This is a genomic window from Pantoea sp. GM01, assembly GCF_000282675.1.
GTDB classification, from domain to species: domain Bacteria; phylum Pseudomonadota; class Gammaproteobacteria; order Enterobacterales; family Enterobacteriaceae; genus Pantoea; species Pantoea nemavictus.
Genome location: NZ_AKIU01000055.1, coordinates 170860 through 212530 on the forward strand (window position 1 = coordinate 170860; position 41671 = coordinate 212530).

Annotated in this window: 31 protein-coding genes, 1 tRNA gene and 3 pseudogenes (1 of these 35 cut by a window edge); 25 read left to right on the top strand and 10 right to left on the bottom strand. The window is 50.8% G+C overall.

Features of this window, described 5'->3' with window-relative positions:
• The 6 genes in view from PMI17_RS16845 to PMI17_RS16870 are tightly spaced (at most 22 nt apart) and all read left to right on the top strand, a layout consistent with a single transcriptional unit that may run on beyond the window.
• Window positions 1-169, top strand: the 3' portion of a protein-coding gene (locus PMI17_RS16845) for a bifunctional alpha/beta hydrolase/class I SAM-dependent methyltransferase (protein ID WP_007890752.1). Its footprint begins 1595 nt before the window's first position; only the last 169 of its 1764 coding nucleotides appear in the window; the start codon falls outside the window, past its left edge; it ends in the stop codon at window positions 167-169.
• Window positions 162-1484, top strand: a complete 1323-nt coding sequence (locus PMI17_RS16850; protein WP_007890753.1) for a phosphatase PAP2/dual specificity phosphatase family protein — start codon at window positions 162-164, stop codon at window positions 1482-1484. The genes PMI17_RS16845 and PMI17_RS16850 overlap by 8 nt, the downstream gene beginning before the upstream one ends.
• On the top strand, window positions 1466-1867 hold the full coding sequence (locus PMI17_RS16855; protein WP_007890754.1) for a hypothetical protein: 402 nt from the start codon (window positions 1466-1468) through the stop codon (window positions 1865-1867). The genes PMI17_RS16850 and PMI17_RS16855 overlap by 19 nt, the downstream gene beginning before the upstream one ends.
• A 7-nt stretch (window positions 1868-1874) precedes the next feature.
• A complete protein-coding gene (gene tssF / locus PMI17_RS16860; RefSeq protein WP_007890755.1) occupies window positions 1875-3659 on the top strand; it encodes a type VI secretion system baseplate subunit TssF in 1785 nt (594 codons plus the stop codon).
• Complete coding sequence (tssG, locus tag PMI17_RS16865) at window positions 3656-4690, top strand: type VI secretion system baseplate subunit TssG (RefSeq protein WP_007890756.1); 1035 nt, start codon at window positions 3656-3658, stop codon at window positions 4688-4690. Before tssF ends, tssG begins: the two co-directional genes overlap by 4 nt.
• A gap of 22 nt (window positions 4691-4712) precedes the next feature.
• Window positions 4713-5477, top strand: coding sequence for a hypothetical protein (locus tag PMI17_RS16870; RefSeq protein ID WP_007890757.1), 765 nt, complete (start codon window positions 4713-4715; stop codon window positions 5475-5477).
• Window positions 5478-5605: 128 nt separating this feature from the next.
• Here the strand turns inward: PMI17_RS16870 and PMI17_RS16875 are convergent.
• The 3 genes and pseudogenes from PMI17_RS16875 to PMI17_RS16885 all read right to left on the bottom strand — a co-directional run bounded on the left by PMI17_RS16875 (window position 5606) and on the right by PMI17_RS16885 (window position 9912).
• Window positions 5606-6736 (bottom strand): annotated as a pseudogene (locus PMI17_RS16875) (tyrosine-type recombinase/integrase).
• Window positions 6737-7131: 395 nt separating this feature from the next.
• Window positions 7132-7821, bottom strand: a complete 690-nt coding sequence (locus PMI17_RS16880; protein ID WP_007890759.1) for a hypothetical protein — start codon at window positions 7819-7821, stop codon at window positions 7132-7134.
• 943 nt (window positions 7822-8764) lie between these two features.
• Window positions 8765-9912: pseudogene (locus tag PMI17_RS16885) on the bottom strand (IS3 family transposase).
• A 408-nt stretch (window positions 9913-10320) separates the two neighbouring features.
• Between PMI17_RS16885 and PMI17_RS16895 the strand changes: the two are divergent.
• From PMI17_RS16895 to PMI17_RS24945, 9 genes and pseudogenes are all read left to right on the top strand, one after another.
• Window positions 10321-10926 carry a DUF1819 family protein gene (locus PMI17_RS16895; RefSeq protein WP_007890761.1) on the top strand — a complete coding sequence of 202 codons (606 nt, stop codon included), beginning with the start codon at window positions 10321-10323 and terminating at the stop codon, window positions 10924-10926.
• Window positions 10923-11525, top strand: a complete 603-nt coding sequence (locus PMI17_RS16900) for a DUF1788 domain-containing protein (RefSeq protein ID WP_007890762.1) — start codon at window positions 10923-10925, stop codon at window positions 11523-11525. The genes PMI17_RS16895 and PMI17_RS16900 overlap by 4 nt, the downstream gene beginning before the upstream one ends.
• A gap of 12 nt (window positions 11526-11537) precedes the next feature.
• The gene (brxC, locus tag PMI17_RS16905) at window positions 11538-15146 is read left to right on the top strand and encodes a BREX system P-loop protein BrxC (RefSeq protein ID WP_007890763.1); all 3609 of its coding nucleotides are present in this window, start codon (window positions 11538-11540) and stop codon (window positions 15144-15146) included.
• 48 nt (window positions 15147-15194) lie between these two features.
• Window positions 15195-18836 carry a BREX-1 system adenine-specific DNA-methyltransferase PglX gene (gene pglX, locus PMI17_RS16910; protein WP_007890764.1) on the top strand — a complete coding sequence of 1214 codons (3642 nt, stop codon included), beginning with the start codon at window positions 15195-15197 and terminating at the stop codon, window positions 18834-18836.
• Window positions 18836-19933, top strand: coding sequence for an AAA family ATPase (locus PMI17_RS16915; RefSeq protein ID WP_007890765.1), 1098 nt, complete (start codon window positions 18836-18838; stop codon window positions 19931-19933). The genes pglX and PMI17_RS16915 overlap by 1 nt, the downstream gene beginning before the upstream one ends.
• Window positions 19920-20735: a DUF4435 domain-containing protein gene (locus PMI17_RS16920; RefSeq protein WP_007890766.1), complete on the top strand. Its 816-nt coding sequence runs from the start codon at window positions 19920-19922 to the stop codon at window positions 20733-20735. Before PMI17_RS16915 ends, PMI17_RS16920 begins: the two co-directional genes overlap by 14 nt.
• A gap of 1 nt (window position 20736) precedes the next feature.
• The gene (gene pglZ, locus PMI17_RS16925; protein WP_007890767.1) at window positions 20737-23334 is read left to right on the top strand and encodes a BREX-1 system phosphatase PglZ type A; all 2598 of its coding nucleotides are present in this window, start codon (window positions 20737-20739) and stop codon (window positions 23332-23334) included.
• A 10-nt stretch (window positions 23335-23344) separates the two neighbouring features.
• Window positions 23345-25420: a protease Lon-related BREX system protein BrxL gene (brxL, locus tag PMI17_RS16930; protein ID WP_007890768.1), complete on the top strand. Its 2076-nt coding sequence runs from the start codon at window positions 23345-23347 to the stop codon at window positions 25418-25420.
• 982 nt (window positions 25421-26402) lie between these two features.
• Window positions 26403-26576: pseudogene (locus PMI17_RS24945) on the top strand (integrase); the annotation flags it as partial.
• Between the two features lie 15 nt (window positions 26577-26591).
• Here PMI17_RS24945 and PMI17_RS16935 read toward each other — a convergent pair.
• Together PMI17_RS16935 and PMI17_RS16940 are read right to left on the bottom strand one after the other, a co-directional pair.
• Window positions 26592-26668 (bottom strand) — tRNA-Arg (locus PMI17_RS16935).
• Between the two features lie 95 nt (window positions 26669-26763).
• On the bottom strand, window positions 26764-27267 hold the full coding sequence (locus tag PMI17_RS16940; RefSeq protein WP_007890769.1) for a DUF1198 family protein: 504 nt from the start codon (window positions 27265-27267) through the stop codon (window positions 26764-26766).
• A 175-nt stretch (window positions 27268-27442) separates the two neighbouring features.
• On the opposite strand from PMI17_RS16940, the gene folD reads away from it, so the two are divergent.
• Window positions 27443-28309: a bifunctional methylenetetrahydrofolate dehydrogenase/methenyltetrahydrofolate cyclohydrolase FolD gene (gene folD / locus PMI17_RS16945; RefSeq protein ID WP_007890770.1), complete on the top strand. Its 867-nt coding sequence runs from the start codon at window positions 27443-27445 to the stop codon at window positions 28307-28309.
• Window positions 28309-28521 (top strand): ribosome-associated protein YbcJ, encoded by a 213-nt coding sequence (gene ybcJ / locus PMI17_RS16950; protein WP_007890771.1) that lies wholly within the window; start codon window positions 28309-28311, stop codon window positions 28519-28521. Before folD ends, ybcJ begins: the two co-directional genes overlap by 1 nt.
• Before the next feature lie 74 nt (window positions 28522-28595).
• Here the strand turns inward: ybcJ and PMI17_RS16955 are convergent, their stop codons facing one another.
• Together PMI17_RS16955 and cysS are read right to left on the bottom strand one after the other, a co-directional pair.
• Window positions 28596-29705, bottom strand: coding sequence for an AAA family ATPase (locus PMI17_RS16955; protein ID WP_007890772.1), 1110 nt, complete (start codon window positions 29703-29705; stop codon window positions 28596-28598).
• Between the two features lie 32 nt (window positions 29706-29737).
• On the bottom strand, window positions 29738-31123 hold the full coding sequence (gene cysS / locus PMI17_RS16960; RefSeq protein WP_007890773.1) for a cysteine--tRNA ligase: 1386 nt from the start codon (window positions 31121-31123) through the stop codon (window positions 29738-29740).
• A gap of 371 nt (window positions 31124-31494) precedes the next feature.
• Between cysS and ppiB the strand changes: the two genes are divergently transcribed.
• From ppiB to purK, 4 genes are all read left to right on the top strand, one after another.
• Window positions 31495-31989 carry a peptidylprolyl isomerase B gene (gene ppiB / locus PMI17_RS16965; RefSeq protein WP_007890774.1) on the top strand — a complete coding sequence of 165 codons (495 nt, stop codon included), beginning with the start codon at window positions 31495-31497 and terminating at the stop codon, window positions 31987-31989.
• A complete protein-coding gene (gene lpxH / locus PMI17_RS16970; protein ID WP_007890775.1) occupies window positions 31989-32705 on the top strand; it encodes a UDP-2,3-diacylglucosamine diphosphatase in 717 nt (238 codons plus the stop codon). The genes ppiB and lpxH overlap by 1 nt, the downstream gene beginning before the upstream one ends.
• Before the next feature lie 131 nt (window positions 32706-32836).
• A complete protein-coding gene (purE, locus tag PMI17_RS16975) occupies window positions 32837-33346 on the top strand; it encodes a 5-(carboxyamino)imidazole ribonucleotide mutase (RefSeq protein ID WP_007890776.1) in 510 nt (169 codons plus the stop codon).
• Window positions 33343-34407 (top strand): 5-(carboxyamino)imidazole ribonucleotide synthase, encoded by a 1065-nt coding sequence (purK, locus tag PMI17_RS16980; RefSeq protein ID WP_007890777.1) that lies wholly within the window; start codon window positions 33343-33345, stop codon window positions 34405-34407. Before purE ends, purK begins: the two co-directional genes overlap by 4 nt.
• 98 nt (window positions 34408-34505) lie before the next feature.
• Here purK and PMI17_RS16985 read toward each other — a convergent pair whose 3' ends face one another.
• The 3 genes from PMI17_RS16985 to ybbA all read right to left on the bottom strand — a co-directional run bounded on the left by PMI17_RS16985 (window position 34506) and on the right by ybbA (window position 38421).
• Window positions 34506-35249 (bottom strand): class I SAM-dependent methyltransferase, encoded by a 744-nt coding sequence (locus PMI17_RS16985; RefSeq protein WP_007890778.1) that lies wholly within the window; start codon window positions 35247-35249, stop codon window positions 34506-34508.
• A 71-nt stretch (window positions 35250-35320) separates the two neighbouring features.
• On the bottom strand, window positions 35321-37738 hold the full coding sequence (gene ybbP, locus PMI17_RS16990) for a putative ABC transporter permease subunit YbbP (RefSeq protein ID WP_007890779.1): 2418 nt from the start codon (window positions 37736-37738) through the stop codon (window positions 35321-35323).
• Window positions 37735-38421, bottom strand: a complete 687-nt coding sequence (ybbA, locus tag PMI17_RS16995; protein WP_036621564.1) for a putative ABC transporter ATP-binding protein YbbA — start codon at window positions 38419-38421, stop codon at window positions 37735-37737. The genes ybbP and ybbA overlap by 4 nt, the downstream gene beginning before the upstream one ends.
• Here ybbA and tesA point away from each other — a divergent pair.
• From tesA to PMI17_RS17015, 4 genes are all read left to right on the top strand, one after another.
• Window positions 38389-39015 (top strand): multifunctional acyl-CoA thioesterase I/protease I/lysophospholipase L1, encoded by a 627-nt coding sequence (gene tesA, locus PMI17_RS17000; protein WP_180823199.1) that lies wholly within the window; start codon window positions 38389-38391, stop codon window positions 39013-39015. The genes ybbA and tesA overlap by 33 nt on opposite strands.
• 31 nt (window positions 39016-39046) lie before the next feature.
• The gene (locus PMI17_RS17005; RefSeq protein ID WP_007890782.1) at window positions 39047-39820 is read left to right on the top strand and encodes an SDR family oxidoreductase; all 774 of its coding nucleotides are present in this window, start codon (window positions 39047-39049) and stop codon (window positions 39818-39820) included.
• Window positions 39821-39899: 79 nt separating this feature from the next.
• Window positions 39900-40754 (top strand): co-chaperone YbbN, encoded by an 855-nt coding sequence (locus tag PMI17_RS17010; RefSeq protein WP_007890783.1) that lies wholly within the window; start codon window positions 39900-39902, stop codon window positions 40752-40754.
• Window positions 40755-41240: 486 nt separating this feature from the next.
• Window positions 41241-41671: hypothetical protein (locus PMI17_RS17015; protein ID WP_007890784.1), on the top strand; the 431-nt coding region annotated here is incomplete at its 3' end.

A 41671-nucleotide genomic window follows, 5' to 3' on the forward strand; every position in this document is an offset into this window, starting at 1 on the left:
CTGGACCTTAACCAGCCATCAGAACGGCATTCCCTGGCTGATGCGCGTGCGTAGCCAGCTAGAGATGGACACGCTGGTTGAACAAGCCGGATTCGAGAAGTGCCACCAGCTTATTGATGAGTTTGGCATCTTCACCGTGTCGCTGGCGGTAAGAGAGCAGCATGACTGAATCGTCGCTGACTCAGCGCCCACATAGCCTCTGGAAACAGGGGCTTGGCTGGCTACTGCTGCTGGGCCCGCTGTTTTTTCTCAGTTACGGCCAGGTCAATACCTTCACTGCCACCCGGGAGGATATCGGCAGCCTGGTATTGAGCTGGGAGCGGGCGATACCGTTTGTTCCCTGGACCATCGTGCCCTACTGGAGCATTGACCTGCTGTACGGCATTTCACTGTTTATCTGCACCTCAAAACAGGAGCTGATGCGCCACGGCTATCGCCTGCTTACGGCATCGCTGGTGGCGTGCGCGGCATTCTTACTGTTTCCGCTGAAATTCACCTTTACGCGCCCGGAAACACAGGGCGCCTTTGGCTGGCTGTTCCACCAGCTGGAGCAGTTTGACCTGCCCTATAACCAGGCGCCATCGCTGCACATCATTCTGACCTGGCTGCTCTGGTTACGCTTCCACCAGCACCTGAATCATAAGGCGAGAGTTGTCGCAGGCAGCTGGTTTGTGCTGATTGCCATCTCGGTGCTCACGACCTGGCAGCACCATTTCATTGATGTGATCAGTGGATTTGGGGTTGCGGTCATCATCAGCTACGCCATCCCGATTGAAGGCCGGTGGCACTGGCAGCGTCCTTCACCGCACGCTCAGCGTCTCGCCGTTAAATACTGCCTCGGCGGAATACTGTTTTTACTGGCGGGAATGAACATTCCCTATGGCTATCTGCTGTTGTGGCCCGGCATCGCACTACTGATAGTAGCGGCGGGTTATGCCGGATTGGGCGTGACGATATTCCAGAAAAACAGCAGCGGCAGCCTGTCTCTTTCCGCGCGCTTACTGCTGTTACCTTATCTGGCAGGCGCAGCGATCTCCCGCTGCTGGTTCTCCCGCCACATGGCTAAAAGCAGTGTCATTTTTACCGGCGTAGCGCTGGGTAGATTTCCCGGTACGGCGGAACGGCATATCGCAGTTTTCGACCTGACAGCCGAATTCCACCAAGGCAACCGCATGGCACAGCGCTGGCAAGCTTACCCGCTGATGGATCTTCTGGTGCCTGAGATTGAGGATATGCGCCATGCGGTAAGGCAACTCCGCCTGCTGTGCCAGACACATGACAAAGTGCTGGTTTGCTGTGCCCTGGGTTTATCGCGCAGTGCGACGGTAGTTGCAGCCTGGTTGCTGGCTGAGGGGCACGTTGCGTCAGTTGCTCAGGCTGTTGAACTGATTCAGGCCAGACGCCCGCAGATTGTCCTCACACCCGCCCACATCAAGGCTCTGGAAGCATTTAGCAAGGAGCCGTTATGTCAGACAACAGCATGACAAACCGGATTATGCACATCCATCTCGCCAGCTGGCGCTACGTCGCCGCCTTAACGCTGCCACCGCTGGCGCTGATGTTTCACCTCATCACCTCCGTGCTTAGCGTACCGGTAATGGTGCTGTTTTTAATTACGCACTATTACTGCTGGCGGTTATGGCTGGATGAGCGGCTTTTCTCACTGCTCAACGACGACAAGGATCTTGCCGAATTTGATCAAGGCATGGCGCATCTGTGGCGGCAAAAAACTTCTGACACCCGCTCTCTGCCGGATCGTTGGCGGGGAACGCGCACCTTGTTTTATCGAACCCTGCTCTCTCTGTTGCTGCTGTGGCTGGTTTCACTCTGCTCAGTGCTTTATCTGACATTGATGCGGGTTGATTAGGTGAACCATGAACGATCACGACTTTCTCAACTATTTCGACAGCGAGATGCGCTATCTGAAATCGGCGGCGCAAGAGTTTGCTGAACAGCATCCGCAGGCGGCTCGTCGCCTCGGCATCGACGGAACGTCGCTGAAGATGGATGAATCTGTAGAGCAGCTCTTCCAGGGATTTTCGCTGCTGATAGCGCAGATGCGCCGCAAGATTGATGATGATATCCCGGAACTGACGGAGCCACTGCTTGGGCATCTGCTGCCCGTGGTAAACCGCACGCTGCCATCGATGGCGATCGTTGAACTCACGCCAGATACCATCGCCCAGGTACGTGATGCCGTGCTGCCGGAAGGCACTACGCTGTTGACCCGCCCGATGGATATAACCGCCCTGCGCTGCCCCTATCGCACCACCGATGCGCTCAAGCTGCATCCGCTAACGCTGGGCGAGATAACGGCGCCCTTCCATCCCGATGGGCACCAGATGATCTGCCTGCGGTTTGCTCTCAGTTCACAGGCGGATCCAAGCCAGATCGATCTCAGCGATATCCCGCTCTATATTCACGCGGATCGTCCGGTGCAGTCGCTGATGTATCAGGCTCTGAGCAACCAGATTGAACGGATCACGGTTCGCCTGCCGCAGAGTGATAACCGCGATCCACAACCCTTTACTGGCGACATATGCGCCCGCTGGCAACAGCACTGGCACTCAGTGTGGCCTGAAAGCGACAGCCCAGCCTTGTGCGGCGAAGTGCGTCCGCTGCTGGAATATTTCAGTTTTCCCGCGCGCTATGCGTTCTTTACCCTTTCCGGGCTTAACACGCTGCCCTTTAGTGAAAGCTGCAGGGAGGCGATGCTCGAAATCCATTTGAGACAGCCGCTTCCGCGTGATATCCCGCTGCCGCAAGATGTACTGCGCATTCACTGCGTTGCGGTTATCAACCTGTATTCTCTCAACGCAGAGCCGCTGAAAGTGCAGCCTGCGGTGCTGGATTATCGCCTGCGGCCGCACCGGCTTGGCGATCAGCATACGGAGATCTACAGCGTGGATGCGGTTGCCGCCAGTGAAAAACTGGATAAGCGGCGTTATGTGCCGTATCGACACTTCCGGCAAAAAGGCGGCATGCTGCAACACAAAGCGTCGTGGCCGGAGCGTTATTTCCATACGCGCATCTGGCGTGGCGTCAGCGGTCTTTATGAAACCCTGCTGATGCTGGGTGGCGATGCCAGCGAAGCTGACCGAAATCAGGAAGATGCCACGCTGTTTATGAACATCACCTGCACCAACGGCAATTATCCGCGTATGGCGCTGGAGAAAGCGGTATTTGATGGCAGCGCAGTGATCGGCAACCTGGCTGTGCGGTGCAAAACACGACAGCCCCCTTCCATGCCCTATTACCCGCCAACCACGCAACTTTATCAGTGGCACCTGATATCGCTGCTGCATCCCCGCGCCCTAAGTCAGATGATTAGCGATGCCGAAAACCTGCGGGCCGTGATGTCGCTATTTAACTGGAGCGACGAGGAGAACAACCGCCGACGCATCAGCGGTATCCGTCACGTTAGCTGGCAGCAGGACTACAACGCCTCATATCACTGGCACGGCGTGCGTATCCGCGTGCTGCTGGATGAGACAATGTTTAGCGGCACCGGCGATGCGCGATTGTTCTGCGAACTGCTGGAGCAATTCTTCACCCAGTACGCCAGCGTCATCCGCTTTACCCAGCTGACGGTGCTGCTGAACGCCTCGGGCACCGAATGGGCCTGGCCGGAGCGGCGCATTAACAGAGTATTGATGTGACAGACGACAACAAACAAAACCGTTCACCTCTGCCGCCGTTCTGGCTGGACGCCAACGGCGATGATCAGACGGCGCGGTTTAACTTTTACCGCTTCTGCCAGCTGCTAGAACAGACAACCCATAGCCGCCTGGGCACAGGCCGTACGCCGGAGAGTGATGCGGTGCGCTTTCGCCCCAACCCACGCCTGGGCTTTCCCGCCAGCGAGCTGAAGGGCACCGAAACCGACGCCGATAATCCTGATGCGCCGCCCACCGTCAGAACACATTTCCTCGGCTTGTACGGCGTGGATTCGCCGCTGCCCACCACCATCATTGATGATATTAATCAGAGCCGTGACGGCGCCGATGCGATGGCCGCGTTTCTGGATATCTTCAATCACCGGCTGATGACGCAGTTTTATCGCATCTGGCGCAAATACAGTTATCCGGCCACTTTTGCGCCCGGCGGCAATGATGCCATTTCACAGAGCCTGATGGCGCTGGCCGGCATTGCCCACAGCCGCGAGCTGCCATCTTCGCGCTTACTGGCGATACTGCAACCGCTGCTGCACCCGACGCACACCGCTGAAGGAATTGCGGCTGTGATTCGCAGCCAGGCACCCAATACTCATGTTGAAGTTTTTGCGCATCATGCGGTGAGGATGCCGGTGGCGAAGCACGCCCAGCTTGCACTGCGTGGCGGTTTGTCGCTCGACCAGAACCCGGTACTGGGGGATGAGATCTGTGTGACCGGGTATTGCTCGCGGGTCGAGCTTTTGACCGACGATCTTGATGAAGTGAAGGGCTGGATGCCTAATGGGCAACTCAGGCAGGACGTGATGGCGCTGCTGCGGACATATTTGGGGTGCGATTATGATCTGCGGTTCTGGCTTACGATGCCTACCAAGCTGCTGCCGGTGCCAAGGTTGGGGGGCTGCGGGCTGTACAATGGGTACAACATGATGCTGGGGTTGAGGGAGGATAATCTGCATGAGATGCCGGAAAAGGTGAGCATCAAAGTGGGAAAGGTGCGAAAAAGTAATGTTAAATAACATAAATATCGAGAGTGAATAAATGGAAGAAATAAACTCAGCAATAAACATCTCAACTTTAATAAGCACCGAGTCGCTTAAATTATCTCTAGGTGTACTTGTTCCAGGGTTAATAAAAGCGGCATTACCCTTTATAAAAAGGTTGGCAGGCATTCATTATGCTGAGAAGGCCACTATCACTGAAAAAAGAGCAGAAGCACTTGCCAGCATTTCTAATCTATATGCAAAAAATATAAATACAGCCACTGAGAATGCTGTTAAGGCACTTTATGATGTAATAGGAATGCAGTATTCGGTAAAAATAAACGAACTACTCTTAACATTTCTCAGAGATCGAAATATTAGTTATGAGGACCGAGATTTTCAAGGCTTTATTAAAATCCCTTGCATCAAAAATATTCAGAATGACTCTTTTAACAGCTACAACAAACGATACAGAAAGTTAAGGAGTGTTCAAGTAGCATTTATCACTATCGTTTCTATGATACTTCTCATTGCTCTATTTACATTTGCAGAAATAGCTAAAACCTCATCTGGAACCGAACAAGTGTTTTTCATTGTACTCGCTATGTCCGCCTATTTTTTAAATGTATTTTGGATCCTTTTCATGATGAGTCAATTTGAAAAGTTCAGAAGAGCAAGAGTTTTTTACAGAACATTTTCTCCATGGCTGCAAAAAAAATTGCGTGAGGAAGCTGATATTCAGATAGAACAACAACAGAAGCTGAACTGGCAGAATAGATATTTGCGCACAGACACGCAAATGCTACATCACTTTTATGATTAATGGTCTGACCTGCTTCCCGTTGATGTCTATTGATGTTGCGATGGTGCGAAGGCCGGACTCAAACCGGCGCTTCTCATTTAAACGACTTTATGAAGCTTAGTAATATTTATTTTTATTGAACCTTCCACCTAATTCCCATACCACTGCAACATCTCCCTTCTCTGCTCCAGATATTGCGCTTGGTTGTAAGTCCCACGAATCGTGTTCTTGTCTACATGTGCTAACTGCAACTCGATCCAAGCATTGTTATACCCCTTCTCATGCAAAATGGTACTCATCGTGTTCCGAAATCCATGCCCTATTGCTTTTCCGTGATATCCAATTCGCTTCAACTCCTGATTGATGCTCGCTTCACTCATTGGTTTGGTGATGTCATTGCGTCCCGGAAATACAAGTGAATAACGTCCTGTAACCGATTGGATTTCGCGAAGTGCTTCAACCACTTGGGTTGACAACGGCACTATATGTGGTCGCCGCATCTTCATGCGTTCTTTAGGTACTTCCCAAATCGCTTTATCGAAATCGAACTCTTTCCACTCAGCCAGACATAGCTCATTAGTGCGCACACCGGTCAGCATTAGAATACGCGTTGCAAAACGAGTAATTGGGTTGCCAGAATAGGCCCCCAACGCCTGCAAAAACTCTGGCAATTCTTCCGCGAGCAGATGAGGGAAATGTTGTGACTTTGGCGCTGTCAAAGCACTGGATAGTTCAGAAGCAGGATTGCTCTCCGCTCGGCCAGTAACAATCGCGTATCTGAATACTTGATTACAGGCCTGTCGGATTTTACGCAGTTTGTCGAGCACACCACGCTTCTCTAACTTACGCAGTGTCGTTAGCATCTCTAACGGCTTTATCTCTGCAATAGGTCGCTTACCGAGATCTGGGAAAATATCGTTTTCAAATGCTTCAATTAATTCATCAGCGTAGCCTTTCGACCATTCGGTACGCTTATACTCATGCCATTCCAGCGCGATAGCTTTGAAGTTATTTTTAACACTCGCTAACTGCACCAGTTTTCAACACGTTCCTCCTCGCTTGTATCTCCGTCAAGCACGACAACCTTGCATGCTTCCTTTCGCTTCGAGCGAGCATCCACTAATGAGATATCGGGATAAATGCAGACAGAGAGCCTTTTATATTTACCTAGCACGCGATATTTCAATCGCCAATATTTCGCACCATTGGGTTTGATCAGCATATAAAGCCCGCCGCCATCCGTTAGTTTGTATTCTCTCTCTTAGTTTTGCAGTGTCGATCTACAATGCATTTAGTGGCATAGAGGCCCCTAATTTCATTTGACCGAGATAAGCCCCCGCAAAGCCCCCGACACTACTTGATTTGGGTAAAACCAGGTCAGCTCGCGAAAGAAAAATCCGTCGATATCAGGGAGTATTAAACAATCAAAGAAAATTCAGAAGAGATGAGTTACTTAGATGCCTACAGGATTCGATAAAAATCAATAACAACATGAACATTAAGAAAAAATTCAAGTTCAATAACCTTAAGTGCCCCCTATTATGCCCCCAAATAATTTTGTTATACTCTTCTGGTTAATCAGATGAAAAATGGTAGGAAATAAAAAATTGTATCGATTTCTTATGTAAATAGGGAGCATTAAAAAATGCCCCTTGCTCAAATTCTACATGTAAAGCTATTTAAAACCCTCTTTATATTTTTTAAAAATTTCTTCAGAATTGTACTCTCTCATTTTCTTAGCAAATGAGGTGGCTTGATATACAGACCATAATTCCGTGATCATTGTTATAATCATTAATACAAACAAGACTTCAGAAAACAGATATATTACCAACTGGACACCAGATGCAATATCAGGTGATTTATGTAACGTTTCAACCAACGCTTTTATGCCTGTAACAAACCCGCCAATTGAACTAGCCATGAATATTAATAACATTATTATAGTTGTAACCATTTCTTTCTTTAAAATTTGTGGATTATTACTTCCATCAATAAAAAACACTTTGTGATACTTCAAGAAATCATTAGCCCTAGAGCTCACTGAAAGCAACCTTTTCGAATGTAGATAGTCGAACATTACTCTTAATATTGGGATGGGATAGTAAAGACCATACTCTGCAAGCTTTAACTCATTTATGTAGCGTATTGACTTATCCTTAACTTCACCTTCATAAATAATACGCATGGCTTCCGCCTTATCTTTAACCGGTAAGGATACGTATTTATTAACTGATATAATATCAATCATTTTAAAAGGTACTTTTATTAATTTAAACATCAAGCTAGCAACTGTAATAAAAATTGGTACTGCTGTTATAGCTTGCGGTATTGTCAACCCTAAGCTTGCCAAAACATCGTTCATTGATAAAAAACCTCACTTCCAATAATTTATAAAACTTAACAAGTTTATATTAATATGAAAAAATCATAAATATCAAATAGTTATAAAGCAAATACACATTACCCACATGAAGATCTTGAAAAATAAATTTCATTGCCGTAGATTCAGTTTTTTAACTTCGCTGTCAATGACAGCCACCAATGTTTCGTGCAATGAATAAATTCCAGTGATCTGAGAGAAATGCCTTCGGGTGATCACCAAAATTACTGTAGCCTGAAAGTTAAAGCTCATTAGAGCGGTAAATTTGCTCACTCTTGGAAGCAAATATCGTCAATAGAACCGCTCCTACTGCGTGACGATGAGTGTACTTTTAACAACTAACACCCTAACTCGGTGCTTCCACATCGAAATTATTCCAAAATGTGAATATTTCGAACATTAACAAAGCTGCAAGCTATTTGCTGACAGTCTTCTATGCTGTACCTCAATAACGATCTGTCATTACAGACACGTTGTATACTATTTGATCATACAAAGTTAGCTACATCCTTTCCGAAAAAATCATGGCGCGTATTAAACGCTGCGGGCTGCGCTTTGCTTATGCTGTTAGGCATGGGCAAACAGCAGTCGTGCTGCGTGCAATACGTGGCGTCACTTTTTGCGTGCCAACGCCTGAAAGTGACGCCATAGCGTAAACCGTTGCCCATCCTCTACCTTAGCCCGTTTCAAGCGGGTATCTGAATCTGACACCACGCTTTCATACACCAAATATCCATTTTTTAAAGGAGACCTGAATTGTTGCCGAGGCAGGCATAGGCCTGGGGATTACCTGAAATAGCAGGCAGTTGCACTGAGTGCATCACTGACACCCCGAAATACCTCAACTGCACCCGCTCTGGCGCACAGGCAACTTTCAGTACGGAACGGCAGCGCTCTTTCCGTTATTTGAATCGCCACGGATAATCTAGACACTTCTGAGCCGTTGATAATATAGGTTTTCATATTCAGCCGGTGGCATCTGCTCGCTCGAACCATGCCGACGATTACTGTTATAAAACATTTCGATGTAATCAAAAATATCGCTTCTGGCTTCGTCTCTCTTTCCGTAGATCTTTTTCTTAACCCGTTCGCGTTTCAGTAGCTGGAAAAAGCTTTCCGCAACCGCGTTGTCATGGCAGTTACCGCGACGACTCATGCTGCCTTCCAGACCATGTGATTTCAGGAACGACTGCCACTCATGGCGCGTGTACTGACTGCCCTGATCAGAGTGAACCAGTACCTGTTTTTGAGGATTACGCCTCCACACCGCCATACGTAATGCGTTCAGGACAATCTCTTTAGTCATGCGGGGTTGCATTGACCAGCCGATAACTTTTCGGGAGAACAGGTCAACCACCACGGCCAGATACAGCCAGCCTTCGTGAGTTCGGATGTAGGTTATGTCCGTCACCCAACGCTCATCCGGTGAGTCCGGATTGAACTGCCGTTGGAGCCTGTTGGGTGCCACGATGCTGGCTTCGCCTTTACGTGCCCGTGGGCTACGGTACCCAACCTGAGCCTTTATTCCGGCACGCTACATCAGCCTCCAGACCCGGTTCACTCCGCACTGCTGTCCGGTATCACGCAGATCGAGATGGATCTTGCGATAACCATAGACGCAGCCAGACTCAAGCCAGAACTGTTTGATCTGCCCGGTCAGCATCTGGTCTGTCTGGTGACGCTGTGAATGTGGCTGCTGAAGGCAGAAATAAAATCTACCTGGATGGACATCCATAACCCGACAAAGCAAACGAACAGACCAGCAACGGCTGTTGTCGCGGATAAAGGCGTACCTCAGTCGGACAGCTTTGCGAAGTACGCCGCGGCTTTTTTTAATATGTCCCTTTCGTCGGTGACCCGCTTCAACTCTTTATGAAGACGGCGGATCTCGGCCTGAGTATCTGACTGTTCATTTTTAGTGGAAGAATCCGGACCGTACTTCTTTATCCAGGCGTAAAGACTGTGAGTGGTGATATCGAGACGTGTTGCAACACTGGAAACAGAATGACCACGATCAACAAGCTGTTTGACTTCTTCAATTTTAAACTCTTCAGGATAACGCTTACCGCTAATAGGCACCTCTCTTTTAAGTCATTTTAAATGACTCTGAGGTGTCTGTTAAACCCGTGGCGATTCATATTATCAATGGCTCAAAGTGTCTAGATTATCCGTGGCGATTCAATAATCTAATTTCCCTCCTAAGGGCGACACGTTAAAAATTAAAGCCAGTCAATCGTTAAATCGTTATTGCACGGTATGTACATTAAGTAATCTATTGTTAGATTTGCATTCATTTCACGCCCTGTTTTCCGCTACAAATCCTAAAATTTTAGGCAGTTGCTAACTCATTCTATTGTATGATTTTTCATGGCAAATTGAGGAATTCGTGATGAGCATAGGCATAGCATCTCCCAAGCATGCCGATTACAATCCTTACTTGGTTTTTGCGAACGGCATTCCGAATTTTTGATGGCACATAACATGATACATAATGATAAAAGCTGGATCGGTGATCTGCTTGGCGGTTCACTTATGAGCCGTGAAAGCAGGGTCATTGCTGAATTGTTGCTCAATGAGCCTGACGAAGCCATGTGGCAAGCACAAATCATTGATGAAAATATTTTACAAGCTTCTTCCGCCAAAACGGCAAGTCGCTATGCCCGAACGCTAAAATTGCGATTAATGACCCTTGATAAACAGGCCTTAGAACTTATAGCCAATGGCAGTGAGAGTGAGCGTTTACAACTCTTACTGACAGCCTTGATGCTTCAATCACCAGTAGTTACTGATTTTATCGCTACAGTTCTCAACCCTGCACGTCAAGAGTTTAAAGACAGGTTACCAGGGAATTGCTGGGATACCTTTGTAGAAGAAAATCAACGTCAGCATCCAGAGCTAACTCATTTCTCTGATTCATCAATACAAAAAATGGGAAGCAACCTAATCAAGTCTCTGGCTGAGGCTGGTTATCTAGATACTCCACGCCGACGCCACTTACAGACCATATTTCTACTACCCGAAGTAGCTGCAACATTACATCGTTTGAAAAAGGCTGACTTAATACCAGTGCTGGAGGGTAGAGCGTGAGCGATCCAGTTCTGACTTATCGCTTGAAACAACTCGAAGAACGAATTAGCGATGACCGTTTTTTAAAAAACCAGGGCTCCGGTAATGAGATTGGCTTCTGGATTTTTGATTATCCGGCACAGCAGGAGCTACAGGTTCGTGATTACCTGACGTTTCTTTTTAAGAAACTAGAAAAAAAATACACATTTACCAAGTTGAATATTTTTCAGGTCATCATCGACATGCTGGAAGAACGTAAGCTATTCGAGCGTATCTGCCAGCGTGAACCTGAACTTGGGCTGGAAACACTGAAAAAGCATCTGGCTGCACCACTCAGCCAGAAAAAAATCGCTGAATATATTGCTCGTACGGTAGACCTTCCCTCGCAACAATTTGTCGTTCTAACTGGGCTCGGCAACGCCTGGCCGTTGGTGCGCGGGCATGAACTTATGAGTGCTTTACAGGATGTAATGGGTTTTACGCCACTGCTGATGTTCTATCCTGGCAATTACAGTGGATATGACCTCTCTCCGCTAGCTGGCATTAACTCCCGTAACTATTACCGAGCCTTCAGACTGGTACCCGAAACCGGTCCTGCGGCGACTTTGAACCCTCGTTAAAAGACGACAGCAATGAATATTGAACAGATTTTCGAAAAAACGCTAAAACGTAATATTAACGGCGTGGTTAAAGCCGAGCAGACGGATGATGAAAGTGCCTGGGTTGAACTGGATGAGTATGTCATTACCCGTGAGCTGGACGGCCATCTACGCCAGTTTTTTGAGGTGTATGCTCCCGCCACAGGCCCCGGTCGGTTGCAACTTGCCGATAAGATGGGGGTTTGGGTTTCCGGCTTCTTTGGCTCTGGTAAATCTCACTTCATTAAAATCCTTTCTTATTTGTTGGCGAACCGCGAGGTCAGCCACAATGGGGTAACACGCAATGCGCTCTCTTTCTTTGAAGAGAAAATCGACGACGCATTGTTATTGGCCGATATTCGCAAAGCGGTTCAACATCCGACCGATGTGGTGCTGTTCAATATTGATTCGCGCGCAAACGTTGAAGATGGCGTTGATGCGATCCTAAAAGTTTTCCTGAAAGTCTTTAACGAGCTTGCTGGTTATTGCGGGGACTTCCCGCACATTGCACACCTGGAGCGTGAGCTCGATAAACGCGGTCAGTTTGATACGTTTAAAGCCGCCTTTGCCGACATTACCGGTTCTCATTGGGAGGATGAACGCGATGTTTATCTGATGATCAACGATCAGATGGCAAAAGCATTAAGCATCGCTACCAAACAAAGTGAGGAGTCCTCTCGCCAGTGGATCGAACAACTGGATAAGAACTTCCCGCTGGATATTAAGAACTTCTGTACGTGGGTGAAAGAGTGGCTCGACATCCAGGGCAACCGTAACATTCTGTTTATGGTCGATGAGGTTGGTCAGTTCATTGGCAAAGATGCTCAGATGATGCTGAAACTGCAAACTATCACTGAAAACCTGGGCGTTATCTGCGGTGGTCGCGCATGGGTGATTGTGACGTCTCAGGCTGACATCAATGCCGCGATTGGCGGTATGAGTAGCCGCGATGGTCAGGACTTTTCCAAAATTCAGGGACGCTTCTCCACTCGCTTGCAGCTCTCCAGTTCCAATACTTCAGAAGTTATCCAGAAACGACTATTGGTGAAAACCGACGTGGCAAAACCGGCTCTGGAAGCCGTCTGGCAGGAAAAAGGCGACATTCTACGTAACCAGTTGGCGTTCGACACAACAACCACAGCCACACTGCGTGCTTACTCCAACAGCAAAGAATTCGTTGATAACTATCCGTTTGTGCCATGGCAGTACCAGATCCTACAAAAGGTCTTTGAATCGATCCGTACCAAAGGGGCTGCGGGTAAGCAGCTGGCAATGGGGGAACGCTCTCTGCTGGATGCCTTCCAGTCTGCTGCAGTCCAGATTTCTGCCGATGGCCTGGATAGTCTCGTACCATTTTGGCGCTTCTACTCCGCGATTGAGAGCTTCCTGGAGCCAGCGGTTAGCCGCACCATCATTCAGGCCTGCCAGTCTCCGTCACTGACGGAATTTGACGGCAAGCTGTTAAAAACACTGTTTCTGATCCGCTACGTCGACGTACTGAAAAGCACGTTGGATAACCTTGTCACGCTTTCCATTGATCGTATTGATACTGATAAAGTGGAACTCCGTCGTCAGATTGAAGCCAGCCTTAATCGTCTACAGGCAGAAATGCTGATCTCACGTATTGATGACAAATTCGTTTTCCTCACCAATGAAGAAAAAGAGATCGAAAACGAAATCCGCAATATCGACATTGAGTTCACCACCATCAATAAACAGCTCTCGACTATCATTTTTGACGAGATCCTGAAGAATAAAAAGTACCGTTATCCGGCGAACAAGCAGGATTTTGATATCAGTCGTTTCTGTAACGGACACCCGCTGGATGGCGCGAACCTCAACGATCTGGTGGTTAAAGTTCTCACGCCGCTGGATTCGAACTACGAAAGCTATAGAAGTGCACATTCCAACAGTCTGCTGATGACGGACAGTAAAGACTGCATTCTGATTTGTCTGCCTGATGAAGCTCGTACCTGGCAAGACCTGACCATGTATGCGCAGACCAAAGCCTTCCTCAGCAAGCAGAGTGGCCAGCGCCCGGAACAGGCAACGTTGTTGGCGGAAAAAGGCCGTGAAAATGGCATGCGCGAAAAAACGCTGAAAACGCAGCTTGAAGCCCTTCTGGCGCAGGCCGATGTCTGGGCGTTGGGGGAACGGCAGGATAAAAAATCCTCCTCGCCATCGACAATTGTTGATGCCGCCTGCAGCTATGTGATCGAAAACAGTTTCTCCAAACTGAAAATGTTGCGTCTCAGTACTGGGGATGTGAACCGTGAAACCCATGCGTTGCTAACGGTAGAAAATGACACCCAGCTTGATTTGGGGGAAATGGAAGAGTCTAACCCAGAGGCGATGCGTGAAGTGGATAACTGGATCAGTATGAGTATTGAGACTCATAAGCCAGTTTACCTGCGGGATATACTTACCACTTTTGGCCGTCGCCCATTTGGTTGGCCGGAAGATGAAGTCAAATTGCTGGTTGCCCGACTAGCACGCAGCGGTAAATACAGCTTCACTCTGCAAGGCAGTGAAATCGCACTGAAGCAGGCATGGGAGGCGTTCAATAATTCACGTCGCTACAGCGATTTACGGCTGCTTAAAATTCGTCGCCATGACGAAGCACAGTTAACCAAAGCCGCGCAGTTGATGGCCGGCATTGCCGGGGAACCCTTCAACGAGCGTGAAGAGCAGTCGCTGGTATCCCACATTCGCGAATTGTTTGGCCGTTGGAAGAGTGAACTGACTGTTTTTAAAACCAGATCCGAGAGCGGGCAAAATCCCGGTCGTAAAGAGATTGAAGAAGGTCTGGCGCTGCTGAACGGGATTCTCAGTGAGAAAGAAGAGTATGCCGTTATTGAAAAAGTTATCGCGGCGACTGAAGACCTCGAAGATTTTGCAGAAGACTGGGACGATCTGGTCAGTTTCTACAAGAACCAGTATGCGACCTGGCAACGTCTGAGTGCCGCATTGAACGGCAGTTTTAAAGCTAACCGTAATGCGCTGGAAAAAGACGATACTGCCCAAAATACACTTCGGGAACTGGAAGCTATCTACGGAAAGCCGCGACCTTACGGTGAACTGCATCGTATTATCCCGCTGATTGAAACCGTTGAGTCTGTTAACCAGCGTCTGGTGGAAGAATACCGCAACCATGCGCTTATGCAGATGACCAACCACATTGAAGAGCTGAAGCAGAGCATGCAGGAGATGCACGTTCCTGCTGATTTGCAGCATACGCTCTTGCATCCAATGCAACAGTCGCGCAAAAAAGTGGAACAAAATGGTCTAATCCCGCAAATCATGGACGAACAGTCTGAGGTACGTGCGCTTTTGCTTAAAGCGAATGAGCGCCTGAATGCCTGGGTTGAAGAGCAGCGTAAAAAGGAACCAAAACCAGAGCCTGCACCGGGAGGCGCAGTACTGCCTACTGAACCCAAACCGAAGCTTAAAAAAACCATCTACGTGAATACGCGTAAAACGATGGAACGAGCAGCGGGTGTCACAACGCTGGATAACGCCGAACAGGTCGACAAAGCGCTGGAACAGCTGCGTAAAACGCTGATGGATGCCATTAACGCAGGCGAACGCGTACAGCTTCAGTAATCCCCTCATTTTCAGGGCAGATGCTGTCTGCCCTATTCAGGACTTCACATGAATACGTCAAACATCAAAAAATACGCCCCAGTGGCACGTAAACAGTTCCGCGATGCGGTTATGCAAAAATTGACTACTCTGGGCATTGAAGCAGATAAAAAAGGCAATCTGCAAATTTCGCAGGCAACAGATCTTGGCGACAGCGTGCGATACGGTCAGTTCACGCTGGAAAAATCACTAACTGCGCGTCGTGAACGTCTGGTTAAACGTGCAGAAAAGCAGGACTACGACGTGCTGGTGGAGCACATAGCTTACACTTGGTTTAACCGCTTCTGCGCCATCCGTTATATGGAGCTGCACGGCTATCTTGATCACGGCTTCCGCATGCTGTCTCACCCGACGCTGGAAGGCGGTTTTGAGGTACTGGATCATGTGCCGGAAGTAGCGGATGCTCTTGGGCTGGACAAAGCACGCTTGGTCGAGATGAAGCTGGCGGGCGATTGTGATGAAGAGCTGTACCGTGAACTGTTGCTTGCACAATGCCATACCCTTCAGGGCGCTATGCCCTTCTTGTTCGAAGCTGTCAACGATGATATCGAGCTGGCGCTCCCGGATAACCTGACCCGTACCGACTCTATTCTGCGTGGGCTGGTAGACACCATCCCGGAAGAAGACTGGGCGCATGTAGAAGTGATCGGCTGGCTGTATCAGTTCTATATTTCACAGAAGAAAGCTGACGTGATCGGTGAGGTGGTCAGGAGCGAAGATATTCCTGCCGCAACCCAGCTGTTTACCCCGAACTGGATTGTGCAGTATCTGGTGCAGAACTCGGTGGGCCGCCAGTGGCTGCAAACCTATCCGGATTCAGCGCTCAGAGTCAAAATGCCGTACTACATTGAGCCTGCGGAACAGACGCCAAATGCACAGGCCCAGTTGGCAGATACCCCCCCATCTAGCATTGAACCAGAAAGCATTAAGGTGCTGGACCCAGCATGCGGATCTGGGCATATCTTGACTGAAACCTATAATTTGCTTAAGGCCATTTATGAAGAGCGCGGCTACCGTACACGGGATATTCCGCGGTTAATTCTGGAAAACAATATTTTTGGCTTGGACATTGATGACCGCGCCGCACAGCTTTCAGGCTTTGCCATGCTGATGCTGGCTCGCCAGGACGATCGCCGCATTCTGGGTCGTGGTGTGCACCTGAATATAGTTTCCCTGCAAGAAAGTAAACTGGATATCGCTGAGTTGTGGACCAAGCTGAATTTCAACCAGCAAGTGCAGCGAGGCAGCATGGGGGATATGTTTGCTGAAGGAGCCACACTGGCCAATGCCGACAGCGCGGAATATTCGCTGCTGATGCGAACGCTGGCGCTTTTCACCAATGCAAAAACGCTGGGGTCGCTGATTCAGGTGCCGCATGAAGATGAAGCGGCGCTGAAAGCATTCCTAGATGGACTATATCCACTGGCTAACGAAGGTGACATTCAGCAGAAAGAAGCGGCGGCGGAGCTGATTCCGTATATCCAGCAGGCATGGATTTTGGCCCAGCGCTATAATGCAGTGATAGCGAACCCGCCGTATCTTGATCTAGGGAATATGAACCCGGCCTTAAAAACGTGGCTGGAACTTAAATCACCGATGACAAAACAGAATCTTGACATCTGTTTTTTAAATACGGCTCTTCATTTGAGTAAGCCCTGTGGCCGGAGTGCACTGATTACCCAAAGAAGCTGGATGTTCCTCTCCAGAATGGAAGAGTTCAGAATACAAAAACTAAAATCAGATACGCTTGAAAGCATGATTTACCTTGGCCCTCGGGCTTTCCCCGAAATCGATGGGGAGAAAGTACAAACCACGGCTTTTGTTTTTTGTAAAAATAAGCCAAACGATTATTTGACTACATTTTTTAACTTAACCGATGAAATGGGTGAAAAAAAGGCGGATGACCTTCTGAAAGCGAAAGGTAAATACATAAAATGCGTCAACGATTTTATTAGTCTTCCTGGCTTCCCTCTGGCCTTCTGGGCATCTGAAAAACTGATTTCAACATTTTCCTACGGTGAAGGCTTAGGAGAAATTGTTGAAATCAGAGTTGGTTTAGACACTGGGAATAATGACATATTTATTCGCTCGTGGTTTGAGGTGTCAACACAAAAAATTGGAGTTAATTTTAAAACGCACAATGACTTCCTGAAAAACAAGAAAAAATGGGTGTTCCACGCTAAGGGTGGGACATACAGAAAATGGTACGGTAATATAGTTGATGTTTTATCTTTTGATCAAGATTCCTATAACAGGCTATTAAATCAGGGCAACAAACTCCCCTCCAGAAATTACTATTTCAAAAAAGGATTATTCTATTCCAGAGTCAGCTCAAATGAATTATCAATTCGAGAACTCCCTGTGGGAATGGTCTTTAATTCAGCAAGTCCATCTATTTTTTCTGATAATGAAAACGACTTAAACTTTACGCATGCATTACTTAACTCTAGCTCAGTAAATGCAATACTGGAGTGTCTGAGCCCTACATTAAACTTCCAGGCTGGAGAGTTAAGAAAAATACCAATTTTCAAAGAGATAGACAATGACTTCATCAATCAGAACACATCTCAACTGGTTGATATATCTAGGAACGACTGGAACGCCAAAGAAGTCTCTTTTAACTTCATTGCCAGTCCGCTCGTTAACAATGAACTCTCGATTAAATCCGCCTTCCTGAAATACAATGAGGAGTGTGAATTGAATACAGAGATGATGAGAAAGTTAGAAGAGAAAAACAACCACTATTTTGCGCAAGCTTTAGGTCTTTCCAGTAACATCGTGAGCAATGTCCCTGTAGAGAAAATCTCATTGTCAGGGAATATTCATTATCTTTATAAATCCACCGCTGACAAAAATGATTTATTTAGATCGGAAACGCTCTCAGAATTTATCAGTTACGCATTAGGCGTTATGATGGGCCGCTATTCGCTCGATCGCGATGGCCTAGTCTACGCCCATGAAGGGAACATAGGCTTTGCCGAATTAGTCGCCGAAGGTGCCTACAAAACATTCCCTGCCGATGAAGACGGCATCCTGCCATTAATGGACACTGATTGGTTCGACGATGATGTCACCGCTCGCGTAAAAGAGTTTGTCCACACCGTCTGGGGTGAAGAGCATCTGCAGGAAAACCTCGATTTTATCGCCGAAAGCCTCTATTTGTACGCTATTAAGCCGAAAAAAGGCGAATCTTCACTCGATACCATTCGCCGCTATCTTTCCACTCAGTTCTGGAAAGACCATATGAAGATGTACAAGAAACGCCCTATTTACTGGCTGTTCAGCTCCGGTAAAGAGAAAGCGTTTGAGTGCCTAGTGTATCTGCACCGTTATAATGAAGGCACGCTGTCGCGTATGCGTACCGAATACGTAGTTCCGCTGCTGGCGCGCTATCAGGGCAATATCGATTTGGTTAACGATCAGCTTAAGAGTGCAGAATCAGGTGCTGCCACTACCCGCCTCAAAAAGGAGCTGGATGGTCTGACTAAAAAATTCAATGAGCTACGTAGCTTCGACGACCGCTTACGGCACTATGCTGATAGACGTATCACTATTTATCTGGATGACGGCGTAAAGGTTAACTATGGCAAATTTGGCGATCTGCTGGCCGATGTGAAGGCTATTACCGGTAGCGCACCTGAGGAAATCTGATGAAAATAGCGGCGATTTATACGCAGAGTGTTGGCCCGTTGGGAGATGCGGAAATCAGCTTCAAAAACGACTGGACGGGAGAGGTGGAGGAGCATGTTCTCCTCACCGGCCCGAATGGCTGTGGTAAATCGACGCTGCTTCGCGGTACTGCTCTGCTATGGGAGGCTTTTGGATACTGGCTGGACCGCCGGCAATCGCTACCCACAAGTCACATAGCCAGAAAATGGTTTGATCGTTGGGGTGCATTTGCTGTTCTTTTCAGCGAACTGAAATGTTCAAATTATTCTCCAGCAAGTTTTGGCTTTTTTTTCGGTGATGAGGCTTTTGTTCAAAAATTGCTTTTGCAGCACGCTGGAGTCAGTTGGATCGGTGAAATCACTGGGGAAAAAAAGAAGAATCAACTGGTGTTCAACAGTGGCTTTGTCAATGATTATAGCTTGGATGAGTGGTTGCAAATGCTGTCTGTTACCCGCTCAAAGGTTGTGCTAGGCATGCTTAAAACGGATATGGATTTGTCCGTTCCTAATATTATCTATCTTGACGCAGAAGAGCGTCGCTGGATCGCACCAAAACGGAATGTATCCTCGTTAGCACCGGATGATCTCAATAAGAACTGGTTAGCAAAGTATGTTGTGACCGATGATTGGAAAGACCAGCTGGAATCTTCGTTGTTTAATATGAAGGCAACCTTACCAGAAGCCTATCCTGAGATGGTGGCAACACTGAATCAGTTCCTTTCAGGTAAACGTATTGAACCTGAAATTCCGCCCGGTGGCAGACCCTTAATCATTATGTCAAATGGACAAAAACTTCTGTTTGATGACCTGAGCTCAGGAGAACATCAGGTTCTGATCATGCTATTTACAGTACAGCGCTGGCTTATGCCTGGCGGGATAGTGCTCATTGATGAGCCAGATCTGCATCTGCACCCGTCCCTGATTATGCCTCTGCTTGCGATACTGGAAAATATCGTTAAGCAGCGGCAAGGGCAGTTGATTCTGACTTCACATGCTACGGAAGTGTGGGAGCGATATGAAACTCTGGGGATGAGAAATGAACTGAGCCGACTCAAGGACGATGCAAATGGCAAAGATTGATAGGTTAATCCAGCAAATCAAAGAGCGTGATCTCGGTGCGCTTCCTGAAAAACAAGTCTTGATACTGGAAGGTAAAGATGACGTAGCCGCATTCAGGATGTGGTTAACCAGACACAATGCGAACTGGGAGCAACAATGGGTATTGGCTGAAGCGGGCAAAAAACAGAATGTTCTAGAAATTCTCGCATTAGAAAATACCTGGTATGGCCTTATTGATCGAGATGAATGGCCTGAAGATAAGATTATGCAGCTAGAGCAAGAACATTCTAACCTTATGTTTCTACCCAGGTTCTGTATTGAGAGCTACCTGGTCAATCCTTCTGAAATCTGGCAGGCGTTACAACCAGAACATCAAGCACTTATTGAAGGTGGGGAGCCCGCTTTCACGAGTTTGTTTGAGCAAGAAGTACAACGTTGGTTCAACCATGCGGCAATTTGGTATGTTATTAATCCTCTTTGGGAAAGGCTTCGTGCAGCCGGCTTTAATTCAGCTTTGCTTGATGTGGATACGGTACGACAAGATGCAGAGGTTGAGCGAATCTTAAGTTCATGGGGTACGTTAATTGATCCTGCTAACCTTGCGCAGCATATACGACAGCGTAAGGAGCACATCGAACGTGTTTCTTTATCAGAACAACTGACTATCTGCATTCACGGCAAACTTTTCTTTGAACAGTTTGTTGATCCCCTCCTGACGAGGTTCTTAGGGCAGCAGCGTAGGGAACAGCGCCAAAGGGATCTGTTCAGTACACTTCCAGTTCCGAATGACTTATCCCCAATTTTGACAAGAATGGGTTTATAAATTGCAAAGCAAAGAATTAATTGCCGGACTTACTGACAAGTTCTTACATCACCGCATCGTCTTTTGGCACGACCCGGAGCAACGCTTCATCGATTCACTCAATGAGCTGGATCTCGACAATTTCATGCTGCTGGATATGCGCGGCGTTTCTGTGCTCGCCACAAAAAAAAGAATCGAAATCGACGAGCCAACACAGAAATTTTTACTCTATTTTACCAATGACGTTCCTGCTCGTGAGCAGGACTGGCTTCTAGACATCCGCCTCTATAGCACCGAATTCCATGCTGATTATGCTGCGATCACACTGAACTCATTGGGTATCCCACAGCTAGGGTTACGTGAACATATTCAGCTTCGCAAAGCCTTCTTTACCGTCAAACGTACCCAGTTACTTAAAGGCTGGGTCACCGAACGCGAGACAGAAAAATCCCTCGATAAAAAGATGCTAGCAGTGGTGGCCGGAGCCAGCACCTTTGAAACCAAAGAGATCCTTTTTGCTCTTATCCAGCAGTTCGTTGCCGCAAGTCAGCAGGATGATAGTACTCTGGAGAATACTTTTGCTGTGCTGAAAAAGCTGGGGCTGGATAAGGTCCTCTGGGAAGTCCTTAGTCTAGAACTGGGTTATCAGGTAGAAGTGACGACGCTGGAAAATCTACTGCTGAAACTGTTCTGTACCGATCTTTGGGCACAAGGTGATGAAGCGCATCGAGAGTGGTTGAGCAAAAATGTGCTGACTACTGCCGCAGGACGTGCCTCTGCCCTGGCCTTTATGGGGGCATGGCGAAACGATCGTCGCTATAAAGCAGAATACGATTATTGTGCAGCCGATCTCCAGCAGACACTGCAGCCGAAAGAGCATTATAACTACAGCTCGCCGTATGCCCTGGCAAAATGTGACACTTTCGAAGCTATCGAGCAATTGATTATCCGTGGCCTGGTGACTCAACTTCAGGAAGAAAGCACGACCTTGGATAGGGACGCGTTTAAAGCACTGGTGTCAGAGCGTAGTGCGAAATACTGGAGCCAGACCCGCCCGGAATATCTCTCCATTTGGAATGCACTACGCCAGGCTGAGCGCCTGCTGAATCTACGTAATCATTATACTGACGGGTTTAATTTCCCCGATACCGGCGCGTTCTGGAAAGCCTACTGCGACGAAATTTATCGCTTCGATCAGACCTACCGTTTGTTCAATGAATATGCCGCACCGGTGCACAGTAAAGGGGCGATGATCCTCCATGAGCTGGATAAATTCATTGAAGAGCTGTACAGCAACTGGTACCTGGCAGAACTGAGCCGTGGCTGGAACAAACTTCTGGAAGCAGAAAATTGCATGCAAAACTGGCAAATTAGCGGCGTGCCGTTGCAACGTAATTTCTATAAAGAGAATGTGAAACGGCAATTTGACACTTCGCAGGTGAAACGTGTTTTTGTCGTGATTTCAGATGCGTTGCGCTACGAGGTAGCAGAAGAACTGGGTCGACACATCAATCATGAGAAGCACTTCAGTGCCGAACTGCGCTCTCAGGCGGGAGTGTTGCCAAGCTACACACAGCTAGGTATGGCGGCATTGTTACCTCATGAGTCGTTGAGTTATCTGCCTGACAATTCCGGCGTAGTGTATGCCGATGGGATGTCTACCTCAGGGTTTGAAAAACGCGCTGCTATCCTGGCAAAGGTAAATGGTGTTGCGCTGAAAGCGAAGGACTTGCAGAACGCCAACAACCAGGAAGTGAACGATCAAATCCGCAACGCCTCCGTGGTGTATATCTGGCACGACACTATTGATGCCATTGGTGATAAGGCTGCAACAGAAGATAAAACATTTGAGGCCTGCCGAAGTGCCATCACTGAGCTAAAAGATCTGGTCTCACGTTTACGTAACCGATTTAATGCCAGCCGAATTTTTGTCACTGCCGATCATGGGTTCCTGTTCCAACAACAGGCGCTGGTGGAGCAAGATAAAACGAAGCTGGAGAGTAAAGCAGTAAATACGATTGAAGCGAATAAGCGATTCATTATTGGGCATCAGCTGCCTAAAAGTGAATTTTGCTGGCACGGCAAACTGGCAGATACCGCAGGCGCAAGCGATGAAAGTGAATTCCTGTTGCCAAAAGGCGTACAGCGTTTCCACTTTGTAGGTGGAGCGCGTTTCGTTCATGGCGGTGCCATGTTGCAGGAAGTGTGTGTTCCCGTCTTGAAGATTCGCGCGCTTGAGAAAAAAGCAGCAGAGAAACAGCCACAGCGCCAACCAGTGTCAGTTGTTGCACGGGACCACGTAATAAAACTGGTTAACAGTATTGATAAAATCGGCTTCATCCAGACTACGGCGGTGGACGACCTCAATGAACCGCGCACGCTGAATATCTTTATCGTTGATGAAAATAAACAGGTGGTATCCGGAACGGAAACAGTTTGCTTCGACAGTGACAATGACGACATGGGTAAACGTACCCGCGACGTGACCATGAAACTCATGGGCACTGCATTCAATCGTAAAAACAAATATGTTCTGATCCTGGAGAATGCTGACAGCGCAACAGAATATGGCCGCTACCCGATAACAATCGACCTGGCATTCCAGGATGACTTCTTTTAAGTGAGGCGTTATGCAACAGCGGGATAACTCGGCGACCGATATGGAAATGGCCTCTGCTCAGTCTCAGGACCTGGATTCAATGTTGAATCAGCACTTTCGTGGGCGCGTGGTGCGTAAGGACCTGACTAAACAACTTAAAGAAGGGGCGAATGTTCCGGTCTATGTGCTGGAGTATTTACTCGGTATGTACTGTGCATCCGATGACAATGAGGTTGTCGAGCAAGGGCTTCAATCGGTTAAACGTATTCTTTCTGATAACTACGTCCGCCCCGATGAGGCAGAAAAAGTAAAATCGCTGATCCGTGAGCGTGGTTCCTACAAAATTATCGATAAGGTCACAGTAAAGTTAAACCAAAAGAAAGACGTTTACGAAGCCCAATTATCTAACCTCGGCATTAAGGATGCCTTAGTACCATCGCAGATGGTGAAAGATAACGAGAAACTACTAACAGGTGGCATCTGGTGCATGATCACCGTGAACTACTTTTATGAGGAAGGGCAAAAAACATCACCTTTCTCGTTGTTCACTTTGAAACCTATTCAAATGCCAAACATGGACATGGATGAAGTGTTTGAGGCTCGTAAGCAGTTCGACCGAGACCAGTGGATTGATGTGTTATTACGCTCTGTGGGAATGGAACCAGCCAATATTGAACAGCGCACCAAATGGCATCTCATTGCTCGCATGATCCCGTTTGTGGAAAATAACTATAACGTTTGTGAGCTTGGACCTCGCGGCACCGGTAAAAGCCACGTCTACAAGGAATGCTCACCAAATTCATTGCTGGTTTCTGGTGGGCAAACTACGGTAGCCAACCTGTTCTACAACATGGCCAGCCGCCAGATTGGTTTGGTCGGCATGTGGGACGTAGTGGCGTTTGATGAAGTGGCAGGAATTACGTTCAAAGACAAAGACGGCGTGCAGATCATGAAGGACTATATGGCATCAGGTTCGTTCTCTCGCGGACGTGATTCCATTGAAGGTAAAGCCTCCATGGTTTTCGTCGGCAACATCAATCAGAGCGTGGATACCCTAGTAAAAACCAGTCATCTACTGGCACCTTTCCCAGATGCGATGATCGATACTGCATTTTTTGACCGTTTCCACGCCTATATTCCTGGATGGGAAATTCCAAAGATGCGTCCGGAGTTTTTCACTAACCGCTACGGTTTAATTACCGATTATCTTGCCGAATACATGCGAGAAATGCGCAAACGTAGCTTCTCAGACGCGATTGATAAATTTTTCAAGTTGGGAAACAACCTTAACCAACGTGATGTGATTGCTGTACGCCGCACTGTATCTGGCCTGTTAAAGCTAATGCATCCGGATGGGGCCTACGATAAAGAAGATGTACGCGTGTGCCTGGCCTATGCATTAGAGGTTCGTCGTCGTGTTAAAGAACAGCTTAAGAAGCTCGGTGGTCTCGAGTTTTTTGATGTGAATTTCAGCTATATCGATAATGACAGCTTGGAAGAATTTTTCGTTAGTGTGCCTGAACAAGGCGGGAGTGAACTGATCCCGGCAGGTATGCCAAAACCAGGCGTAGTGCATTTGGTTACGCAAGCCGATTCTGGCATGACTGGACTTTATCGGTTCGAAACACAGATGACAGCAGGAAATGGAAAACATGCAGTATCAGGGCTAGGTTCAAACACGGCAGCGAAAGAGTCCATTCGTGTTGGTTTTGATTACTTCAAAGGTAACCTCAGCCGTATCAGCGCTGCGGCAAAATTCTCTGAGCACGAATACCATCTTCATGTGGTGGAACTGCATAGCACGGGTCCCAGTACGACGACCAGCCTGGCTTCATTAATTGCTTTCTGCTCAGTTTTATTAGCAAAACCAGTGCAGGAACAGATGGTCGTGTTGGGAAGTATGACACTAGGTGGCGTGACAAATCCTGTACAGGATCTAGCTGCATGCCTGCAAGTGGCATTCGACAGCGGGGCCAAACGTGTACTGTTGCCTATGTCTTCAGCAATGGATATCCCAACAGTACCTACGGAATTGTTTACCAAGTTCCAGGTAAGTTTTTACGCTGATCCGGTGGACGCAGTGTATAAAGCATTGGGCGTGAATTAAATATATCGAGGAGTGGATTAGACTCCTCATTTTAATAACCCGTCAGTCTTTTCATGTTTATTTTTTCGAACTATATTCATTGATTTTATTCACTTGGAGTGCTCTACGGTTAGATAATAATGAAAATAATTGCAAATGGAATGAACAAACAGTTTTTAGTTCTTTCAACCTCCTCCGTATTTCGAAATTGATGGTGTCGTTACAGCAATAGCCTATGGTGATGATAAAACTACTCTACTTGACCATTGTCTAAAAAACCATCACAGCCTTGAGATTTGGATGCGATACGATCACACTGTCCCTTTATCTCCCTCACTTTTGGCAAAATTTCTTACTAATACAAAAAATAATATCTTCTGTAAACTTGTGCCAGATCGTCTTCAAAGTAAGGTCATCTGGTGGAAAGGTCATGCCGCATATATTAGATCGGCTAACTTAACCGATCGTGCATGACATACAAACATAGAAGCTGGTATTTTATTCAATGAGACTGATTTATATAGTTCTAATCTAATTGAGCAACTTGAGTAATTCTTCGATAACTTAGCGTCCCTTAATTGTTACGTTGATCTTAGTTACGAAATTATTAATGAACAAAGAAAATTATTCAAATAAAATTTGAATAACACAGCTGAAAGGCCTGCTCAGATCAATAGAACATATCTGCCGATTATAGATACTACAAAATAGAGTTATTTTATAAAATAATACTCTATCCATTCAGCCAAGATCATTCAGTATATTACCATGAATACAGAAGGGTTTTCCCCATTGATGCATGCTTTGATTCAGGCAGTTCGAGATGTTTTGAAACCAACGGTGCAAAATGATCCACCCTAACGGTTGAAACTGATCCAGGCGTTAATCTGCTCTCATGAATAATGAGAACCTATAATCACTTTTGAGAGTGGTATAGAAATAAAGATCCTTCATAAACGCGGCATGAATTGCCGGACTATTGCAAAAGAAGCTGATTTACCTTTTACCGGCATTGCAGGAGATGGGTGGATGGGAAAGCATTGAAATGGTACGCCGATATGCTCACCTTGCACCGAACCATTTAACGGAACATGCACGCAAAATTGACTCACTTTTAGGGGGAGACGACACAAATACGACACAAGGAGAAAATCAGGTGGGATTGAAGCTGGCATAAGTCATTGAAAATATTTGGTACGCCCTACAGGATTCGAACCTGTGACCTACGGCTTAGAAGGCCGGTGCTCTATCCAACTGAGCTAAGGGCGCATAGTGATTGGGTCGGATTATACGTCCAGCGGCTCGCGCGTCAACGTTTTTGCCTCCCCCGAGCAGCGGAGTGCTGCCAGATTAACCAAAACCCCTTAATGCCGCTTGCGCCAGTCGCTCAACGACACCAAATTGCCGCCCTGCTCCGTTTCGCCTTCCAGCTCAATCCCTTGCTGGGTGAAGTGCGCATTGTAGTGGTCGCGCAGCGCATGCAGTTCCTGGCTATCCGGTTCCAGCTGGCGCAAGAACCCCAACGCCAGCAACAACTGCTGCCTTGAAATCAACGCTTGAAACCCCGCTCGGCTCAAAATGCCATGCCAGCGCTGCATATTCTCGTCGCTGCCATCAACAATCAGCACCTGCCAAATCAGCAGCACCGCCGCACCATTGTGCAGATGCGTGTCGTTATCGCCCGCGATATAGTCGGTGAACTCTTTTGCCGCCTCTTTGCCCATCAGCGACAACATCGATTCGATATGTACCGGCGGCAGCTGCAACCGTTTATTGAGCGCCTGCACCGCATGGCGCGAGCTGGCCGTCAGCAGCTGAAAACCGACCACGAACACCACCGCCAGCGTGGCGAGAATTAACCAAATCATCACGTCATCCATCTCATTCACTGCCGGGCATCATAAGCGCTAACGCGGGTTGGCGCCACGGCGAAAAATCGGGAAAGCGGCGTAGAGGGCGAATCTCTACCTGACAGCCGCACGCGCTTCTGACAGAATAGGCGCCATCCCCGATTTAACCCTCTACAGATGGATTTCCTCTCTGATGGCAGCAAAAATTATTGACGGTAAAACGATTGCGCAGCAGGTGCGCCTTGAGGTTGCCGAAAAAGTACAGCAGCGTCTGGTGGCCGGTAAACGTGCGCCCGGTTTGGCAGTTGTGCTGGTGGGTGAAAACCCGGCTTCGCAGATCTATGTCGCCAGCAAACGTCGTGCTTGTGATGAAGTGGGCTTCATCTCCCGCTCCTACGATCTGCCGGCCTCCACCAGCGAAGCAGAGCTGCTGGAGCTGATTGATAAGCTGAATAATGACAACGAGATCGACGGCATTCTGGTGCAGCTGCCGCTGCCAGCCGGCATCGATAACGTCAAAGTGCTGGAGCGCATCGTGCCGGACAAAGACGTGGATGGATTCCATCCGTACAACGTCGGTCGTCTGTGCCAGCGCGCGCCAAAGCTGCGTCCATGTACGCCGCGCGGCATCGTCACTTTGCTGGAGCGCTACAATATTGATACTTACGGCCTGAACGCCGTGGTGGTTGGCGCATCGAATATTGTTGGCCGTCCGATGAGCATGGAGCTGCTGCTTGCCGGTTGCACCACCACCGTCACGCACCGTTTCACCAAAGATTTGCGTCATCACGTTGAGCACGCCGATCTGCTGGTGGTGGCGGTCGGTAAGCCGGGCTTTATTCCGGGCGACTGGATCAAGCCGGGCGCGGTGGTGATTGATGTCGGTATCAACCGTCTCGAAAGCGGTAAAGTGGTCGGTGATGTGGAGTTCGAAGCGGCATCTGAACGCGCCTCGTACATCACGCCCGTTCCAGGCGGCGTCGGTCCGATGACGGTCGCGACACTGATCCAAAACACGCTGACCGCGTGCGAAGAATTTCACGACATTGAGGAGGCATAATGGCCAGTTTTTCTCTCGGTAAACATGCCCACGTTGATTTGTGCGACCTGCTGAAACTCGAAGGTTGGGTGCAGAGCGGTGCGCAGGCGAAAGCGGTGATTGCAGAAGGCGAAGTGCGCGTAGATGGCGCAGTGGAAACGCGTAAGCGCTGCAAGATTGTAGAAGGCCAGAAAGTTGAGTTTGCTGGCTTTAAGATTACGGTTGTCGCGTAATGAGGTGATGGTCGCCGTGAATGGCGTCATCACCTAAGGTGCAGTAATTGATACGGTCGCCATGAATGGCGACCCTACAAAAGACGTTCTTCCCCCACCACGCGCGTTTCCCCTTCTATTTGCTCCAGCTCGATATGATTCACCGCCGTATGTTCGGCAATCAGCGTCGCCAGTTTTGGTGAATGGCTGGTGATCCACAGTTGGCTGAACTGGCTGGCTTCGGCGATCAGGCGCGCCAAGGCGGGCAGCAGATCTTCATGCAGGCTGTTTTCCGGTTCATTCAGCGCCATAAACGCCGGCGGACGCGGGCTGAGCAGCGCCACCACCAGGCAAAGAAAACGCAACGTGCCATCCGAAAACTCAGCGCTCTCCAGCGGACGCAAAATCCCGCGCCGCGACATCAGCATCTGAAAGCGCCCGTTCTGCACATCCACGTGAAATTCGGTATCCGGGAAAGCGTCATCCATCACCTGAAACAACAGCTCGTGATGACCGCGCTCGACGATGGTGGCCCACGCCGCCGCCAGATTGCTGCCATCATGGCTCAGCACCGGCGCACGCACGCCAATCTGCGGCGCACGAATCGGCGAACCGGGCCACACGGCAAACTCATGATAAAAGCGCCACTGGCGCAGCCGTTCGCGCACCTGCGAAAGCTCGGGATAGAGATGCGGTTCGCCCAGTTGCCCAAACAGCGACTCTTCCGGATGCAGCACCGCCGGATAACTCACGCGTTCGCCATCAACGTTATGCAGGAAAGCGGTTTGATTAGTGCGTTGCAGGATGCAGGAAGAAGGACGTCGCCGCTGGCCGCTCATCCACAAGCGCTCCTCTTTCACCAGCGGATCGAGGTTGAACATGCTGGTGGCCAATGGCTCAGGAAAACCGACATCGATCTGGTAATCCATGTCGTCCATTACCACCGCCAATGAAAGACGTTTGGGATCGTGGCGCCGATCGCCGCGCCTTAAGCCGCCTGCCCACATCGCTTTCTGAATGCCGCCCTCTTCTGCCAGCGCCAGTGCTAAGCGCCCGCTAGCCGCTTCGTGCAGCAGCCGCACCGCTTTATACAAATTGGATTTGCCGCAGCCGTTGGGTCCGCTCACCACGTTGAGCTGTTGTAGCGGTAGCGTGAGATCGCGCACCGAGCGGAAGCCGTGAATCTGAATCTGTTCAATCGCCATAATAAAAAAGGGCGATTTCTCGCCCTCTCCGGTTATTTGCGTCGCCAGCTGGAACCTTGTGGCCCATCCTCAACGATCACGCCCAACTCGTTAAGCTTATCGCGCGCCACATCCGCCTGCGCCCAATCTTTGGCTGCACGCGCGTCGGAACGGGCTTTCACCCAATGCTCGATCTCCGCCACTTCGTCGTAATTGACCTGCGCACCGCTCTGCAGGAACTGCTCTGGGTCCTGCTGCAGAATGCCGAGTACATTGGCAATCTGGCGCAGTTTCGCCGCCAGCGCATCGGCCGCCGCTTTATCTTCGCTTTTTAGACGATTCACTTCACGCGCCATATCGAACAACACCGAATAGGCTTCCGGCGTGTTGAAGTCGTCATCCATCGCGCTACGGAAACGCGCTTCAAACTCTTCGCCACCCGCCGCCGTGGCGTTGGCGTCGGTGTGACGCAGCGCGGTGTACAGGCGCTCAAGCGCCGCACGCGCCTGATTGAGGTTATCTTCGCCGTAGTTGAGCTGGCTGCGATAGTGGCCCGACATCAGGAAGTAACGCACGGTTTCGGCATCGTAATGCTGCAACACATCGCGCACGGTGAAGAAGTTATCCAGCGATTTCGACATCTTCTCGCGATCAACCATCACCATGCCGGAGTGCATCCAGTAATTCACATACGGACCATCGTGCGCACAGGAGGATTGCGCCACTTCGTTTTCATGGTGCGGGAACATCAGATCCGAGCCGCCGCCGTGAATGTCGAAATGGGTGCCGAGCTGCTTGCAGTTCATCGCCGAGCATTCGATGTGCCAGCCTGGACGGCCGTTGCCCCACGGCGAATTCCACGCCGGTTCGTCGGCTTTGGACATTTTCCACAGCACGAAGTCCATTGGATTGCGCTTCACGTCCGCCACTTCGACGCGCGCACCGGCCTGCAGCTGTTCCAGATCCTGACGCGACAGCACGCCGTAAGCTTTGTCGCTCAGCACGTCGAACATCACATCGCCATTGTCAGCGACGTAAGCGTGATTACGTTCAATCAGCGTGCCGACCAGCTCGATGATCTCATCGATATGGCGCGTGGCGCGCGGCTCCAGATCCGGCGGCAGAATGCCGAGTGCGGCGAAATCGTTATGCATTTCGGCGATCATGCGGTTGGTCAGCGTTTCAATGCTTTCACCGTTTTGATTGGCACGTTTGATGATTTTGTCATCGATGTCGGTGATGTTACGCACATACTTCAGCTGATAGCCCACGTAACGCAGATAACGCGCCACCACGTCGAATGCCACAAAGGTACGCCCATGGCCGATATGACAGAGGTCGTAAACCGTAATACCACACACGTACATACCGATTTCACCGGCATGGATGGGTTTGAATTCCTCTTTCTGTCGACTCAGGGTGTTATAAATCTTTAGCATTGAACGGTTCCGTTTGTTTTACGTGTGCGGGAATAGAACTATCAAAAATCTAGCTGTTTATTGCGTCAGCCGATCGGTTAAGCATGGTATTCAATGACCGCACATTCCGTAGCGGCGCGATTTATCGCGCAATAAATTGCGCCGCTACGATGTCTGCGCTCTGTGTGATCTGTTTTCATCGCTTAACTGACCAACGTCAAGCCGGTTATTGTGCCGTATTTTTCTCAGTTGTGCATCGCTCGGTTGCCAACTGCCGTCCGGTTACTGACGCGTTATTGGAAATTGTGATATAAGAAGCGTCTACAAAAATGCCCCGCCGCCTTGCAGGCGCGGCAGACGACACTGACGACAAACCTGACAGGAAGAAAATAATGGTCACTTTCCAGACGAACCATGGCGATATCGTAATTAAAACCTTCGATGACAAAGCGCCGGCTACCGTGAAGAACTTCCTGGAATACTGCGCGGAAGGTTTTTACGATAACACTATCTTCCATCGCGTAATCAACGGCTTCATGGTTCAGGGCGGCGGTTTTGAGCCTGGCATGAAGCAGAAAGACACCAAAGCCGATATCCGCAACGAAGCGAACAACGGCCTGAAAAACACCAAAGGTACGCTGGCGATGGCGCGTACGCAGGCTCCACACTCGGCCACTGCGCAGTTCTTTATCAACGTAGCAGACAACGACTTCCTGAACTTCCGTGACGAAAGCCTGCAAGGCTGGGGTTACTGCGTGTTCGCTGAAGTGGTTGAAGGCATGGACGTGGTTGAGAAAATCAAAGCGGTGAAAACTGGCCGCAGCGGCATGCATCAGGACGTTCCGGTTGAAGACGTTGTCATCCAGAAAGTGACTATTAGCGAGTAATGTCGCGCACACTGTTTATCGCAGATCTGCATCTGTGCAATGAAGAACCGGCAATTACTGCCGGTTTTCTGCATTTTTTGCAGGGTGAAGCGCGTTCGTGCGATGCGCTTTATATCCTTGGCGATCTGTTTGAAGCCTGGATCGGCGACGACGATCCCAATCCACTGCATCAGCAAATTGCTGCGGCGCTCAAGGCGCTGCCGGTGCCGAAATTCTTCATTCACGGTAATCGCGACTTCCTGCTCGGCCAGCGCTTCGCGCGGGCTTCTGGTATGACGCTGCTGCCGGAAGAGCAGGTGTTGGATCTGTACGGACATCGCGTATTAATCATGCACGGCGACACCCTGTGCACCGACGATGAAGGTTATCAGCGTTTTCGCGCCAAAGTGCATCAGCGCTGGCTGCAGCGTCTGTTCCTTGCTTTGCCGCTGCGCCTGCGCATGCGCATTGCCGCGCGCATGCGTAATGGCAGCAAACAGGCCAATCAGCACAAGTCGGTCAGCATTATGGACGTCAATCAGCACGCCGTTGAGGAAGCGATGACGCGCCACAAGCTGCAGATACTGATTCACGGCCACACGCATCGCCCGGCGATTCATCAGTTCTCGCTGCACGGCGAAAATGCTCAGCGCGCGGTGCTCGGTGCCTGGCATGAGCATGGCTCAATGATTCAGCTTGATGCCAGCGGCGTAAGCCTGATTGAATTTCCCTTCTGACATCCGGGCGTAAATGCCCGTTTTCCGCCTACGCAACCGTTTTCCTTGCTGCCATCTCATGCTATTCTCTGTGCCCTTCTTCGCCTGCCCGCCCGGCCAGGTTCGTTTGCATATTCACAGGAGTTGACCGCATGTCATCCAACGCCACCCCGGCCCGTATCGCCATTGTCATGGGTTCTAAAAGTGACTGGGCTACCATGCAGTTCGCCGAGGAAATTCTTAATAGCCTGGATGTGCCCTTCCACGTTGAAGTGGTCTCAGCTCACCGTACACCCGACAAACTGTTCAGCTTCGCGGAAACCGCCGCCGACAACGGTTTTCAGGTGATTATCGCCGGTGCCGGCGGTGCCGCCCATTTGCCGGGCATGCTGGCCGCCAAAACGCTGGTGCCGGTGCTGGGCGTGCCGGTGCAAAGCGCCGCGCTGAGCGGCGTCGATAGCCTCTACTCCATCGTGCAGATGCCGCGCGGCATTCCAGTGGGAACGCTGGCAATTGGTAAAGCCGGTGCCGCCAACGCTGCCCTGCTGGCGGCGCAGATTCTGGCGATTCACGACAGCGCGCTGTCCGCGCGCATCGCCAACTGGCGTCAAACGCAGACCGATGAAGTGCTGAACAACCCGGATCCGCGGGAGGACGCATGAAGCCGGTTTGCATATTAGGAAACGGTCAGTTAGGCCGCATGCTGCGCCAGGCGGGTGAACCGCTCGGCATCGCGGTCTATCCGGTTGGGTTGGATGCAGAACCCTCTGCGCTGCCGATCGCCGAAAGCGTGATTACCGCCGAGATCGAACGCTGGCCAGAAACCGCGTTAACCCGCGAACTGGCGAGCCATCCGGCGTTTGTGAATCGCGATATTTTCCCGCGTCTGGCCGATCGCCTGACGCAAAAACAGCTGCTGGATCAGTTAAACCTCGCCACCGCGCCGTGGCAGCTGCTGGCGGATAAAGCCGAGTGGCCGCAGGTGTTCAGCTCGCTGGGCGAACTGGCGATTGTGAAGCGTCGTACCGGCGGCTATGACGGCCGCGGACAGTGGCGGTTGCGCGCCAATGAAACCGATGCGCTGCCGGATGAGTGCTACGGCGAATGCATCGTTGAGCAAGGCATTAACTTCAGCGGTGAAGTGTCGCTGGTCGGTGCGCGCGGACACGATGGCAGCACGGTGTTTTATCCGCTGACGCACAACCTGCATCAGGACGGCATTCTGCGCACCAGCGTCGCCTTCCCGCAGGCTGATGCCGCGCAGCAACAGCAGGCGGAAGCGATGCTCAGCGCCATCATGCATGAGCTGAACTACGTCGGCGTGATGGCGATGGAGTGTTTCATTACGCCAGCCGGTTTGCTGATCAACGAACTGGCCCCGCGCGTGCACAACAGCGGTCACTGGACGCAGAATGGCGCGTCCATCAGCCAGTTTGAGCTGCATCTGCGCGCCGTGCTCGGCCTCGCGCTGCCGCAACCGGTGGTGTTTGCGCCGTCGGTGATGGTGAACCTGATCGGCACCGATGTGAATCTGGCGTGGCTGCAACAACCGCTGGTGCATCTGCATTGGTATGACAAAGAGGTGCGCGCCGGCCGCAAGGTGGGGCATCTGAATCTGACCGATAGCGATCACGCGCGTTTGGCGGAAGCCTTAAATGCGCTGGTGCCGCTGCTGCCGGCAGAGTATGCAAGCGGGATTGCATGGGCGGTGGAGAAGCTTTGAGTCACCAGGTCGCCATAAATGGCGACCCTACGAAATCCCAGCTCTGTAAAGGTAAGGTCGCCATTCATGGTGACCGATTCTCGCTTAACTGACGAGCGTTACGCCACCATCTTCATCGCCACATGGCTCCAGCGATTGAGATGCGTAATCTGGAAACCATGCGCCTCAAACAGCGCATTGAGCGACGCTTCCGAATAAATCGTGATGTGCCCATTGCGTGGCGCGATATACCAATCATTCATTCCCAAATGGCTCACTTCATTCGTGGTGCCTGTGCTGAAGAAAAACACCCCGCCCTTTTTCAAAAAGCCTGACACTTCCCCCAGCGTTTTATGCGGATCCGGCGTGTGCTCAAACACTTCAAAACAGGTTATAAATTCAAACGAGTTTAATTGCGGATAGTCACCAGGCACAAACGGATCCCAGGCAACCATATCAATGCCCACTTCCTGCATTAAGCGCGCCAGCGTGCCAGTACCGCCGCCGTAATCCAGCATCTTTTTGCCATGAAACTTTTTAAATAGAGCCAAAATTAGATCGCGGTTTTTGCGCGGGCGTTCGATCTCATAATTGGGATCAAACTCAGCATAGCCTTCGTTGTACACATGCTGCGCATAATCTTCCGGCGTCCAGTCATCAAACGCGTGGGTATACACCAAACCGCAGCTTTGGCATTGATGGTAATAAATCGGCACACCCTTTAGTGGATACACGTAACGACTGGCATTTTGCGCATAACAGGCAGTATTAAAATCGGTGACACCATACAGCGAGGCTTCGCCCTGACACACTTTACAGCACCCGATTTCAACGACGGATTTAACGATGAGTTGAGACGACATGTTTGAGCCTTAAATAAGTCTGGTCTGCTGCTGTGAGTCGACACATGCAGACCAGAACTTAAATCTAAGACTCAACCGGCATTAAAACTTCTGAACAACGCCTTCTGATTTAATAGCCTGATACCTAACCAGCCGCCGCACAATGAGAGCAACAATGCGCCACCGATCGGCAACACCATCCACAGGGTCCAGTCTGGCTGCCAGGGGAAATCAAAGATCTTGCGCTGCAATCCCCACAGCGCCGCTTCAGCGCCAAGGGCGGCGGCAATCCCCGACACCACGCCAAGCAGCGCAAACTCGCACCACAGCGTGCCGCGCAGCAGCCGTTTGCTGGCGCCGAGCGTGCGATACACCACCAGCTCCTGGCGGCGCTGACGCATACCGACCTGAATCTGTGCCAGCAATAGCAGCACGCCGCACACCGTGACCAGCACCACCATCACTTCCAGCGCCTGGCTTACCTGCGTCAACACCTGACCGATTTGGCGCATCATGCTGCCAATATCCAGCAGGCTCAGCGTCGGAAACGCGCGATTAAGCTGCGCCAGTAACGCAGGATTGCTCTCCATGCGGAAGCTGGTCAGCCAGGTCTGCGGCTGTTGATCGAGCGCACCCGGCGGGAAGATAAAGAAGAAGTTCGGACGCAAACTTTCCCAATCGACCTTACGCAAGCTGGTGATTTTGGCGCTGAACTGCTGGGTATCGCCGCTGAAAGTTAAGCTATCGCCGAGCTTCACGCCGAGACGATCCGCCAGCTCCACTTCCATTGAGACTTCACCGGCTTTTGGCGGCCAGCTGCCGGCAATCAGCGGATTGTGATCCGGACGCTCCGCCTGCCACGTTAGATTGAGCTCGCGATTGAGCGCGTTATCCAGCTTCGGATCGGCCTCCTTTCCGTTCAGCTCGGTCAGACGTGCGCGCACGATCGGGTAGAACGTTTCCGGTTTGAGGTGATGCCCGGTCAGAAAATCACTTACCTGTGGCACCTGCTCTTTGGTGATGTTCAGCAGGAAATAGTTCGGGCTATCCGGCGGCAGTTGCTGTTGCCAGCGATCGAGCAGATCGCCGCGCATCACCAGCAGCAGCGCCAGCAGCATGAATGAGAGCGAAAACGCCGCCAGCTGGCTGAGCGTCATCGCCGGTTGGCGCAGCAGACGGTTGATCGCCAGACGCAGTGCCAGATTGCGCACCACCAGCTTACGCAGCAGCAGCAGCGTGCCCCAACCGAGAAGTGCCAGAAGCAGCGCCAGCATCACCACGCCCGCCAGCAGCGCCCACAGCATTTTGCTGCCGCCCATCAGCAGCGCCAACAACCCCATTACCACCAACGCCATCGCGGGCAGATAAAAGCGCAGCGGCCAAACGTTGGCCACGGCATCCCGACGCAATACGCGCAGCGGTTGCGTCGCCATCAGCAAGCGGTAAGGACGTAAACCGACCAGCAGCGAAATCACCAACATCGCGCCAATCGCCCACAGCCACGGCCAGAAGCTCGCCGCAGGCAGCGCGCCCGGCAGCACCGGTTTCAGCATCAGCAGCAGAATCACTTCAATCCCCTGCCCTAATGCGCTGCCGACTATTGCCGCCAGCAGCAGCACCGCCAGCCACTGGCCGATGATCAGCCGTTGTAGCGCCTTGCGCGTTGCGCCGAGGGTTTTCAGCACCGCGACTAAATCGTAGCGGCTGCGACAGTAATGGCTCATCGCCACCGCCACCGCGGCAATCGCCAGCATCAGCGTCAACAGCGCGGAGAGCAGTAAAAATTGCTGCGCACGCTGCATGGATCGGCCTAGCGCATCTTCGGAGTTCTCGACGCTAATCCAGCGCTGATCGGCTTTTAGCTGCGGCTCGATCCAGCTGTCGTAGCGCGCCAGCGGTGCCGGTTCGCCGGAGAATTTATAGCGCCAGCTCAGGCGACTGCCCGGCTGCACCGCACCGGTTTTCTCCACGTCGGCCAGGTTCATCAGCAGACGCGGCGCGGTCTGGAACGGATTGAAACCGCCATCCGGCTCCTGAATCACTTCACCGGCAATACGCAGCGTGGTATCACCAACGTCTACGTTGTCGCCCACTTTCAGGTTCAGCAACGCCAGCAAACGCGGCGCGGCCAGCACCGTTCCCGCTTGCGGGCGTAAGCCGGGCGGATGGGTTTGCAGCGTGCCAAACATCGGATAGGCATCATCCACGGCTTTAACGTCTGCCAACTGCGGCGTCTCTTGGGCGAACGTCATGGTCATAAAGCTCAGCTGACGACTCACCGATAGCCCCTCGTCGCGCGCTTTATTCAGCCATGCGTCCGGCGCAGGCGAGGTGGTGCGCAGCGTACGATCGCCGGCCATAAAGTCGCGGCTCTGCTGGCTTAAGCCTTTTTCCATGCGATCGCTGATCGAACCTAGCGCCAGCACGCACGCCACCGCTAAGGTCAGCGCCAGCCAGACAATCAGCAGCGAGGGCGAGCGCCACTCGCGCCAGAACCAGCGCCAAATCATGTTTCCTCCCACAGCTTGCCGTCACGCAGCCGCAAGCGGCGGCCGCAGCGCGCTGCCAGTTGCTCATCGTGCGTCACCAGAATCAGCGTGGTGGCAAAATCGCGGTTGAGTGAGAACAGTAGATCGGCGATGCGATCGCCGGTTTTGCGGTCGAGGTTGCCCGTCGGCTCATCGGCAAACAGCAGGCCGGGACGACCGCTAAAGGCGCGCGCCAGCGCCACACGCTGCTGCTCACCGCCGGAGAGCTGCGCAGGCAGATGGTGCAGACGATCCTTCAGGCCCAGCACCGTCAGCAGCTCCACCGCCTGGCTGCGGCTTTCGCGATCGCTGTCGCCGCGCAGCAGCGCGGGCAGCTGCACATTTTCCAGCGCGTTGAGCGTTGGCACCAGCATAAAGGATTGAAAAACAAAGCCGACCTCACGCGCGCGCAGCGCAGCTCGTTGCTCCTCATTCATCGTGTGCAGCGGCTGACCGAGCAGATGCACTTCGCCGCTGCTGCCATCGTCCAGGCCCGCCAGAATGCCGAGCAGCGTGGACTTGCCCGAGCCGGACTCGCCAATCAAGGCGATGGTCTCAGCTGGTTTGACAACCAGCTCAACTCCGGTAAGGATGGTCAGCTGATGCTCCCCCTGACCGACGGACTTAGTAAGATGATGAACTGCAACAATGTTTTCCGCTGGCATTATCCCTTCCTGTTGTTATTGCTTCTGCTGGTGTCCCGATTTGCCGCCGCCGACACGTTGCTGGTGTTGGGCGACAGCCTGAGCGCCGGGTATCGCATGTCGGCTACGGCGGCGTGGCCAAGTTTGCTGAATAAAGAGTGGCAACAGCAGCCCAAAGTCGTCAACGCCAGCATCAGCGGTGATACCGCAGGACAAGGGCTGGCGCGTTTACCGAGCCTATTAAAACAGCATCAGCCCCGCTGGGTGTTAATCGAATTGGGCGGTAACGATGGCCTGCGCGGCTTTCCACCGCAGAACATCGCTGACGATCTGACCAAAGTGATCGACGAAGTGAAAGCCGCTAAAGCGCAGCCGCTGCTGATGCAGATTCGTCTGCCCGCCAATTATGGGCGTCGTTATACGGAGGCGTTTAGCGCTATCTATCCGCGCCTGGCACAGCAGTACGACATTCCTCTGGTGCCCTTCTTTATGGAGCAGGTCTACCTGAAGCCGGAGTGGATGCAGCAGGATGGAATTCACCCCAATCCGGATGCTCAGCCGTTTATCGCCAACCTGATGGCGACCGAACTGGCTCCGCTAGTAAAGCATGATTAATGCAGGCGTGTGATTTTTAACGGGTAAAGAAATGCAAAAAACAATTCTCATCACCGGCTGCTCCAGCGGCATTGGTTTGGTCGCCGCTAACGATCTTTTATCACGCGGCTATCGCGTGCTGGCCGCTTGTCGTCGCGCGGACGATGTGGCGCGCATGGAAGCGCTGGGATTTATTGGCGTGCAGCTGGATCTCGATGATGCCGCCAGCGTCGATGCCGCCGCCGACCGCGTGCTGGAGCTCACCGATCATCGCCTGCACGCGCTGTTTAATAACGGTGGTTTTGGTCAATATGGGCCGCTCAGCAGCGTGTCGCGTCAACAGCTGGAAAAGCAGTTTTCCACTAACCTGTTTGGCACCCATCAACTGACGATGCGCCTGCTACCGGCGCTGCAGGCCAGCGGCAATGGCCGCATCGTCAATACCAGTTCGGTGCTGGGATTGATCTCTACGCCAGGCCGTGGCGCGTATGCCGCCAGCAAATGGGCGCTGGAAGCCTGGAGCGATGCGCTGCGTCTTGAAGTGCGCGAGTCTGGCGTTCGCGTCAGCTTGCTCGAGCCGGGCCCCATCAGCACGCGTTTCACCGATAACGTGCATCAGGGTGAACAGGATAAACCGGTGCGCAATCCCGGTATCGCCGCGCGATTTACTCTGCCGCCGGAAGCGATTCTGCCGAAACTGCGTCACGCGTTAGAGAGCAAACATCCGCGGTTGCGTTATCCGGTGACGCTGGTCGCCTGGACGATGAGCCTGCTGAAACGCCTGCTGCCAGGTTGGATACTGGATCGCATTTTACGCAGCAACTAAGCTGCAAGTCAGAATCGAGCTTGAACCTGGGCAGCTTGCCCCCATATCCTCAACACACTTTCTGCAAAGAGACGTATTCATGTCACACGCTTTGATTATCGACATCAACGAATCCAATCTGCAACAGACCTTAGAGCAGTCGATGCAGCTGCCGGTGCTGTTCTATTTCTGGTCCGAACGCAGTCAGCATTGTCAGGAATTGACGCCGGTGCTGGATCGCCTGGCGCAGGAGTATGCCGGTCAGTTTATTTTGGCGAAGCTGGATTGCGATAAAGAGCAGATGGTGGCCTCGCAGTTTGGTCTGCGTTCCATCCCAACCGTTTATCTTTTCCAGAACGGTCAGCCGGTGGACGGCTTCCAGGGCCCGCAACCCGAAGAGGCGATTCGCGCCCTGCTGCAAAAGGTGTTGCCGCGTGAAGAAGAAGTAAAGGCGCAGCAAGCCATGCAACTGATGCACGAAGGCAAACCGCTTGACGCTCTGCCGCTGCTGAAAGATGCCTGGCAGCTGAGCAATCAAAACAGCGAAATCGGTTTCCTGCTGGCGGAAGTGCTGATCACCCTTAATCGCAGCGACGAAGCGGAAACGGTGTTGGATAAGGTACCGTTGCAGGATCAGGACACGCGTTATCAAAGCCTGATCTCGCAAATCGAGCTGCTGAAACAGGCCGCCGATACGCCAGAAATTCAGCTGTTGCAGGAACAACTGGCCGGCGATGCCGCGAATGCCGAGCTGGCGGCAAAACTTGCCTTACAGCTGCATCAGGTTGGCCGCAACGAAGAAGCGTTAGAGCTGTTGTTCGGTTTCCTGAAAAGCGATCTCAGTGCGGGTGATGGCCAGGTACGCAAGATGTTCCAGGAGATTTTGGCCGCACTCGGCACTGGCGATACCCTCGCCGCCCGCTATCGCCGCCAGCTTTACTCGCTGCTGTACTGATCGGTACTGCGCGTTAAACGGGCCGAACGACTCGGCCCGATAATCAATCTGCGGCAGGTTTTCGCAGTGCTTACGCTGTTCGCCCTGTAATTCCCCCTTCCTGGTAACCTAACTTTCCCGTATTCACTCAAGCTGCACGGTCTAACGATGCGCGGCCTGATTCGCCTCACCCTACTAGCATTGCAAATCATTGATATCCTCCCAGCATTTCATCACCCGCTTACATCACCTCCTCCTTAATGCTCCCAAGCCTGAAAACATAAAAACCAAACTTCAACGCACAAACAAACCCAACACTTAATGACACCGCAACAAACTACATAAACACTAAAAAAGTTTGCATTTAGTTTCATAGAGATAACTCAAAACTTAATGCACTGCGCAAAATAAGTGTTGCCGCAGTTTTTAGCGAGCGTAATATCCGCATCATTAAGAATTAAGTCAAAACTTAAGATAAAGTTCAATCTAACTTCCAGGAAACTAATCATGGGAAATTTCACTAAAACTCTGGTCGCTGTTGTTGTTACTTCTTCTTCGCTTTCTGCTTTAGCCGATACGGCTGCCATCAGTCGTGGTCAGGAAGCGGTAAGCCATGCCAGCCGCATGCAGTCTGCTGCGGATGCACGCGTTGCCGCAGCTTATGCTGGACGCTTCACTCACCAAGGTAGTGGCCTGAAAGGCGTTGAGGCTATGCAAGTGGATCGTGATGCCATGAGCCAAGCCGCGACCGCCCGGGCCAATGCCAATGCACAAATGGCGGGTGCCAGGAATCAGTTAGCCGGCGCCGTAGCGGGTGGTTATAACCTGCCGCATCAAGTCAACGTCCGCAAAAACTCGGACATGGCGGTAGCCCTGGCTGACGCCCGCCAGGCCGAGGCCGATCGTCAGGCTAAACAGCTCAGCGCCACCAGCTATAA

Bases quoted from the DNA above. Each gene is read 5' to 3' on its own strand.
- PMI17_RS16850 (WP_007890753.1), top strand. From the start codon at position 162: ATGACTGAATCGTCGCTGACTCAGCGCCCACATAGCCTCTGGAAACAG.
- PMI17_RS16855 (WP_007890754.1), top strand. From the start codon at position 1,466: ATGTCAGACAACAGCATGACAAACCGGATTATGCACATCCATCTCGCC.
- tssF (WP_007890755.1), top strand. From the start codon at position 1,875: ATGAACGATCACGACTTTCTCAACTATTTCGACAGCGAGATGCGCTAT.
- PMI17_RS16870 (WP_007890757.1), top strand. From the start codon at position 4,713: ATGGAAGAAATAAACTCAGCAATAAACATCTCAACTTTAATAAGCACC.
- PMI17_RS16880 (WP_007890759.1), bottom strand. From the start codon at position 7,821: ATGAACGATGTTTTGGCAAGCTTAGGGTTGACAATACCGCAAGCTATA.
- PMI17_RS16895 (WP_007890761.1), top strand. From the start codon at position 10,321: ATGATACATAATGATAAAAGCTGGATCGGTGATCTGCTTGGCGGTTCA.
- brxC (WP_007890763.1), top strand. From the start codon at position 11,538: ATGAATATTGAACAGATTTTCGAAAAAACGCTAAAACGTAATATTAAC.
- pglX (WP_007890764.1), top strand. From the start codon at position 15,195: ATGAATACGTCAAACATCAAAAAATACGCCCCAGTGGCACGTAAACAG.
- PMI17_RS16915 (WP_007890765.1), top strand. From the start codon at position 18,836: ATGAAAATAGCGGCGATTTATACGCAGAGTGTTGGCCCGTTGGGAGAT.
- PMI17_RS16920 (WP_007890766.1), top strand. From the start codon at position 19,920: ATGGCAAAGATTGATAGGTTAATCCAGCAAATCAAAGAGCGTGATCTC.
- brxL (WP_007890768.1), top strand. From the start codon at position 23,345: ATGCAACAGCGGGATAACTCGGCGACCGATATGGAAATGGCCTCTGCT.
- PMI17_RS16940 (WP_007890769.1), bottom strand. From the start codon at position 27,267: ATGATTTGGTTAATTCTCGCCACGCTGGCGGTGGTGTTCGTGGTCGGT.
- folD (WP_007890770.1), top strand. From the start codon at position 27,443: ATGGCAGCAAAAATTATTGACGGTAAAACGATTGCGCAGCAGGTGCGC.
- ybcJ (WP_007890771.1), top strand. From the start codon at position 28,309: ATGGCCAGTTTTTCTCTCGGTAAACATGCCCACGTTGATTTGTGCGAC.
- PMI17_RS16955 (WP_007890772.1), bottom strand. From the start codon at position 29,705: ATGGCGATTGAACAGATTCAGATTCACGGCTTCCGCTCGGTGCGCGAT.
- cysS (WP_007890773.1), bottom strand. From the start codon at position 31,123: ATGCTAAAGATTTATAACACCCTGAGTCGACAGAAAGAGGAATTCAAA.
- ppiB (WP_007890774.1), top strand. From the start codon at position 31,495: ATGGTCACTTTCCAGACGAACCATGGCGATATCGTAATTAAAACCTTC.
- lpxH (WP_007890775.1), top strand. From the start codon at position 31,989: ATGTCGCGCACACTGTTTATCGCAGATCTGCATCTGTGCAATGAAGAA.
- purE (WP_007890776.1), top strand. From the start codon at position 32,837: ATGTCATCCAACGCCACCCCGGCCCGTATCGCCATTGTCATGGGTTCT.
- purK (WP_007890777.1), top strand. From the start codon at position 33,343: ATGAAGCCGGTTTGCATATTAGGAAACGGTCAGTTAGGCCGCATGCTG.
- PMI17_RS16985 (WP_007890778.1), bottom strand. From the start codon at position 35,249: ATGTCGTCTCAACTCATCGTTAAATCCGTCGTTGAAATCGGGTGCTGT.
- ybbP (WP_007890779.1), bottom strand. From the start codon at position 37,738: ATGATTTGGCGCTGGTTCTGGCGCGAGTGGCGCTCGCCCTCGCTGCTG.
- tesA (WP_180823199.1), top strand. From the start codon at position 38,389: ATGATGAACTGCAACAATGTTTTCCGCTGGCATTATCCCTTCCTGTTG.
- ybbA (WP_036621564.1), bottom strand. From the start codon at position 38,421: ATGCCAGCGGAAAACATTGTTGCAGTTCATCATCTTACTAAGTCCGTC.
- PMI17_RS17005 (WP_007890782.1), top strand. From the start codon at position 39,047: ATGCAAAAAACAATTCTCATCACCGGCTGCTCCAGCGGCATTGGTTTG.
- PMI17_RS17010 (WP_007890783.1), top strand. From the start codon at position 39,900: ATGTCACACGCTTTGATTATCGACATCAACGAATCCAATCTGCAACAG.